The 57,671-nt window shown below is 57.2% G+C and carries 49 protein-coding genes (1 of these 49 running past the window's edge); 11 read left to right on the top strand and 38 right to left on the bottom strand.

Annotation, left to right across the window (positions count from 1 at the left end):
* Positions 1 to 78: 78 nt before the first annotated feature.
* A complete protein-coding gene (locus tag AM218_RS01220) occupies positions 79 to 2,142 on the top strand; it encodes a S9 family peptidase (protein ID WP_054415180.1) in 2,064 nt (687 codons plus the stop codon).
* Between the two features lie 126 nt (positions 2,143 to 2,268).
* Here the strand turns inward: AM218_RS01220 and AM218_RS01215 are convergent, their stop codons facing one another.
* The 5 genes from AM218_RS01215 to AM218_RS01195 form a co-directional block, all read right to left on the bottom strand.
* Complete coding sequence (locus AM218_RS01215) at positions 2,269 to 2,637, bottom strand: STAS domain-containing protein (protein WP_157547461.1); 369 nt, start codon at positions 2,635 to 2,637, stop codon at positions 2,269 to 2,271.
* Between the two features lie 474 nt (positions 2,638 to 3,111).
* Positions 3,112 to 4,080: a bestrophin family protein gene (locus tag AM218_RS01210; RefSeq protein ID WP_071843657.1), complete on the bottom strand. Its 969-nt coding sequence runs from the start codon at positions 4,078 to 4,080 to the stop codon at positions 3,112 to 3,114.
* A 173-nt stretch (positions 4,081 to 4,253) separates the two neighbouring features.
* Positions 4,254 to 6,107, bottom strand: coding sequence for a MutS-related protein (locus tag AM218_RS01205; protein WP_231717518.1), 1,854 nt, complete (start codon positions 6,105 to 6,107; stop codon positions 4,254 to 4,256).
* A gap of 59 nt (positions 6,108 to 6,166) precedes the next feature.
* Positions 6,167 to 6,667 (bottom strand): (4Fe-4S)-binding protein, encoded by a 501-nt coding sequence (locus tag AM218_RS01200; RefSeq protein ID WP_054411096.1) that lies wholly within the window; start codon positions 6,665 to 6,667, stop codon positions 6,167 to 6,169.
* 26 nt (positions 6,668 to 6,693) lie between these two features.
* Positions 6,694 to 7,125, bottom strand: a complete 432-nt coding sequence (locus AM218_RS01195; protein WP_054411094.1) for a RidA family protein — start codon at positions 7,123 to 7,125, stop codon at positions 6,694 to 6,696.
* 117 nt (positions 7,126 to 7,242) lie between these two features.
* Between AM218_RS01195 and AM218_RS01190 the strand changes: the two genes are divergently transcribed.
* The 3 genes from AM218_RS01190 (at position 7,243) to AM218_RS01180 (ending at position 10,432) form a co-directional block, all read left to right on the top strand.
* Complete coding sequence (locus AM218_RS01190; RefSeq protein ID WP_054411092.1) at positions 7,243 to 8,073, top strand: energy transducer TonB; 831 nt, start codon at positions 7,243 to 7,245, stop codon at positions 8,071 to 8,073.
* A gap of 28 nt (positions 8,074 to 8,101) precedes the next feature.
* Positions 8,102 to 9,658, top strand: coding sequence for a DNA integrity scanning protein DisA nucleotide-binding domain protein (locus AM218_RS01185; RefSeq protein ID WP_054411090.1), 1,557 nt, complete (start codon positions 8,102 to 8,104; stop codon positions 9,656 to 9,658).
* 450 nt (positions 9,659 to 10,108) lie between these two features.
* Positions 10,109 to 10,432: a rhodanese-like domain-containing protein gene (locus tag AM218_RS01180; RefSeq protein ID WP_197273997.1), complete on the top strand. Its 324-nt coding sequence runs from the start codon at positions 10,109 to 10,111 to the stop codon at positions 10,430 to 10,432.
* Positions 10,433 to 10,554: 122 nt separating this feature from the next.
* Here AM218_RS01180 and AM218_RS01175 read toward each other — a convergent pair whose 3' ends face one another.
* The 8 genes from AM218_RS01175 to AM218_RS01140 all read right to left on the bottom strand — a co-directional run bounded on the left by AM218_RS01175 (position 10,555) and on the right by AM218_RS01140 (position 19,963).
* Entirely contained in the window at positions 10,555 to 11,646 is a 1,092-nt protein-coding gene (locus AM218_RS01175) for a 3-oxoacyl-ACP synthase III family protein (protein WP_054411086.1), read from the bottom strand.
* A 153-nt stretch (positions 11,647 to 11,799) separates the two neighbouring features.
* A complete protein-coding gene (locus AM218_RS01170; RefSeq protein ID WP_054411084.1) occupies positions 11,800 to 12,303 on the bottom strand; it encodes a PaaI family thioesterase in 504 nt (167 codons plus the stop codon).
* Between the two features lie 210 nt (positions 12,304 to 12,513).
* Positions 12,514 to 14,508, bottom strand: coding sequence for a DUF3857 domain-containing protein (locus AM218_RS01165; RefSeq protein WP_054411082.1), 1,995 nt, complete (start codon positions 14,506 to 14,508; stop codon positions 12,514 to 12,516).
* Positions 14,509 to 14,564: 56 nt separating this feature from the next.
* Entirely contained in the window at positions 14,565 to 16,511 is a 1,947-nt protein-coding gene (locus AM218_RS01160; RefSeq protein WP_054411081.1) for a DUF3857 domain-containing protein, read from the bottom strand.
* Positions 16,512 to 16,629: 118 nt separating this feature from the next.
* Positions 16,630 to 17,091: a PPC domain-containing DNA-binding protein gene (locus AM218_RS01155; RefSeq protein WP_231717517.1), complete on the bottom strand. Its 462-nt coding sequence runs from the start codon at positions 17,089 to 17,091 to the stop codon at positions 16,630 to 16,632.
* Between the two features lie 195 nt (positions 17,092 to 17,286).
* Positions 17,287 to 18,552, bottom strand: a complete 1,266-nt coding sequence (locus AM218_RS01150; RefSeq protein WP_054411077.1) for a DUF4097 family beta strand repeat-containing protein — start codon at positions 18,550 to 18,552, stop codon at positions 17,287 to 17,289.
* Positions 18,549 to 19,304 carry a hypothetical protein gene (locus tag AM218_RS01145; RefSeq protein ID WP_054411075.1) on the bottom strand — a complete coding sequence of 252 codons (756 nt, stop codon included), beginning with the start codon at positions 19,302 to 19,304 and terminating at the stop codon, positions 18,549 to 18,551. The genes AM218_RS01150 and AM218_RS01145 overlap by 4 nt, the downstream gene beginning before the upstream one ends.
* Before the next feature lie 95 nt (positions 19,305 to 19,399).
* On the bottom strand, positions 19,400 to 19,963 hold the full coding sequence (locus AM218_RS01140; protein ID WP_054411072.1) for an RNA polymerase sigma factor: 564 nt from the start codon (positions 19,961 to 19,963) through the stop codon (positions 19,400 to 19,402).
* Between the two features lie 214 nt (positions 19,964 to 20,177).
* Here AM218_RS01140 and AM218_RS01135 point away from each other — a divergent pair, with 214 nt between their 5' ends.
* Complete coding sequence (locus tag AM218_RS01135; protein ID WP_054411070.1) at positions 20,178 to 20,690, top strand: hypothetical protein; 513 nt, start codon at positions 20,178 to 20,180, stop codon at positions 20,688 to 20,690.
* Between the two features lie 58 nt (positions 20,691 to 20,748).
* Here AM218_RS01135 and amaB read toward each other — a convergent pair whose 3' ends face one another.
* From amaB to dapF, 13 genes are all read right to left on the bottom strand, one after another.
* Positions 20,749 to 22,347, bottom strand: coding sequence for an L-piperidine-6-carboxylate dehydrogenase (amaB, locus tag AM218_RS01130; RefSeq protein WP_082318001.1), 1,599 nt, complete (start codon positions 22,345 to 22,347; stop codon positions 20,749 to 20,751).
* Between the two features lie 169 nt (positions 22,348 to 22,516).
* On the bottom strand, positions 22,517 to 24,019 hold the full coding sequence (locus AM218_RS01125) for a Do family serine endopeptidase (RefSeq protein WP_054411068.1): 1,503 nt from the start codon (positions 24,017 to 24,019) through the stop codon (positions 22,517 to 22,519).
* A gap of 180 nt (positions 24,020 to 24,199) precedes the next feature.
* On the bottom strand, positions 24,200 to 24,643 hold the full coding sequence (locus AM218_RS01120) for an Hsp20/alpha crystallin family protein (protein ID WP_054411066.1): 444 nt from the start codon (positions 24,641 to 24,643) through the stop codon (positions 24,200 to 24,202).
* Between the two features lie 242 nt (positions 24,644 to 24,885).
* A complete protein-coding gene (locus AM218_RS01115; RefSeq protein WP_054411064.1) occupies positions 24,886 to 25,674 on the bottom strand; it encodes a hypothetical protein in 789 nt (262 codons plus the stop codon).
* Positions 25,667 to 26,905 (bottom strand): M20 metallopeptidase family protein, encoded by a 1,239-nt coding sequence (locus AM218_RS01110; RefSeq protein WP_054411062.1) that lies wholly within the window; start codon positions 26,903 to 26,905, stop codon positions 25,667 to 25,669. The genes AM218_RS01115 and AM218_RS01110 overlap by 8 nt, the downstream gene beginning before the upstream one ends.
* 46 nt (positions 26,906 to 26,951) lie before the next feature.
* Entirely contained in the window at positions 26,952 to 27,347 is a 396-nt protein-coding gene (locus AM218_RS01105; protein ID WP_054411060.1) for a hypothetical protein, read from the bottom strand.
* 9 nt (positions 27,348 to 27,356) lie between these two features.
* On the bottom strand, positions 27,357 to 27,902 hold the full coding sequence (locus AM218_RS01100; RefSeq protein WP_071843656.1) for a hypothetical protein: 546 nt from the start codon (positions 27,900 to 27,902) through the stop codon (positions 27,357 to 27,359).
* The gene (deoC, locus tag AM218_RS01095; protein WP_054411056.1) at positions 27,880 to 28,566 is read right to left on the bottom strand and encodes a deoxyribose-phosphate aldolase; all 687 of its coding nucleotides are present in this window, start codon (positions 28,564 to 28,566) and stop codon (positions 27,880 to 27,882) included. Before deoC ends, AM218_RS01100 begins: the two co-directional genes overlap by 23 nt.
* Positions 28,567 to 28,656: 90 nt before the next feature.
* Positions 28,657 to 32,058, bottom strand: a complete 3,402-nt coding sequence (gene secA, locus AM218_RS01090; protein ID WP_054411054.1) for a preprotein translocase subunit SecA — start codon at positions 32,056 to 32,058, stop codon at positions 28,657 to 28,659.
* Positions 32,059 to 32,492: 434 nt separating this feature from the next.
* Positions 32,493 to 33,674 carry a UDP-galactopyranose mutase gene (glf, locus tag AM218_RS01085; RefSeq protein WP_054411052.1) on the bottom strand — a complete coding sequence of 394 codons (1,182 nt, stop codon included), beginning with the start codon at positions 33,672 to 33,674 and terminating at the stop codon, positions 32,493 to 32,495.
* 55 nt (positions 33,675 to 33,729) lie between these two features.
* On the bottom strand, positions 33,730 to 34,953 hold the full coding sequence (locus AM218_RS01080) for a glycosyltransferase family 1 protein (RefSeq protein WP_071843655.1): 1,224 nt from the start codon (positions 34,951 to 34,953) through the stop codon (positions 33,730 to 33,732).
* A gap of 106 nt (positions 34,954 to 35,059) precedes the next feature.
* On the bottom strand, positions 35,060 to 35,581 hold the full coding sequence (locus AM218_RS01075; RefSeq protein ID WP_054411050.1) for a GNAT family N-acetyltransferase: 522 nt from the start codon (positions 35,579 to 35,581) through the stop codon (positions 35,060 to 35,062).
* A gap of 195 nt (positions 35,582 to 35,776) precedes the next feature.
* On the bottom strand, positions 35,777 to 36,571 hold the full coding sequence (dapF, locus tag AM218_RS01070; RefSeq protein ID WP_054415172.1) for a diaminopimelate epimerase: 795 nt from the start codon (positions 36,569 to 36,571) through the stop codon (positions 35,777 to 35,779).
* Between the two features lie 286 nt (positions 36,572 to 36,857).
* Here dapF and AM218_RS01065 point away from each other — a divergent pair, with 286 nt between their 5' ends.
* From AM218_RS01065 to AM218_RS01055, 3 genes are all read left to right on the top strand, one after another.
* Entirely contained in the window at positions 36,858 to 37,745 is an 888-nt protein-coding gene (locus AM218_RS01065; RefSeq protein ID WP_054411047.1) for a class I SAM-dependent methyltransferase, read from the top strand.
* 87 nt (positions 37,746 to 37,832) lie between these two features.
* A complete protein-coding gene (locus AM218_RS01060) occupies positions 37,833 to 38,789 on the top strand; it encodes a Ppx/GppA phosphatase family protein (RefSeq protein ID WP_054411045.1) in 957 nt (318 codons plus the stop codon).
* 249 nt (positions 38,790 to 39,038) lie between these two features.
* Entirely contained in the window at positions 39,039 to 40,106 is a 1,068-nt protein-coding gene (locus tag AM218_RS01055; RefSeq protein ID WP_054411043.1) for an Ldh family oxidoreductase, read from the top strand.
* A 69-nt stretch (positions 40,107 to 40,175) separates the two neighbouring features.
* Here the strand turns inward: AM218_RS01055 and AM218_RS01050 are convergent, their stop codons facing one another.
* Positions 40,176 to 40,916, bottom strand: a complete 741-nt coding sequence (locus AM218_RS01050) for a murein L,D-transpeptidase catalytic domain family protein (protein ID WP_071843654.1) — start codon at positions 40,914 to 40,916, stop codon at positions 40,176 to 40,178.
* A gap of 443 nt (positions 40,917 to 41,359) precedes the next feature.
* Here AM218_RS01050 and AM218_RS01045 point away from each other — a divergent pair, with 443 nt between their 5' ends.
* The 3 genes from AM218_RS01045 to AM218_RS01035 all read left to right on the top strand — a co-directional run bounded on the left by AM218_RS01045 (position 41,360) and on the right by AM218_RS01035 (position 47,240).
* Entirely contained in the window at positions 41,360 to 43,672 is a 2,313-nt protein-coding gene (locus AM218_RS01045) for a T9SS type A sorting domain-containing protein (protein ID WP_054411039.1), read from the top strand.
* A 317-nt stretch (positions 43,673 to 43,989) separates the two neighbouring features.
* On the top strand, positions 43,990 to 45,852 hold the full coding sequence (gene hscA / locus AM218_RS01040; RefSeq protein WP_054411037.1) for a Fe-S protein assembly chaperone HscA: 1,863 nt from the start codon (positions 43,990 to 43,992) through the stop codon (positions 45,850 to 45,852).
* A 185-nt stretch (positions 45,853 to 46,037) separates the two neighbouring features.
* On the top strand, positions 46,038 to 47,240 hold the full coding sequence (locus AM218_RS01035) for an anhydro-N-acetylmuramic acid kinase (protein ID WP_054411035.1): 1,203 nt from the start codon (positions 46,038 to 46,040) through the stop codon (positions 47,238 to 47,240).
* Here the strand turns inward: AM218_RS01035 and AM218_RS01030 are convergent.
* The 11 genes from AM218_RS01030 to infA all read right to left on the bottom strand — a co-directional run.
* Positions 47,237 to 47,692, bottom strand: coding sequence for a hypothetical protein (locus AM218_RS01030; protein WP_157547460.1), 456 nt, complete (start codon positions 47,690 to 47,692; stop codon positions 47,237 to 47,239). The two genes, AM218_RS01035 and AM218_RS01030, sit on opposite strands and share 4 nt — an antisense overlap.
* 136 nt (positions 47,693 to 47,828) lie before the next feature.
* On the bottom strand, positions 47,829 to 51,797 hold the full coding sequence (locus tag AM218_RS01025) for a CARDB domain-containing protein (protein ID WP_197273996.1): 3,969 nt from the start codon (positions 51,795 to 51,797) through the stop codon (positions 47,829 to 47,831).
* A 173-nt stretch (positions 51,798 to 51,970) separates the two neighbouring features.
* Positions 51,971 to 52,285 carry an FtsB family cell division protein gene (locus AM218_RS01020; RefSeq protein ID WP_054411030.1) on the bottom strand — a complete coding sequence of 105 codons (315 nt, stop codon included), beginning with the start codon at positions 52,283 to 52,285 and terminating at the stop codon, positions 51,971 to 51,973.
* 78 nt (positions 52,286 to 52,363) lie between these two features.
* A complete protein-coding gene (gene eno, locus AM218_RS01015) occupies positions 52,364 to 53,635 on the bottom strand; it encodes a phosphopyruvate hydratase (RefSeq protein WP_054411028.1) in 1,272 nt (423 codons plus the stop codon).
* Positions 53,636 to 53,955: 320 nt separating this feature from the next.
* Positions 53,956 to 54,534, bottom strand: a complete 579-nt coding sequence (gene rplQ / locus AM218_RS01010) for a 50S ribosomal protein L17 (protein WP_054411026.1) — start codon at positions 54,532 to 54,534, stop codon at positions 53,956 to 53,958.
* Between the two features lie 205 nt (positions 54,535 to 54,739).
* Complete coding sequence (locus AM218_RS01005) at positions 54,740 to 55,729, bottom strand: DNA-directed RNA polymerase subunit alpha (protein ID WP_054411023.1); 990 nt, start codon at positions 55,727 to 55,729, stop codon at positions 54,740 to 54,742.
* Positions 55,730 to 55,797: 68 nt separating this feature from the next.
* Positions 55,798 to 56,403 carry a 30S ribosomal protein S4 gene (gene rpsD / locus AM218_RS01000; protein WP_054411021.1) on the bottom strand — a complete coding sequence of 202 codons (606 nt, stop codon included), beginning with the start codon at positions 56,401 to 56,403 and terminating at the stop codon, positions 55,798 to 55,800.
* A 131-nt stretch (positions 56,404 to 56,534) separates the two neighbouring features.
* Positions 56,535 to 56,927: a 30S ribosomal protein S11 gene (rpsK, locus tag AM218_RS00995; RefSeq protein WP_054411020.1), complete on the bottom strand. Its 393-nt coding sequence runs from the start codon at positions 56,925 to 56,927 to the stop codon at positions 56,535 to 56,537.
* Between the two features lie 75 nt (positions 56,928 to 57,002).
* Positions 57,003 to 57,380: a 30S ribosomal protein S13 gene (rpsM, locus tag AM218_RS00990; RefSeq protein WP_044515408.1), complete on the bottom strand. Its 378-nt coding sequence runs from the start codon at positions 57,378 to 57,380 to the stop codon at positions 57,003 to 57,005.
* A 28-nt stretch (positions 57,381 to 57,408) separates the two neighbouring features.
* Entirely contained in the window at positions 57,409 to 57,525 is a 117-nt protein-coding gene (gene rpmJ / locus AM218_RS16235) for a 50S ribosomal protein L36 (RefSeq protein WP_045688470.1), read from the bottom strand.
* A 9-nt stretch (positions 57,526 to 57,534) separates the two neighbouring features.
* Positions 57,535 to 57,671, bottom strand: the 3' portion of a protein-coding gene (gene infA / locus AM218_RS00985) for a translation initiation factor IF-1 (protein WP_022822146.1). Its footprint extends 82 nt past the window's final position; the window shows 137 of its 219 coding nt (coding positions 83-219); its start codon lies off the right edge, out of view; it ends in the stop codon at positions 57,535 to 57,537.

Genomic DNA, 57,671 nt, shown 5'->3' with positions numbered 1-57,671 from the left:
GGGCCGGCAAGCTACGGCATTGGGCACAGTTTGCGGCATGGTGGCTACCTTGCGCGCAAAATCCCATTCTTTTTTCTGATGAAAAAATCCTTTCTCGCGGCGCTGCTCTGCCTTCCCTTGGCAGCCGCAGCCCAATCAGGCGTACTCACGCCGGAGCTTCTCTGGAAGATGGGCCGGCTGGGCGAAATGCAGGTGTCGCCGGACGGACGACAGGTGGCTTTCACCGTTACGCGCTACAACCTGGCCGATAACAAAGGCAACGCCGACATTTTTGTGATGCCGGCCACCGGCGGGGCCATGAAGCAGCTCACCAACACGCCCGGCAGTGAAGGCAACCTGAACTGGCGCCCCGATGGCAAAAAACTTACCTACATCAGCGCCGAAGGCGGCTCCGACCAGCTCTATGAAATGAACCCCGATGGGTCCGGCCTGCAGAAGCTGAGCGCCTTTCCGGAAGAAGGCATTGCCAACCTGAAGTACGCCCCTACCGGCAAGTTTATCTTCTACACCCAGGAAGTAAAAACCGGCAAAGAGGTGAAAGACTGGTACCCCGACCTGCTAAAGGCCGATGCCCGCATCATCGACGACCTCAACTACCGCCACTGGAACGCCTGGGACGACTATAAAGTCAACCACGTGTTCTTCCAGCCTATGGGAGATGATGGCAAGCCCACCGGCTACGGGAAAGATGTGATGCCCGGGGAAAAATTTGACGCGCCCCTGCAGCCCTTTGGCGGCGCAGAGCAGATTGCCTTTTCCCCCGATGGCTACCAGCTGGCCTACACCTCGCGCAAGCTCACGGGCAAGGCCGAGGCCGAAAGCACCAACTCCGATATTTACCTCTACGACGTGCGCTCGGGCAAGACGCGCAACCTGAGCGAGGGCCTGGGCGGCTACGATACCGAACCCAGCTTCTCGCCCGATGGCAGCAAAGTAGCCTGGCTGAGCATGGCCACGCCCGGCTTTGAGTCAGACCGCAACGGCATTGTGGTGCTGGACCTTAAATCCGGCAAGCGGGAGGATATCACCAAAGGCTCGGAGCAGGCCGCGGGCAACGTGCGCTGGAGCCAGGATGGCAAAACCATTTACTTCGTAAGCGTGCTGGCCGGCACGGAGCAGATTTTCTCGATTCCCGGCAAAGGCGGCAAAATTAAGCAGCTCACCAAGGGCCCGCAGAACTACAATAGCTTTGAGCTGGCGAGTAAGGACGCAGCCATCGTCAACAAAACCACCATCAGCAGCCCCGCCGAGCTGGTGCGCATCGACCTGAAAAATGGCCGCGAAACTGCCCTCACCCACCTGAACCAGCCAGAGCTGGCCGGCGTGAAAATGGGCAAGGTGGAAGACCGCCGCGTAACCACCACCGACGGCAAGCAGATGCAGGTGTACGTTATCTACCCGCCTGACTTCGACCCCAACAAAAAATACCCTACCCTGCTGTACTGCCAGGGCGGCCCGCAAAGCCCCATTACGCAAAGCTGGAGCTACCGCTGGAACTTCCAGCTGATGGCTGCCCACGGCTACATTGTGGTGGCCCCCAACCGCCGCGGCCTGCCAGGCTTTGGCACGGAGTGGAACAACAGCATTTCCACCGATTGGGGTGGGCAGCCCATCAAAGATTACCTCTCGGCTATTGATGCCGTAAGCCAGGAGCCGTTTGTAGATAAGGACCGGCGCGGCTGTGTGGGCGCTTCTTACGGCGGCTACTCCGTGTATTTCCTGGCGGGCCACCATCAGGGGCGCTTCAAGACGTTTATTGCCCACGCCGGCCTCTATAACCTGGAAAGCTGGTACCCCACCACGGAGGAAATGTTCTTCGCCAATCACGATTTGGGCGGGCCCCCATGGCAGGAACCGCAGCCCCGTACCTACCAGGAGTTCAACCCCCAGATGTTTGCCCGCAACTGGGATACGCCCATCCTGGTCATTCATGGCGGCAAGGACTTCCGGGTGCCCGAGAGCCAGGGCATGGAAGCCTTTGGGACGGCGCAGCTGCGGGGGATTCCCAGCCGCTTCCTGTATTTCCCCAACGAAGGCCACTGGATTCAGAAGCCCCAGAACGCAGTGCTCTGGAACCGGGTGTTCTTTGACTGGCTGGGCCGCACGCTGCAGCCCGGCGCAGCGCCGGTTACCGGCCATTAAGCGGGCTAAGCCAGCATAAAATACAAACGCCCGACTACCTCACCGTAGCCGGGCGTTTTACTGTTCAGAAAAGCAGCCTGTAACTAGCTGCTTGCAGGCAGCGCTACTTTCTGGCTCAGGTTAATATCAGGCAATGCGCCGTGTAGAATGCTCTTGCTGACAGAACAGCTCGGCATCCAGTAAGTTATTGACAATGGGGGGACGTAGCGCGGGCACCAAGCTATCCAGCTCCTGCTGCACGGGAGAACTTACGTGGCAGAGCACCAGGTTCATGCCGTGCTTATGCAACTTATGATAGTAAAAAGTCAGCAGTTCGGCGGCGTTGGGGGGGAGGTGGTCCAGGTGACTGCAATCAACCCACACGCTCGATTTTCCACTACGGGCTGCCCGGCGCAGGGCCCAATCCAGAGCATTGGCATCCTGTTGGGTTTCCGGCACATCATTGGCCAGAATCAGCAAGTAGCTTTCGGGTAATATCTCTCGGTAAACTTCCATAAGAATAAAGTAGCTAAGCGTTTCGGTGGGTAGGTGGGGGCAGAGCGGTGCGAAAAACAACTAATTGACTTCATTTTACTCCAGTAGCAGCCCCGCCCGCCGTGCACAAATGATGAGCTGAGCTTTATTCCTACTGTATCCTTAACACGTAGCAGCTACTTGCTTTTACGCATTCTATAAAAATCTGGTATACGGCAACTTAACCGGATATCAGTGACGGTTAGTTTCTCCCGTTCAGGTACTAATAGAAAATTTAAATATTTAATGCTTCTAATGTTTTCTATTAGGCTCTGCAGGCAGAAACAATCCTATTTCGGATTTTTAAAGACTCGTTAAAATTTCAATAAACGTTACCCCCTATTGATCAGAGGGTCTGTAAGATAGCGCTATTTTTGATTTACCAGAACAGAGGCCATATTTTTTTTCTGAGCCGGGTAAACCCGGACAGTACAGCCATTTTTCATAGCTGATTTCCTAATACAAAACGTCGTTGTGGGGCTCTATGCGAGGCGGCAGGTGAGTTTCGCCCAGCATCTCGCGCAGGTCTATTTCAATGGAGCGGCACAGTGCCGTCATGGGCACGTCGTTTACCTGGTTATCGAAGGGGTTTTCGCTGGTGTGCCCCACAATTTCAATGGTGTTGAACACCCATGATACCAGCACGGAGAAAGGCACCGTCAGCCAGATATGGTCGGGGCCCATCTGGGCAAACTCGCCAATGAGGCCCAGCGGCAGCAAGGCCGCAAACAACCACACAAACACATAGCTAAAGAAGGCATACTGGCGCGGGAAAGGCGTGTTCTTGATTCGCTCGCACCCGCCCTGCAGATTGTAGAGCTCTTCCAGGCTGCGCATCATGCCTACGTGCTGAAAATCGTTGAGCAGGCCGCGCTCTTCGCGCAGCAGGCGCAGGTCGGCGGCCTGCTGGCGCACCAGGTGGGCGGCGGGGTTCATGTAATGCCGCATGCGCTCCGCTTCCGTCACTTCCAGAAAGGGCGCCACCTCAATATCCCATTGCTCGGGCTGGCGGCGCAGCTGAATGCGCAGGGCGTTGCACCAGGCTATCTGGCGGTACACCAACCGGCGGTGGCGCTCCGATAGCTCCTCCGCCGAGGCCGCGGGCGCCTCCACATCCGGGGCATCTACGCGGGAGGTAATGTATTCCAGCACCTGCACGGCCCAGGTACGGCTGGTATTCACCACGCCGCCCCAGAGCTTACGGCCCTCCCAGAAACGCTCGTAGGAGCCGTTGTTTTTAAAGCCCAGGTAGAACGATACGGCAATACCCAGCGTGGCTACCGGCTGCCAGGGAATGGAGAGGGAGTGAAAATTAAATGGCCCGTATACCACGCATACCAGCAGGGCATATACGGTGAAAATGAACACATTTTGTCGGGCTACCCGCCAGATAAGAGACCAGCGAATATTATTACGAACGTACATAGAGAAGACGGGCTTTTGCCGTCATCTACGTAGCCTGCACACCGCAGGGCCACACCGGGGCCGGCAAATATTACCCCGTTTACATATTTGGTTCAGGATTACCACTTTCCCGGAAGAACAGAGCCCTGCATGCACACCCAACAAGTCAGCCGGCAACTTGGTTAGCCAACAGCTTAATTCCCTGCCTCGTCGTCTTCCACGGCAATGCCCATCAAGCGCATCAGCTGGCTGGCGTTGAAGGAGCGGCATACACCGGGTGTGAGGCGGTAGTCAAAATGAATCTGCTGGCCGCTGAAGGTGCTGTTGAAGCTATAGTTGGTAACGAAGCCGGGCAACTCCTCGGCCAGCTCGCCCAGCTCCAGGTCGTGAGTGCTGACCAGGCCGCTGGCGGGGCGGCGGTGCAGCTGATGGATGAGGGCGCGGGCCCCGCGGTGCCGGTCACGGGAGTTGGTGCCTTTCAGAATTTCATCCAGCAGATAGAAAACCGGCTGCCCGGTGGCCGTGAGCTCCAGCAGCAGACGCAGGCGCTTCAGCTCGGCATAGAAAGAAGATGTGCTTTCGGCCAGATTATCCTGGGTTCGCATAGCCGTGTACACCTGCGCCGGGCTTACGCGCAGCCGGCGGGCACACACTGCGGCGCCAGCCAAGGCCAGCACCATGTTCAGGCCCACCGTGCGCAGAAAAGTGGTTTTACCCGACATATTGGAGCCCGTAACCACGCCCGTGCTGCCCGGCCCCACGGTGCTGAAATCATTGGTGATACGCTCCGTGGTAAAGATGAGCGGATGCCCCAGGCCCTCGGCGGTGAACTCCAAAGGCGAAGAGCTCAGCTCCGGCACGGTATAGGTGGGGTTGGCAAACTGAAAAGCCGCCAAGCTCACCAGGGCTTCGGTTTCGGCTACTACTTCCAGTATAGCATCCAGGCGGTGGCCGCCGAGGCGGTGCTTCCAGCCTTCCAACCGCCACATCCAGAAGAAGTCCCAGAAGAGCAGGTTATTGGCAAAAAACGCCGCCAGCGTGCTTTGGCGCATCGAGAAATAATCCACCATCACAGCCAGCCGGCCAATTAGGCGGGAAGCCGGGGCGCCATCGGAGGCGGCAAACAAGGTGCGGTGCAGCTCCAGGAGGCGCGGGGCCTGCACCGGCCGGGCTTCCAGCAGGGCCAGCTGGTCGCGGTAGGCGCGCAGCACATCGTACATGCTCTCACTGTGGTCGAAGTAGGCGTCGCGGGCGGCCTGGTAGTGGTGGTTAATGGCGCCCATCAGCAGCAGAAACGGCGCCACTACCCATAAAGAGTAACCGCTGAGCCAGAGCCCTACGCTGCCCAGGGCCAGGGGCGGCAACACAAAAAGCAGGGCCTTCAGCCAGGCTTTATCAGCGAAGAAATCGGGGGCTCGCAGCCACTCCGTGAAGCGGCGCGGGTCTTCGGCCTGCTTGGGGAAGTGCCGGGCACGGGCCTGCCACTCGTGCTGCCAGGCTGCATCGGGCGCCAACTCGGCTACGGCTTCCTGGCGGGCCAGCAGCTTAGCCGGGGTACCGGCGGTTTGCAGCCAGGCTGCCAGGTGGTCCTGCCCCAGGCGGGAGGTAGCACGGCTCAGCAGCTGAAACACCGAGTGCGACCCGAAGACGTCCAGGTCGGCGGTGTAAGGATGTTGGGCGTCCATGTATGGCAAGCCCGAATCAAAGCCGCTGAGGCGGCCGGCCAGGCGGTCCAGCTCTTCCTGGTTTATCTGCCGGAGCAGGCGGAAATGGTCGCGCTGGTAGCCTAGGCGGCTATGCCAGCGCATCACCAATACAAATACCAGATAAGCGGCTGCCAGCACGCCAAAACCGAGGGCGTACTGCTGGCGGCTTAAAAGCAGATACACTGCCAGCGCACCGCCCAAAAATACGGCTACCCGCAGCCAGGCCACCGCCTGGTGCCGGGCCGCAAAATGCTGCTCCTGCGCGGTGTGGGCCGGCAGGTTGTCGGTGAAGATATCGGTAGGTGAGATGGTAATCGGGCGAAAGGAAGAAGCGGCAGCCACAGCGGAACAGGTTTCAGGAACCGCGAAGGTACGCTCTCCGGCGCTGCCGTCCGGCCCAGTTAGGCCGGATTGGCGCCCTTCTGGTCCCAGCCGGGCGGCAGGTCCCGGTGCGCCCCGTCGCAGTATGGCTTGTTTTTCGATTGGCCGCAGCGGCACAGGGCGGTGCGCGGGTGACTGTGCTCCTGGCCATCGGGGGTGTGCACCACCACCGGGCCGCTGATGAGCAAGGGGCCGCCCGCGCTTACCTCTACCCGAATACCGGTGGTGGGCATGGCTTCGGCGCCGGTGGCTTTCTGGTCGTCGGGGGCAGCGGCCGGGGCTTCCTGGTTCAGGAAGTAGCTGAGCGCCCCGGAAGGGCATTGCTCTATCTGCCGCATAATTTCCGGGCTGGCGGCGGCGGTGGGGTCTATCCAGGGGCGGCGCTCAAAATCAAACACCTCCGGCAGGCCCAGCACGCAGTGCCGCGAATGAATGCACAGCGCGGGCTGCCATACTACCGTTACGGTACCGTTGGAGTAGTGCTTAACAATGGGTTTGTGGTGGGAGCCGGGCGTATCCATGGCATTTTCAGCTGACAAAACTCTCTCTACTTAACCACCGCAATGCATTTGAGTTCAATGGCAATGGGCGTGGGCAGGCAGTTGATTTCGACGGTGGTGCGGCAGGGCTGGCTGGAGGCGAAATACTCGGCGTAGAGGCGGTTGTAGGTTGCAAAGTCGTCCTTCATATTGGTCAGGAACACCGTCACGTCAATTAAATCCTCCCAGCGGGCCCCGGCCTCTTCCAGAATATAGCGAACATTCTGAAAAACGGCGTGGCACTGACCTTCAAAATCATAGCTGCGGATGCTGCCATCGGGATTCAGCTCTACCCCGGGCACGTTTTTATGGCCGCGCTGGCGGGGGCCTACGCCGGAAAGAAACAATAAATTGCCGGCCCGGCGGGCGTGCGGATACAGGCCCACGGGCTCGGGGGCGCGGCTGGAGTTGTGCGCGCTGGAAGTTTCATCGGCTTTCATAAGGTCAAATCTATCGAAATTCGACTCTTTGCATATATCCTGAACCCACAGGCCGGCTTGCACCGTTGAGGGTGCGGTGCCGGTACTACCGGGTTTGCCTTAACCTTACTTGTTCTTATGATGCGCTTTTTTTCCCGTTTGGTGCTGTTGCTCAGCTTGGTGGCCATTGGCCTTTCTCCCGCTCACGCTCAGAAAAAACTTAAATACCCCAAGCCGGAGAAAGACAAGGTGTATGATGCCGTGGAAAAGCCCGCCCTGCCGGAAGGCGGCCTGGAGGCTTTCGGGCAATATCTGGCCGACCACCAGAACTATCCTACCGCCGCGCTGCAGCGCGGCGTGCAAGGCACCGTTACGGTTTCCTTCGTCATTGAAAAATCCGGCGACCTGACCGAAGTGGCCCCTATCCAGCCCGGCGACCCTGACCTGGACGCCGAGGCTGTGCGCACCGTGAAAGCCGGCCCTAAGTGGACGCCCGCCATGCACAAAGGCGCCAAAGTGCGGCAGCGCATGAGCATTCCCATTACCTTCCAGATTCCGGCCGATGCTGGCAGCGCCGCCGCCACTACTGCCCCGGCACCGGCCGCTACCGCCGCACCGGCAGCCGCCCAGGCTACCGTACCTGCTGAAAAGAGCACGCCCACCGTTATTGCCCCCGACCAGCCTGCCCGCCCCGTTGGTGGCACGGAAGCCTTTTTTGCTTGGATTCAGCAAAATCAGAAATACCCCGCGCTGGCCAAGCAACGCAAGATTGAAGGCCGGGTCATTATGGAGTTTATCGTGCAGAAAGACGGTTCCCTAACCGATATCAAGCCCGTAAAGCGCCTTGGCGCCGGCCTCGACGAAGAAGCCATTCGCCTGCTGAAAGCGGCACCCAAATGGGCGCCCGCCAGCTATAAAGGCCAACCCATAAAGCAAAAGATGGTGTTGCCGGTTGTATTCCAGCTATAGCCCTCGTTGAATTTTTATGCCTGATTTGATGCTTGCCCCGCTTCCTTTACTGAGCGCCCCTCCTGTACAGCCCATTGCGCCCGAGCCCGTAGTAGGCCCGCTGGCCATGTGGCCGCATCAGGCCCGTTTCCGGCAGGGCGCCCAGCAAAGTGCCCAGAGCGTGTTTGATGCATTGGATGAGGAACTGAACCCCACGGTGCTCCTGCTGGGCATTCCGGCCACCACCACGGCCGGCGCTGATCCTAACGTTAGCCTGGAACCCTTGGATGCCTTCCCCGACCGGGAGCGGTTTCTGGGGGTGCGGCAGCGGGGCCTGACGTTGCAGCAGGAAGAACCCTGGCCGTTCCGGGGCTACGAGGTGGTATCGGAGTGGTATGAGCAGTGGCGGCAGGAAGGCGTATCGCTGCGCCGTGCCGTGCAGGAAGTGTTTGATGCCGACCCCGCCAGCCACAAGCGCATCAGCTACGTGGGCATGCCCGTGCTGGTGCACAACCACTTTGTGCTGACGGTGCTGCAGCTGAATGCCAAAGTGGTGAAGCGCTATGCCGCGCTGCAGCCTGAGCGGTACTACACCGATGGTCGTCCGCTGGCTACCTCCCTGATCCAGGCCGTTATTATCCGCTTTCATGAAGAGTGCTGGAAGGCGCTGAACGAGCCCGAAGCCGGCCTGAGCCTGTTCATGCGCCCGCGCGATACCGACGAGCTGATCCGGGCCGCCGGCCGCCTGTTTATGGATACCCCGGCCCAGGATCTGGGCCTGGACCCCACCCTGGCCAAGCTGTTTGCTACCTGCACTACTATTTCCTCTCTGCGCTATGAAGGGGCCGAGGGCGTGGGCAAGCTCCTGCTGGCCCGCCGCCGCCACCCCAACCTGGAGGAGGTATTTGCCCTCACCTGCCCCACCCCGCTCACCGACTACCGGGCCGTGCGCAAGCTTCTGGAAATGGCCACGGCCGATGTCAGTCTGCTGGCCGACGGGGAAAACGTGTATGCCCTGGGCCGGTTAGTGGGTCACTACGACCCTGCCCGCGAAGACCTGTTCGTTATCAACTTCGTGAAACACTACATCTGGGAGTTTCAGCACGATGGGCAGGTGCTGATGCGCGCCAACTACGGCACGCCCAGCCTGCCGCGCACGCGCCTCAACCGCACCCATTTCCGCCGGGAGCTGCGCCACACCTTTGGCCTCACCGACTCCGGTAAAATAGAGCGCCTCTGGGAGGTGATGATGGAAGCCAGCCGGCAAAAGCACGGCACTCTGCTGGTTATCACCACGGAGGCCCTGGCCGAAGCCGACCGCCTGAAGCTGCAGTGCACGCTCATTGAGCCCGTTCCGCTCACTCCGCTCATCACCCGCCTCATCACCGCCATCGACGGGGCCGTGCTCCTCGACCCCGATGGCTACTGCTACTCCATTGGCGTTATTCTGGATGGCAAAGCTACCGGCCGCGGCACCAGCACCCGGGGCGCCCGCTACAACTCCGCCATTCGCTACGTAGAAAGCAGCCCGTATGCTTGCCTGGCAGTGGTGGTGAGCGAAGATGGTTTGGTAGATGTGATTACCAAAGAGAACCTGGGAGAATAGCCCGGCTTACTTCCTCGCTGGCTCCTCCCAAACCTGCATTTCAATTGCCTGTCAATTTTTGATGGGCTATTGCACAGACTATAAATGAATTAAAGCGGAGTGTTACCCGTTGCTAAGAACAGTTACCTTTGTAGCAGCTGTTTCTTAAGCTGCTTCCCGTTGGCCGCCCGCATTTTTTGGGGCTGTACAATCCGGGAAGGAAAGCCTACAGAGCATACAACGCCGGTGACTCTGCCCGCTACGAAAAGTATTATATGCTCTTTTTGCAAGCACCGTCGTATACCTTATTCTTAACCCGCAGCATTATTCTATTACCTGGTTGCTAGCCATCATCTGATTTTTAATCCTATCCGGTCTTTATCCGGCTGCCTTGCGGTAGTCCCAGAATTCGTCTTTTTCATTCTTTTTCTTTTATCCATGTTCGGCATCCTCAAAACTGCAGCCCCCTCTGTGTATCAAAATCTTTCCGCTGCGCAGTTTGGTGCCGGCATGCGCCAGACAGGTGCCTTACTAATCGATGTGCGGCGCCCCGATGAGTTTGCCCAGGGTCACCTGCCGGCTGCACTGAACATGGACGTTTCTGACCCTGATTTCGCCCAGCGTATTGCCACCCTGGATACCAAGCGTCCGGCCTACGTGTATTGCCGCAGCGGCGCCCGCTCCGCCAAAGCAGCCAAGGAACTAGGTCTTGCCGGCTTTACTCATGTATTTAATCTGGCCGGCGGCATGCTGGAGTGGCCAAGCAAGCTTGGGCGCTCCACGTTGCGCAAATAGTCCCGTATTCTTACCCCGGTATCTTAGTTGCTTCCGGGCATAGAACCCGAAACGCCAAGGCCCCACCTGAGTACTCAGGTGGGGCCTTGGCGTTTCGGATAAAAACTGTTTGATCAGGATTCTTAAGCCTCTTCCGGCACCCGGTATACCACGGCATTAATGTTCATACCAGCCCCTACGGAGGCAAATACCAGCGTATCGCCGGGCTGTATAGTCTGGTTTTCCAGCTCGCCTTTCAGCATGAGGTCCAGCAGGGTGGGCAGGGTAGCCACGGAGGAGTTGCCCAGCCAGGAAACCGTCATGGGCATTACCCCGGCCGGCGGCTCCTGAATGTTGTACAAGGCGTAGAGGCGCTTCAGAATGGCATCATCCATCTTACCATTGGCCTGATGAATTAGCACTTTACTGACAGCCTCAATCGGTACACCGGCCTTTTCCAGGCAGGCTTTAATGGCTTGGGGCACGGTTTTCAGGGCGTATTCGTAGAGCTTGCGCCCGTCCATTTTCAGGAATAAATCCTGGGCGGTATACTCCGGGTTGTAGGATGTGCCCATGCGCAGCAGGTGCGCAAACTGGTCGGTATCGGAGCGGGTGCCGTGTTTGAGGATGCCCACCGGCGTCTCGCTTTCCCGGGCTTCCAGCAGCACGGCGCCGGCGCCATCGGCGTAGAGCATGCTGTCCCGGTCGTGGGGGTCCGATACCCGGGAGAGAACCTCCGCCCCTATCACCAGCACCTTTTTAGCATCGCCGGAGCGCAGAAAGTAATCGGCCTGAATTACGCCCTGCAGCCAGCCCGGGCAGCCAAACGGCAGGTCGTAAGCTACGGTATAGGGGTTTTTGATGCCGAGTTTTGCCTTAATGCGGGCGGCCAGGCTGGGCACCATATCCGTGCGCTTATTGGTGGCTGATACGTTGCCGAAGTTGTGCGCTACAATGATGTAGTCCAGCTCTTCCTGATCGATAGTAGAAGAGGCCAGCGCGGCCTGCGCAGCAAAGAAGCCAATATCGGAGGTGCACAGGTCATCGGTAACGTAGCGCCGCTCCCGGATTTCGGTAATCTGCTCAAACTTCTCGGCTATTTCCTGGCCGGGTTTATCCAGCCGGTTGCCGCCGGCATCAAAAAACGCCGTAGACACAAAATGCTCGTTGGTAATAACGCGGGTGGGCAGGTAACTGCCCGTGGCCGTAACGACCGAATACAATCTATTACTCATGGCGCGTGCTGTGCGGGATGATTCAGGTAAGGAGCAGTCTGCTGCCAGTGTAAATGCGCGGAAGTGCCGAGAGGAAACTACTTGATGATAATGCCGAAGAAGGCGTGCGGCCACTCTTCTGACGGAACCGCAAGGTCGGGAAAAGCCGCTGCACTACTGCTGAGCTTCGTCCCGATTTTTTTTCGCCCGGAACGACCACGTGATGCGGAACGTGGCTACCACGTCGCCCTGCAAATCAAGGCCGGTGCTGGTGCAGACCACCGTGCGGCCTTCGCCGGTAGCGCGGCTTTCGGCAATGGCCTCCTCTATTTCATGGCCATTGGTGCTGGTGAAGGCAATCAGTCCCACCGCTTTCTTGGTGAAATCAGCCTCCATGCCCACTACCAGCATCGACACCGGTACGCCCGCGCCCTGAATGTGCATCATGGCCAGCACGCCGCCGGCCATTTCGGCGGCCATGCTCAGGCAGGCAAAGTAGATGCTGCGGAAGGGATTTTTGGTGAGGTACTTGAACGGCACCGTGACGGTAGCGTGCTCCGGCGTGATGCTGGCCACGCGCAGCCCGGCCAGATAGGCCATGGGCAGGCTGCGCAGCATAAACAGGCGCAGCTTCACGGGGTTGGAAATGGTTTGGCGAAATGCCGCGGCCTTGTCCATCGAAGACGGGTTGGAGAGTGGAGGCTATGGGTCGCGGGTGGGAGCGAAAAAAGCAGAACTAGGGGCAGAAAAGGCTCCGTAGAATGGAGGTGGCAGAGCCTATCCGTCGGCAAGATAACAACATCAGCCTGAACAATACGCTGCAAGCCGAGCAACTCCCCCGAAAAAGGGATTTAACTGGCAGTAAGCACCTTTAGTCGCCGCACCTGTTTATTTTTTCTCCAGCACCAGCACTACTTTATTGAAGTTGGCGGCCGCGTTGATGATGTTGCGGTAAGCCTCAAAGTCCTTTTTGGGCCAGCGAATCTGGTTGTAGACTTCATCAATGGTGATGGTGACCAGCTGGCCTTTCTGCTCGGAGCCGGAGCGGAAATAATACACGGGCGTCTTGGCATCGGGGCCGGCCTGCACGTTCAGGTTCAGGTCCTGGGCGTTGCGCACCTGGTAGCCGGCGGGCAGCTCAAACTTAATAACGCGGTGGTAGCTGCGGTTGAAGTCGTTTTCCACGTCAAACTGCCGCTCCGTGGTCTGGTACAGCTCCGACTGCGGCCCAATCAGCTCCCCGATATGGAACAGGTAGCGTGGCCCGGCCCGGTCCAGTAGCGCCACGGATTCTACCGTGGCATCCACAATAAAGGGCTTGGTCAGCGGGCTCAGGCCCGGTTCGCCATTGATAACCTTCAGGCTCTTGATGGTGGCATCCTTCACATTGGACTTCACCAGCTCCTGCATGGCCTCGGTGCGCTTGTCTTCCGGAATAAAGGAGTAGAAGGGCTGAATGGCCTGGGCATTGTAGCCGCCAAAGGTCTGGCGCATGTCCACGGTGGCTTTGTCCATTTCCGGGGAGAAGCGCACGGTAATATCAAGGTCGTTGGGGCTTTGTGCGGCCGTAAGGGTGGGAATATCGCGCACTTTGCCGGTACCCCGCTCGGTTTTGCCTTCCTTCACGGTGCGCACGAACAGGCCTTTGTTGGCCGTCCACTCGGCGGGCACCATGCCGTAGCGGTAGTCGGGCCGGGTGGGCGCCATAAACTGCTTGGTGCCGGGAAAGTAAATCAGGCTGTGGTCGAGGTAATTCCAGGTATCGAAGGTTTCGTCGAAAGGCGCTTCCTCGCGGCCGGTGGTAAATACGAGCTCATGCTCCAGGCCCAGGCGCCGGAATACCACGGCAAAGAGCTTGGTGAAGGCGCTTTCCGGGGCGTTGCGCGTGGCAATTACCTTCGTCAGGTCGCCCTCGGCAGCCGGGTCCAGGTTGAAATTGCTTTTGATGTACTGCTCCACAGCCTGGATTTTGGCTTCGGGCCTGGCGCTGGCCGCTACTTTCAGCTGCTTCAGGAGCTTATCCACCGCTTTCCCTTCGTCCTTGGTAAGGGAGTAGATATTGCTGTGCAGATACTGGCTGGCATCGTCCCAGGTAAACAGGCGCTCCTCGCCGCGGGCCTGGTTGTAAGCCAGCTTGTACTCGATGCGCATCTGCTCGGCCTGCACGTTGGCAAAAGCCTCTTCGCGTACCGGAGCCACTTTGTCCAGCTGCAGCCGGATCAGGTGCTTGCCCTCCACCAGGGTATCGGGGGCGGGCTTGGGGCCGTGGTACACGCGGGTATCAAACACCAGCGTTTCCGGCGAAATCAGCTCAAACGTGACGTTGCGGGCCGGGATATCGGATTGCAGATAATCGCGCCCGTAGAAGTTGAAAGGGCGGGTGCGGGTGTAGAGGTACTCAATCTCGCTGCCTTTCTGCACGCCTTCCAGGGCAAAAATCTTGAAGCGCCGCTCATCGTCCTGCAGCTCCTTGATGCTGCTCTGGTCTACCTCCACTATCTCGCCCCGGGGGCTGATGGTGCGTGCCTTCAGGGAAAGCAGCTGGCCCCCGTCCTGAATCGGAATGTAGATTTTGTTGAACTGCTCAATGGCATCGGCGGAGTTTACCCGGATAATACGGTGGTCGGTGGTATACAGCTCCAGCTTCTCGTGGCTGGCATCGGAGGCATACTCGTGGGCGATGAGCTGGCGCAGAATAACGGCAGGCAGCTGGGCATCGGCGGCGGAAATGGGCAGCCGGCCGCGGCGCGCCTCCCAGTTATAGTTGGCATAGCGCAGAGTAGAAGGCACGGCCGTAGCCACCGACTGCGCGAGCACCGCCGCGGTGCTGGTTAGCAATAACAGCAGCACAGCAAGCAGCCGCATCCGGAAAATAGAAGGCATATAACGGAGGTAAGGAGGCGCTACAGGCAGCACACCCGCAGCATAAGGGCGGAATATCAGGCTTTTTTTCGCTTTAGGATGACCACGTCCCGGTAGGCGGCCGTCAGCTTATCCACCACAGCATTCCACTGGGCAAACTGCGTGGGCTGCAGCAGCAGGTAGTTAATGTAGACTTCCTTATCCTGCACAATTTTATTGCCGGCGCGCTCGTAGCGGATGGTGAAGCCCAGCACGGGGTCCTGCACGGCGGCATTGGCGGGCAGGTATTCCACCTCGTAGCCGGCCGGAATTTCCAGCTCGGTGCGGGAGTGCGTGGTGTGGTTGAACTCGTTGTAGCGGGGCAGACGGCGCTTGGCCGGGTCTATCCGGTCGTTGGCGTAGGGCTGCTCCAGGTTCAGGTTCACGTAGATTTCACCGTCCAGCTTCTGCACGTAGTCCTGCACGTGGTATTCATAATCGATGGCCAGGGGTTTGTCGCGCTCTTCGCGGTTACGAATGGTGTAGCGGTCTACGAAAAACTTGTTGTTGCCGCGCTCCAGCAGCTTTTTCAGGTACCTGGGCTCGTTGGTTTCATCCAGCCCATCCAAAGCATAGGACTGCATAATCTTGGGGTAGCCGCTCATGGTCAGCTGCCCTTTGCCGCGCAGCCCTGTTCCGTCCAGCGTCAGCGTCGAAACATCGGCAATGCTGTTCTGCTCCTTCGGAATAACCGGCACGCTGACCACTTTGGAGGTTTTCCCATCAATAGACAGCAGTGCTTCCTTGCCCTGAATCATGGAAGAAGGCATTCCAAACGGCGTGTGCTGGCTGGTAGCATCCAGGAAAACGTACTGCCCGGGCCTGGCCTCGTAGGTGGTAATCATATGGTTATCCACGCCGGGCGTGGCCACGTCGGAGTAGCGGTAGGGCAGGTCGCGGGTGCCAATCCAGGTGAGGTAGGATTTGATGCCCGCCAGCTGCAGCATGTCGTGCGTGAGGTTGGCCATGTCCTTGCAGTCGCCGTAGCGACGGCCATACACCAGGCCGGCATCGTGGGGAATAAACCCGCGCAGGCCGTTTTCGAAGGCTATGTAGCGCACGTTATCCTGCACCCAGTAGAAAATGCGGCGTACCCGCTCCTCCTCGGTTTTGGCGCCCACTACCAGGGAATCCACGGTGTGCTTGAGGGCGGGGTTGTTCTTCCGGTCGATGCGGGTGATGAAGCTGGAGTAGAGCGAGAACAGCTCGGGCACGCCGGAGAGCAGTTTGCGCTGCTGCCCGGCCACCGGTGCCTCCTCAATGTAATACATCAGGTGGGGGCGGTAATAGCTGCTTTCCGGGCCGTTGTCGTCGCGCGGGGGCGTGGGCAGGTTGTCGGCGGCCCAGCGGTAAACTACCGTGTTTCCTTTCTGCTGCTTACTGAACTGCACCTTTACCTGGTCGGTATTGAAGAGCTTGCCTTCCACTTTCACCCCGGCGGGGGCCGTAATGGTCAGCTCAGCGTGGCGCACGGGCACGTAGGAGCTAAAGAAGAAAGGCTGCAGAAAGCGCGAATCGGGGTGGCGCACGGTGTAGTCCGTTACGGTACGCGCCCCGGGCGTCAACACCGGGAAGCTGAAGGTAGTCACGCGGGTATCGTCGTAGAAAATACCGGGCTGGGTTTCAAACTTCGATTTAAAGTCCGTCACCTTCACGGCCCGGTAGTCGCGGCCGTTGGGCACCAGGGTGCGGGCCTCCACTTTCTGCAGGCGGTTGAACAGGGAGCTGTACACCCGGTCATCAGCATACATGGAAGTCTGGGCGTCCAGGTGCAGCATATCATAATGGTGGCGGGCCAGCACCTGCACCGAGTCGCCCACAATTTCCACGGTCAGGTCCTGGCGATAGTCCAGGTACACGGCTTTTTCGCCGGGGTACTGCTGCAGGGCCTGCGCCAGAAGCTGCGAGGGTTGCTGGGCCCGGGCCGTGAAGCTGAAAGCACTTAGCAGCCCAACCAGCAGATATCGATAATGAAAAGTATGCATGATGCTTTCTACACTAGAGTATTGGCTGGGCTAAATGCGAAACAGCAGCCTGCTCGCCCCTACCCCGTTCCCACGATAATAACGCCGGCCACCGCGAAGTTCATCCGCCCGGCCGCTTTTATTTTTTAGGTGAAGCGCGCTTTTTCCCGTCCGGCTTTACCGGGTATACCACTAGTTCCTGGTAAGTAGATACCGGGTCGGTTTCACGCCGGAAATCAACATCATCCAGCACGCCCAGCACCAGCTCGGCGGTGGTGTAAATGCGGTTACCATCCAGCAGGTGCCCGCCCACGGTGCGGCCCGTAGAATCGGCAAACGCCAAGTGCAGGTGGCTGCCGTTTACCGACAGCGTGCCCACCAACGACACTATCTCAAAATGCCCCTGGTACACTGTAGGCCCCGATTGGTTGGCCAGGCGCAGCGTAGCCGTAGTGAGGCTGCCCACGCAGGTAAGCACCGTGGCGGCCTTCAGGTGGTGCTGCGCTACAAACGCCAGCAACTGCTGGCGCAAATCATCGCCCGGGCGCAGGCGCAGGGCATAGGTACGCATAGCAGAAGGCTGGGCCACAGGAACCGACATAGAAGCAGAAGAAGGAGTTGTTTGAGCCCGGGCAGCCTGCCCACTCATCAGCAGTAGTATCAAGATAAAAACAACCCGCATAGAAACTGAAAAACGCATACCGTTCAAAGGTAATCAGGTGGCCTGCACGGCGGGTTTAGGAGCAACAAAAAAGCCGGCTATACCGGCTTTTTTATTTCAACAAAGTAGGCTGATCTATTTGTTGAAGCTCACGTTGGTGTACTTGGTCTTGATGTTCACGTTGCCCGTAGGCCGCAGCGACGACCGGCCGAACTGGCCCTGCATGTCACTGGAAGCGGAGCTGCTTTCTTCTGAGCGCACCGTTACCAAGCGCTTGTCTACCAGCAGCTTGCCATTCTGGGTGTTTACATCAAAGTTGAAGCCGGTACCATCGGGGAAGTTGAGCAGGATGGTGCTGTAGCCGCCGTCCAGGTTAATCTGGCGGAAGTTGGGGCTGGTGTTGCGCACCTCAAAGGTGGGGCAGTGCTGCACCGTCATGTCCAGCCGCTCGCTCACCTTATCAATGCTGAACTTGCTGAAGCCGGAGGTGCCTTCCAGGTTTTTCACGGTGCCCAGCGCTACGTCGCCGTACTTGCTGTGAATGGTCAGGTTCTGCACCGTGCCAATGTCAATATCCGAGTAATTGTTGCGCAGCTCCACATCCATGCCGCCTACCAGCCGTAGCTTGGCATAGCTGGCATCAACCACCGCTTTGCGGGCATATTCTACAGACGCCGAGCCGTTCTTTACCCGTACCACATTGTCCTCGCCTTCCAGCCGGCCGGTGCGCAGTGTACCGTATTCCACGGCCAGCACGCTGGGGCCGCTCAGGTCGCCGGTAATGCTCACGTCGCCGAAGGTATTCATCACCTTCAGGGCTTGGTTTTTGGGCAGCCACACGGTGTAGTTTACCTCATACAGCCGATGCTTGCTCCAGCACTCCCGGGGCATAGTGCCGAAGGAAGTAGTGGCGCTGATACCGCCGTTGGCTTCGGGGTCGTTGTTTTTCAACGAAACCTGAATCATTTCCAGCAGCTGCTGGGCTTTCTCCTCCGATTCGGCCCGCGTGGTAATGTCAACATCGGTGCGCACTTCCTTGCGCGACCATACATTGATCTGCACCCGGCCATAGCGGGTGTTCAGCACGTAAGGCCGCGTAATGGGCGCCACAAAGGTGCGGCTCAGCTTGCGGTTTTTCTCTACTACCGGGCCAACGGACTCCGTCTGCTGCGGCCCCTGCCCCGAGGTTTGCTCAGTCTGATCCGGGCAGCCTATTTCCGGGGGCGTAGGCTGGAGGCCCGCCGAGCCAGGCTCAGAAGGTTGTGTGAAATAAACGGTGGAGGACTTCGTCACAAGCTTACCAACTACCATCTGCCCCTTTCCGGGGGCAGCCAGCATCAGCAGGCCGGCCAGCGCGAGGGCACTGGGCCAGTGGCGAGTCCAGGTGGAAGCGGCGTTCATCGGTTGTCAGCGTAAAGAGTAGGTGCGTCGTGGTAATCGTTCATCTGCTCACGCATGCGCAGCTGCTGGTTGAGAATATCCAGCCGAATCTGCAGGTTCCGGTTCATGGCATCCAGCACCATGTTGGGGTCCGGGTTACGGGTCAGCTCTACTTTCAGCTCGTGGTAGGTGGAGTCCAGGCTGGCCAGCTCGCGGTGCCAGTCGGCGGGGGAGCCGGCCTTGGTCTGCTTTTCCAGCTGCACCAGCTCACTTTGCCGCTCTATAATCTGGGCGGCGTAGTAAGACTCCATCCGCTGTACTACCCGCGCAATATCCTGGCGCGGAGAATCTACGGCGGCCGTGGTCATGGCTACGGGGTTGCGACCCGTGTACAGGTGCAGGGCTTCCTGCTCAGATCCTTGCTGGGTGAGCTGATCTTTCATGGCCCATTGCCCCAGCACCGCCTTCTTCCAGGGAATAGAGGCGGCGGAAGTGCCAAAGCGGGAGCTATAGCCCACGCCGGCCAGCAGCAATAGCACCAGCACTGCGGCCATACCATAGCGGCCCGAGCCTTTATACCAGGCCATGGGTACTATAGGCGCCGGCTCTTCGGTAGCCGGGATAAGACGTAAAGTTGGTTGCTCTACCGTGCCCGCAGGTGCATCAAGGTCTGCTTCGATGCTGTCCCACAGGTCCGGGCGGGGCTCAAAGGCGTCGAAGTCCGCGCGGTGGCGGTCGACGAATTCTTCAAGTCCGGTGGGTTTCTTATTCATACAGGTGGTTATACGCACAGTTCGTCCCTTCGCCGAGTAAGTCCGGATTCATGATCCGGAGAGCGGGTGCCTCGGCAAAACGGCAGCGGGCTCTTTTACATTCCGTGGTTGCGGGCCAGCTCCAGCAGTTTTTTGCGGGCGCGGCTGTATTGCGACTTGGAAGTAGATTCAGTGATATTAAGAATGGAGGCAATTTCGGCGTGGTCGTATCCCTCCAGCAGGTACAACGACAACACCACGCGGTAGCCATCCGGCAGCTCCTGCACGCACCGGCGTACAACGTCGGCCCGCCAGGTGGTTTCTTCCAGCTCCGCGCTGGTTTCCGCGTAATCAATGCTTATTCCGTCATGCTGCTCTCCCAGCGGCACCAGTTGCAGGCGGCGGTTGCGCAGGCAATTGATGGATTTGTTGATGACGATGCGCTTCAGCCAGCTGCCAAAGGACGAATCTCCCTTGTAGCTGTGCAGCTCGCGGAAAGCACTCAAAAATGCTTCCTGCAGCACATCCTCCGCCTCCGCGTAGTTGCCCGTAATGCGCAAAGACGCATTAAACATGGCGCGGGAGTACCGTTTATAGATTTCGGCCTGGGCACGACGGTCGCCCAGCCGGCACCGCTCTACGAGCGGGGCATTGATGTCGGTATACGCTACTGCTTCCATGCGCTACGCGGGTTGGCAAAAGGTAAAAAATCGGTAACCGGTAAATATCCGACTTTCTAAGCTAAGCTACTAGCTCTGACGGGTAAGCATGGGAAAGACAATCTGAAAGAGAAGAGGTTGCACCATAGCGCCAACTTGGTTTTTAGCTTTCCGAGGGGTCGGCCATTATCTTCGTTTTCATTACATACAGGCTTATCAGATTTTCTATTCTCTCATGTCGATTAAACCCTCGCTACTGCTACTTATCCCCTTTATTTTACTTTCCAGCTGCAACAAAATAGATTTTGGGCCTGATGAAGGCTATGTAGGTCGTGATAATTATAATTACCCAACTGGCGCAAAGGATAACACCGACTGGACCTCCGATACAGATTGGGACAAGAAGGAAAGAGAGCTTTTCAAGGATTTAAAGCTGGACTTGAATGCAACTCAGCGGGGTGGAATCAGCCAGGTTTACTTCTTTCCCAACCCCGTAAAAGTGAACGGACAAGGGATTTTAACTTTTCGCAATAATGCCCCTGTTCAGCTTTCAGCGGTGGTAGTGGATGATAAGCATAAAGTATTAGATCAATTTTCTGCGACTGTATCATCTTCCAATATCAGCTTCCACAGACTTTATTCATCGGAGAAGTTTAACGCTGGAATGTACCGTATGTATTATGTGATGTACGACATAGACGGCACCCTTTACTACAAAGGCCACGGAGATATTAAAATCGTCGAATAGCAAAACAGCCCATCCGGAAGGTCCGAATGGGCTGTTTTGCTATCTGGATCAGATCAGTTTACACATCAAATGTAATACCCTGCGCCAGCGGCATCTGGGTGGAATAGTTGATGGTGTTGGTCTGGCGGCGCATGTACACGCGCCAGGCATCGGAGCCGGACTCCCGGCCGCCGCCGGTTTCTTTTTCGCCCCCGAAAGCCCCGCCAATTTCAGCCCCGGAGGTACCGATGTTCACGTTGGCTAGGCCGCAGTCGGAGCCGGCGTGTGAGAGGAAGGTTTCGGTTTCGCGCATGTTCAGCGAGAAAATGCTGGAAGACAGGCCCTGCTTCACGCCGTTCTGCAACTCAATGGCGGCTTCCACGCTGCCGCTGTACTTGATGAGGTACAGGATAGGCGCGAAGGTTTCTTCCTGCACCGTGTGGTAGTGGTTTTCGGCTTCCACAATGGCCGGCGTTACGTACGTGCCGCTGGCATAAGCCTCGCCTTTCAGCACTTCGCCACCAAATAGCAGCTTGCCGCCTTCGGCCTGTACTTCCTGTAAAGCTTTGGTGAACATATGTACCGCCTGCTCATCAATGAGCGGACCAACCAGCGTGCCTTCCTTCAGCGGGTTGCCGATGGGCAGCTTGGGGTATATTTTCAGCAGACGGGCTTTCACATCCTCAAACACCGACTCGTGGATGATGAGGCGGCGCGTGGTAGTGCAGCGCTGGCCGGCCGTGCCTACCGCGCCAAATACCACGGCGCGCATGGCCATGTCCAGGTCGGCGTGCTGGGTGAGGATAATGGCGTTGTTGCCGCCCAGCTCCAGCAGCGCGCGGCCCAGGCGGCCACCCACAACTTCTCCTACTTTCTTACCCATGCGGGTAGAGCCCGTAGCCGACACCAGCGGAATGCGCGTATCGGTGGCCATTTTAGCGCCAATTTCCGCATCACCAATGATGAGGTTGAAGATGCCTTCGGGCAGGTTGTTTTCGCGCAGCACGTCCTGAATAATGTGCTGCACGGCTACGGCGGCCAGCGGAGTTTTCTCTGAGGGCTTCCAGATGTTTACATCACCACATACGGCGGCCAGCATGGCGTTCCAGCTCCACACAGCCACCGGGAAGTTGAAGGCCGAAATAGTAGCCACAATGCCCAAGGGGTGATACTGCTCGTACATGCGGTGCGCCGGGCGCTCCGAGTGCATGGTAAAGCCATAAAGCTGGCGCGAGAGGCCCACGGCAAAGTCGCAGATGTCAATCATCTCCTGCACTTCACCCAGGCCTTCCTGCATGATTTTGCCCATTTCGTAGCTTACCAGCTTGCCCAGGGGCTCCTTGAACTCGCGCAGCTTGTTGCCAATCTGGCGCACAATCTCGCCGCGCTTAGGGGCGGGCATGGTGCGCCAGGTGAGGAAAGCTGCCTGGGCCGTGCGCACTACCTGCTCATAGTCCTCGGCCGTGGCCATGGCTACGGTGGCAATTACTTTGCCGTCGGCGGGGGAGGTAATGGTGCGGGTGTTGCTGTTATCAGCGCCGCCCCAGATCAGGCCGGTGCTGTAAGCGGGGTTTTTGGCCTGCACGCCTAGCTCGCGCAGCACAGTACGGATGCCGTGCGGGTCGGCGTGGGCGGGTGCGTCGCCGGTAGCAACGGCCTCTTCAAAAGCTTGTTTCATGGGTATAGGTGGGTGAGTTGGGTTTTGCGGTTGGGGAGTTGCTATTCCTGCTGGCCGGTAGCAGCCAGGGGCAGCAGCGGTATTTTAGTCAGTTCCTCTGTCACAAAGCTAACAAAAAAGCCTCCGCCAGAGTGGCGGAGGCTTTGGAATTCAGCCGGTCAGAAGCAGGTTATTCTGCCTGTCCGATAGGATAGTAAGCTTTGCGGCCGTCGGGGTAGATACCTTCTACCAGCGCGCCCTGGTTGTTTTTGGCTTCTTCCAGATAGCGCTTCACGTCCTGAGGCTTGGCTACTTTGTTTTTATCGATGCGGGTGATGATGAAGCCGTCACCAATGCCTGTCTCTTTAAAGTTGCTGCCGCGCACGCCGGAGATTTTAGCGCCGCCTTCCAGGTCCAGCTTATTCATTTCCTGGCGGGTGAGTGGCGCAAATTTGGCGCCCTCATACTCAATAGAAGACGCTATTTCTTCGCGAATGACATCGGTAGTGCCCGTGGCATTGCGCAACGTGGCGCCGGCATTGCGCTCCTTGCCTTCCCGCAGGTAGGCAATCTTAATCTTGTCGCCGGGGCGGAAGCGGGCTACCTGCTCCTGCAGCTGCGAGGACGTATTGACCTTCACGCCGTTGATTTCAGTGATGATGTCGCCCTCTTTCAGGCCGGCATCAGCAGCAGCGCTGTTCTTGCTCAGGCCCACCACATATACGCCGTTCAGCGAAGCCAGCTTCTTTTCGGAGGCCAGCGTGGCATCTACTTCGCGGATGTTGACGCCGAGCAGGGCGCGCTGTACTACTTTGTATTTCAGAAGGTCATCTACCACCTTGCTCACAATGGAGCTGGGTACGGCAAACGAGTAGCCCTCAAAGGAGCCGGTGCGCGAGGCAATGGCGGAGTTAATACCAATCAGGTCGCCTTTCAGGTTGACCAGGGCACCACCCGAGTTTCCGGGGTTTACCACGGCATCGGTCTGCAGGAAGGCTTCTACCCCCATGCGGTCTTCGCGCTGCAGAATGTTGATGTTGCGGCCCTTGGCCGAGATAATACCCGCCGTAACGGTAGAGTTCAGGTTGAAGGGGTTGCCCACAGCCAGTACCCACTCCCCTACCTTCACGTCGTCGGAGGAGCCATAGCGAACGAAGGGCAGGTTATCGGCCTGCACTTTCAGCACGGCCAAGTCAGTGGTGGGGTCAGCGCCTACCAGTTCGGCCTTGTACTTGCGCTTATCGTCCAGTACTACCTCAATCTTATCAGCCTTATCAATCACGTGGTTGTTGGTCACGATGTAGCCGTTGGCGGCAATGATAACGCCGGAGCCAGAGCCAATCTGCGGGCCCGACTGGGGCCGCTGACCCTGATTGAAATCGTCGCCGAAGAACTGGCGCAGGAACGGGTCCATCCGCACGGCGTCGTTCTGCGTCATTTTGGGCGCATACTCTGTCATTACGTGCACTACCGCAGGCGTTACGGCGGAGGCAGCGGCTACGAAGTTGAGGCCCTCGGGCACTTCGTAGGTGCTGCTGCGCAGCTCACTGGTGTAGCGTACGTTAGGGTCGGCAGCTATGGCCTGGGGCGATACCTGGCGCTCCGGCTCCAATAGCTTATACCCACCCACGGCCACTGATCCGCCAAGAACGGCGGAAGCCATGAGGCCGAGCATCATTTGTTTGGCTTGCATGGATTATTATAAAGATGTGGTTGAAAAAGAAGTCTGACTAAGTTAACCGTTTCGGCGGAAAGCTAAAGAACCATACCGCTCAAACGCAAGAGGTGAATCGGGTAGTATACGGTTGCACGTGTATAACCACGGCCGGAAGAAAAAAGGCACCAATCCGGTGCCTTTTTTTAAAACCGGTGCTTACCGTACTTCAATCTGGTGTTTGGTTACCTTCTTACTATCAAAGGGAAGCATAACCCGCAGCAGACCATCTGCCAGCTGGGCATCAATACCGGTTACATCTACCGTTTCGGGCAGGCGGAACATGCGGGAGAAGGTGCCGAAGCCGGTTTCAACGCGGCGGAATTTCGGCCCATTTTCTTCCGATACCGGTATTTTCCGCTCGCCACTGATGACGAGGCGGCCTTCCTGAAAATCAATTTTAACGTCTTCTTTCGCTACGCCGGGCAAGGCCAGGTGCAGCTCAAAACCCTGCTCTGATTCCAGGATATCGGCCTGGGGCACGAAGCTGGTAGCGGGTTTATCCTGTGGTTGCAGCCCTTCGCGCAGCAACTCATTCAATACCGTGTTGAAAGCGCGGGGCGAACGGCGGGTAGGAAGCGTGTTATACAAAAGCGTGGCCATGGTATGGTACAAGAATGTTGAGGTTGAACAGTAATCAATAATTGATTCTGACCTCTATTCCATAAATTCTGTACCAGCACCACTTTGACCAGTTTTCCAAGTCATTTTGTCTTGTTTATAATTCCTATTTCTTCCTATGCAGAATATCACTTTAAAAAATCGCCCAAAAACGACTTAAAACGCATGTAGGCCAATTTTACACCACTGACTAAATGTCATTAAAAAATTAAGTATCTGTCTACTTAGTGCTGCGTCGGCAGCTGTTTGCGCGGTGTCAGCAGCGTTTTGGATAAGAATGTAAAACGCGCTTCCAACCCCAGCATCGGCGTTACGAAGTTGCGGCGGCCACCAGGAATGGGGTTGCCCTCAGAATCGGTTTGGGAGAGCACAAATTGATAGGAAGTTAGGTAGCCAAACCACGGGGTGAAATCGAAGTGGTCCGAGAGTCGCACGCCCATTTCAGCCCGCAGCAGGCCGAAATCAATGACTCGCTCTCTAGGTTGGGTTTGCTCGTCGCGCTGCAGGCGCAGGTACGTGGCCAGCTCGTACGACAAGCGCGGGCGCAGCATAATAGTGCTGCCCAGCGGCAGTTGCCGCTCCACATCCAGCCGCAGACGCGTCAGCCCGCGGGTCTGGTCCGGCGTGTTGGCAAAGCGGTATTCCGCCCCCACGCGTTGCCCGAAGGTGAAGGCGCCAATAGTGCTCTGGTGCCGCAGCAGAATTTCCGGCGCAAACTCATTGCTGCCTTCCAAATGGCTGTACCGGGCTGTGCCGCCCAGGCTCCATTGCTCATTCAGCCAGGTTTCGTAGCCGGCCTTCAGCTGCTTGCGGTAAAAGCCGCCGGGGTTATTAATGTCCGTGTTCGTGGTGCGCAAGCCGCCCGCACTCAGAAATGCGTAGCCCAAGTTTGTAAATGCGTATTCGGCCTGCAGCTCGGGCCACAGCTCCAGATCATACCCCACGCGGCGGCTTTGCGCCTGGGCGGTACCGGCGCACAGGCCAACCAGCAATACCAAGAAAAGCTTACGCATGGGCCGTTTCGGCCGTGGCCGCGTCAGTATCAGTAGTAGTAAAAGCCGCCAGTTCACGCAACGTCAGCCAGGCCATCAAGCCGGGGCCCACTTCCAGGGCTTTGGGGTCGACGTCGAAAGTGGGGGTATGCACGGAGGAGGCAAAGCGGCCATCGGCGGCGCGGGTACCTAGGCGGTAGAAACAGGCATCAGCGGCCTGCGAGAAATAGGCGAAGTCCTCGGCGGCCATCCACTGGTCCAGCTCAATTACGTTTTCTGCGCCCAGATATTCTTCCGCTGCGGCGCGCACGCGGGCCGTGAGCTGAGGCTCGTTTTCCAGGTAGGGGTAGCCGTGCCGGATTTCCAGCTCGCAGGTGGCACCCATAGACTCGGCCAGACCTTCGCAGAGCTTGCGCAGGTGCTGGTGGGCTTCCTGGCGCCACTCCTCATTCAGGGTGCGGAAAGTACCTTCCATGTACACCTCGTTGGGAATAACATTGGTTGCCCCGTTGGCAATAACCTTCCCAAAGGACAGCACCGAAGGCAGCTTGGGATTGGCCCGACGACTCACAATCTGCTGGGCCGCCACAATGATATGGGCGGCCACCAGCACGGGGTCCAGGTTTTGCTCGGGCATGGCGCCGTGGCCGCCTTTGCCACGCACGGTCAGGTACAGCTCATCGGTACTAGCCATATAGCGGCCCGCCCGGATACCAATTTGGCCGGCCGGCAGCATGGGAAATACGTGCTGACCCAGTACGCTGGCGGGTTTGGGGTTTTCCAGCACGCCTTCCTTGATCATAAGGGAGGCACCACCGGGCAGCTTTTCCTCGCCGGGCTGAAAAATCAGCTTTACGGTGCCTTCAAACTCGTCGCGCAGCTGCGTGAGGATATAGGCAACTCCTAACAAAGAGGAAGTGTGCACATCGTGGCCGCAGGCGTGCATCACGCCGGGGTTGGTGGATTTGTACGCTACTTCATTCTGCTCCTGAATGGGCAGCGCGTCCATGTCGCCGCGCAGGGCCACTACCCGGCTGCCGGGGTTGCGGCCTTCAATAAGCGCTACCACGCCGGTTTTGGCCAGGGGCTGGGGGTTGAGGCCCATCTGGCGCAGCTGCTCGGTAACGAAAGCGGCGGTAGAAAACTCCTCAAAGGAAAGCTCCGGGTGGGCGTGTAAGTGCTGGCGCCAGCCAACGGTGGTGGCGGCCGACTCAGCGGCCAGGGCTTTAAGACGGGAAATCAGATGCTGCATAGGGGGCAAGATACGGTAGAGATATCCAGGAATAATAGGCCAGCGCTTACTCAAACAACACGCTCAGGTGCGGGCGCACGGTAAGCAGGAGCGGCCGGCCCGGGGTATTGGGACTGAAAGCAGCTTCCAGCTGCTCATCAGTGGAAAGCATGCGGTTTATCAACAGGCAATCGGCCAGCTCCAGGTATTCGCCGCGCTTATCGTTGTTGTAGCGTATGCGACCCCGCACGGCCACCGTCATATCCAGTAAAACGGTCTGCGTAGTGGCTTGCAGCAGGAGTACATCTACGAAGCCATGCTGCGGCCACAAAGACACGCGCAGCTGCAGGTCGTGCTGCTGCACGCGGTAATGAAGGCTACCGCCTGCGCCTTCCGTTGGCACGTCTTCCAGAGCCTGCAAAACCTCCAGCTCATCCCACTGCAATTCCCGCAGAAAGGCCATACCGTGGGGCTAAAGGGTGCTTTTGTTCAGGACTACCTGCGTAGACTGCAGCTCAGCCTTGGGCGCGTAGGGCTTAATGCGCAGCAGGGCCTGCTCGGCATCCAGCCGGTTCAGGTAGTCGCCTACCCAGAGGCGGAACACCGGCTGCTTGAAGGTGAGGTAGTCGGTTTCTTCGGGGTAGCGGCTGATAACGGCGCGACGGATGGCCATGGCCTGGTCACGCTCCAGCCCTACGTAGGCCAGAATGCGGTAGCCTTGGGCATATTTCACGTTCTGATTGGTGTAGGCCTGGTCGCGCAGGCGCTGTTCTACTTGGGCATTTACCTGGTTTACCGGCGTTACGTTGGGGCGCACAGCTGCGGGGGCCGGCGTGGCCGGGGTTTTGGGCAGAGTGAACACCGGCCGGAAGCGGCTCAGGTCCTCAGCAGCTTCTAGGGGGGCGTTGCGCCGGGCCGTGGAGTCAGACGAGGAAGCGCCGGGGGCGGTGGCGGCGCAGGCACCCAGGTTAAGTAGAGCGGCGAGCAGCAGCACGTTACGAAGTAGCAGGTGTTTCATCGGGTTGCAGCAAAGCCACACTATTGGAAGAACCGAGCCGGTCGGCGCCGGCAGCCACGAGGGCCAGGGCCGCCGTGCGCGTGCGAATTCCGCCCGCGGCTTTAATACGAATCCGGGCCGGCAAATGGCGGCGCATCAATACAATATCAGCTACGGAAGCCCCGCGGCTGGCAAAACCGGTGGACGTTTTCACAAAGTCAACGCCCGCTTCCGCGCACAATTGGCAGGCAGTAATGATTTCCTCCTCGCTTAGCAGCGCGGTTTCAATAATCACTTTCAGCAGGGCATTTTTAAACCGGCACAGCTCCGTGAGCTGGCCCAGCTCCTCCTCCACTTCTTCCAGCTGCCCCGATTTAAAGGCGGCAATGTTCATCACCACGTCAATTTCGCGGGCACCGTCGGTCAGGGCCTGGTGGGCTTCAAAGAACTTCACCTTGGCAATCTGATACCCCAGCGGAAAGCCCACTACGGTGCAAACGGGCACGCCGGTACCGTACAGCTCCTCCACCGCATACCGCACAAAGGCGGGTGGCACGCATACGGAGGCAAAACGGTGTTGCGCGGCTTCGGCGCACAATTGCGCAATCTGGGCCTGCGTGGCATCGGGGCGCAGAAGCGTATGGTCGATGCGGGCAGCTAACTCAGCGGGGGAAGGTGTACGCATAGGGCAGAGAAACGAAATGGCGGGCAAACAGCAGTGGCAGGTAAAAATTTACCTGCCACTGTTTTATTACGCAGTTAGGGCGCCAAAAGCTTAGTCGATGAGGACGGCGCGGTTGTTCACCACGTCATCTTCCACGCTCTTGTATTTCACGTCGCGCACAATGCGGCCGTCCATATACTGCACGCTTACTTTATCGTTGCGGTTGGCAATTTTCTGGCTGCGGGCGGGCTGCTGCTTTTCCAGTACCTGAGTCATGGCACCATCCTGCTCCAGATCTTCCGGGCCGGCACCCAGTGAGGTAGTGGATACCTCTTTCTGGGCTTTCAGCTTGGGCTTGGGGGCAGGCTGAGGCAGTTCGTCCTCCACGTAGAACTCCGGCTCGGCGGCTTCGCCCTGCTGGGAAGGAATGTCGGCCCGGAACAGGAACTGTACCGTGTCCTCGTTCACTTTGCCAATCATGCGCTTAAACAGCTCAAACGACTCGAACTTGTAGATCAGCAGCGGGTCTTTCTGCTCGTACACGGCGTTCTGTACCACCTGCTTCAGGTCGTCCATGGAGCGCAGGTGCTGCGTCCAGGCCGTGTCAATCACCGACAGCGTTACCACCTTCTCCATGCCGCGAATCAGCTCCTGGCCTTTGTTGGCCTGGGCCCGGCGCAGGTTTACCACCGACTGAATCTGCTTGCGGCCATCGGTGAAGGGAACGGCAATGTTCTCGTAGGGGGCGTTCTGCGAAATCAGGTCGTTGATGAGCGGCAGGGCATGCTCGCCAATCACGCGGCTCTTGTCATCGTAGTAACCCAAGGCCTCATCATACAGCTTCTGGGTGAGCTGGGCCGCGGGCAGGCTGGTCAGGTCCTGGGCGGTGAGGTGCGTGTCATAGCTGAACAGGCGAATAACCGCCAACTTGAAGTCCTCGAAGTCGTTGGTGACTTTGTGGGCGGCCACGATGTTTTCGCACACATCGTAAATCATGTTCCACACGTCCAGCTCCAAACGCTCGCCAAACAGGGCGTTGCGGCGGCGCTTGTATACCACCTCGCGCTGGGCGTTCATCACGTCATCATACTCCAGCAGGCGCTTCCGGATGCCGAAGTTGTTTTCTTCGACTTTCTTCTGGGCGCGCTCAATAGAGCTGGTAATCATGGAGTGCTGAATCACTTCGCCTTCTTCCAGACCCATGCGGTCCATGAGTTTGGCAATGCGTTCCGAGCCGAACAGACGCATCAGGTTGTCTTCCAGCGAAACGAAGAACTGGGAAGAACCCGGGTCGCCCTGACGGCCGGCCCGACCCCGCAGCTGGCGGTCTACGCGGCGTGACTCGTGGCGCTCGGTACCAATAATGGCCAAACCACCCGATTCTTTCGCGGTGCCGCGCAGCTTAATATCGGTACCCCGACCAGCCATGTTGGTGGCGATGGTCACGGTGCCGGGATGACCGGCGCCGGCTACAATCTCAGCTTCGCGCTGGTTCTGCTTGGCGTTCAGTACCTGGTGCGGGATGTTGCGCAGCTTCAGCATGCGGCTCACCAGCTCGGAAATTTCTACCGAGGTGGTACCTACCAGCACGGGGCGGCCGGCTTTCACCAGGGTCTGAATTTCCTCGGCTACGGCGTTGTACTTCTCGCGCACAGTCTTGTATACCTTGTCGTGCTCATCCTTGCGGGAAATGCCGCGGTTGGTGGGCACTACCACCACATCCAGCTTATAGATTTCCCAGAACTCGCCGGCTTCGGTTTCGGCCGTACCCGTCATGCCGCCCAGCTTGTGGTACATGCGGAAGTAGTTCTGCAGCGTTACGGTGGCGTAGGTTTGCGTGGCGTCTTCGATGCGCACGTTTTCCTTGGCTTCAATGGCCTGGTGCAGACCATCGGAGTAGCGTCGGCCTTCCATCACGCGGCCTGTCTGCTCATCCACAATCTTCACCTTGCCGTCGTCGGACAGGATATACTGGTCGTCGCGCTCAAACAGGGTGTAGGCTTTCAGCAGCTGGCTTACGGTGTGTACCCGCTCGCTCTTCTCCTGATAGTCGTTGATCAGCTGCTCCTTCTGGTGCAGCTTATCGTCGTCGCTGATGATTTTGCTGTTTTCAATGGCCGCAATTTCCATCCCGATGTCGGGCATGATGAACAGGTGCGGATCTTCGCCCTGGGCCGTAATCAGGTCGATGCCGCGCTCTGTCAGCTCAATCTGGTTGTTCTTCTCATCAATAGTGAAGAACAGGGGCTTGTCGGCCTCGGGCATCTGCCGCGAGTTGTCCTGCATGTAGTGGTTTTCCACTTTCTGCAGCACCACGCGCATACCAGACTCCGAGAGGAATTTGATAAGCGGCTTGCTCTTGGGCAGGCCGCGGTAAGCGCGGAACAGCATCAGGCCACCTTCGCCTTCCTTCACGCCGTCGTTGCCTTCTTTAATGAGCTTGCGAGCCTCTACCAGGTACTGCTGCACCAGCTTTTTCTGCTCGTTTACCAGCTGCTCAATGCGGGGCTTCAGGATCAGGAACTCGTGCACATCACCACGGGGCACGGGGCCGGAGATGATAAGCGGGGTCCGGGCATCGTCAATCAAAACGGAGTCCACTTCGTCCACCATGGCGTAGTGGTGCTTGCGCTGCACCAGCTCGCCGGTTTCGCGGGCCATGTTGTCGCGCAGGTAGTCGAAGCCGAATTCGTTGTTGGTGCCGTAGGTGATGTCGGCGGCGTAGGCCGCACGACGGGCATCAGTGTTAGGCTGGTGCTTATCGATGCAGTCCACGGTGATGCCGTGGAACTCGAACAGCGGCGCATTCCATTCGGAGTCACGCTTGGCCAGGTAGTCGTTCACCGTAACCAGGTGCACGCCACGGCGGGCCAGCGCGTTGAGGAACGCGGGCAAGGTAGATACCAGCGTTTTACCTTCACCGGTGGCCATTTCGGCAATTTTACCCTGGTGCAGTACCACGCCGCCAATCAGCTGCACGTCGTAATGCACCATGTCCCAGGTGATTTCGGCACCGCCGGCAATCCACTTGTTGCTCCAGATAGCCTGGTCACCCTGAATGGTTACGTTGGCTTTGCGACGGGAAATTTCCCGGTCGAAATCCGTAGCAGTAACCACCAGCTGGCCATTTTCCTTGTAGCGGCGGGCGGTTTCCTTTACGGTGGCAAAGGCCGCCGGCAATACTTCCAGCAGTACTACTTCCAGATCCTTGTTCCGCTGCTTTTCCAGCGCATCAATCTGGTCGAAGATTTTTTCTTTCTCGATGATGTCCAAGTTGGGCTCATCGGCAATGCGCTGATGCAGGCCGCCAATCTGGTCGTCGATGCCTTTGAGACGCTCGTCAATCCGGGCGCGTACCTCAGCAGAGTGCTGGCGCAGCTGGTCGTCGGTGAGCGGTGCCAGTTTGGCATATTCGGCATTGATGAGTGCCACATACGGCAGAATCTCTTTCAAATCCCGCTCGGACTTGGTCCCGAACACTTTGGCAACTGCCTTCCCTAAAAAATCAAACATGCTGGTAGATATTGACTGAAAACGCCGGGGCGTACCTCAAATTTACGGCGTTTTTCGGGAAAAACCCGTCATACGCATTGCTGCCCTTAAAACAAGAAACCTCTCTACCACAAAGAGTGTGCGAGGTCTTCTATTAAGGTCGGAGTGGCAGTAGCCTGCTATTTCACGACTCATTCTACGCTGTGGAAGCGTACCGACACTAAAACCAGGCAGCATAACGGGTATAGAAACGGAATATTCTTTAGTAAATACTTACCTGGAGCACGGTAGGCAGATATTGGCCTTACTGGACAGCAGAAGACCAAAATAGGCTCTTATCATTCTAATGCTACGCGTTTTAACTGCGTAGAACCTGATATTACTCCGTGCTGATAACGCAAAAAAGACGGCTGGTATAGCCGTCTTTTTCGTTGCTGTTGGCAGAGTCGCTGCCGCTATTCCTTGGCCGGATCCCGGGAAAGAATTTTCTCCATAATGGAAGCCGAGCCCGTGATAGGCGGCGTGGTAGCTGCTTTTTCGGTAGGCTTATCGGTAGTAAGCTTCTTGTAGAGCGTGAGAGCCTGGGCTACTACCTGGTCCATGTTGTAGTACTTGTAAGTGGCCAGGCGGCCTACGAAGTGCACGTTGGGCGTTTCGTCGGCCAGCTTTTTGTACTTGTTGTACAGTTCGGCGTTTTCGAGGCGCGGAATGGGGTAGTAAGGGTCCCCTTCCGCTTTGGGGTACTCATACACCACGCTGGTCTTGGGGTGCTGCTGGCCGGTCAGGGCCTTAAACTCCGTAATGCGGGTGTAGAGGTGCTCGTTGGGGTAGTTCACCACCGGCGCGGCCAGGAACTTCTCGGTGTTCAGCGTTTCGTGCTTGAACTCCAGGGAGCGGTAGGGCAGCTTGCCGAACTTGAAATCGAAATACTCATCTACCGGGCCGGTGAAGATGATTTCCCTGAAGGGAATAAAGTCGATTACATCGTGGTAATCGGTATTCAGCATGATGCTGATATTGGGGTGGTCCAGCATGCGCTCAAACATGCGGGTGTAGCCGTGCAGCGGCATAGCCTGGTACGTGTCGGTGAAGTACCGGTCGTCGCGGTTGGTGCGGGTGGGCACACGGCTCGTCACGGACTTATCCAGCTCCGAGGGGTCCATGCCCCACTGCTTGCGGGTATAGTTGCGGAAGAACTTCTCGTATAGCTCGCGGCCTACTTTGCTTACCACCACATCTTCCGACGTTTTGATAACCGGAATGCTTTCCGCCAGCGACTCCAGAAACTGCTCTACCTCAAAGCTGTTCAGCGAGAGGCCGTAAAGCTTGTTGATGGTGTCCAGGTTGATGGGCATTGGCACCATCTGTCCGTCGACGGAAGCCAATACGCGGTGCTCGTAAGGGCGCCAGTCGGTGAAGTTGGAAAGGTATTCGAATACGTCCTTCGAGTTGGTGTGAAAAATGTGCGGGCCGTATTTATGGACCAGAATGCCATCTTCGTTGTAGTGGTCGTAAGCGTTGCCGCCAATATGGTTACGCTTATCTATTATCAGTACTTTCTTGTTAGACCTGGTGGCCAGCCGCTCGGCTAGCACGCTACCGGCAAACCCGGCTCCGACGATGAGGTAATCGAACATATATAGGGGTCTTGGGATGAAGGGTAGAACAGGTAGGTAAAGGGTTATACGGTAATCAGGCTGTCCGGGTAGTCAGGCGCTGCTTCATTACGTCTACCATTTGCTGCCAGGTAAGGTCCCAGCTAATGGTTTCCAGGTACTCATCGGTACGCTGGCGCCAGTCTTCATCGGAAGTTTGTTCCAGAGCCCGCTCAATAGCTTTTCCAAAATCCTCCGCATTAGAGGCAATGTGCACGAGGCCTAAGTCGCCGTAAGGGCGCACCACGTCGCGGATAGGAGTGCTAACTACTGGCTTACCGGCCGCCAGGTACTCGGGAGTTTTAGTGGGCGATATGAATTTAGTGCTTTCATTATCAGCGAATAAAAGCGTAGCTACATCCCAACCCCGTAAATAGCTGGGCAGTTCCTTATAGTCTTTGCCACCCAGGTAATGAATGTTCTGGTGGCGGGGCAGCAAAGCCGGATCAATCTTTACTACAGGCCCAATAATCACGAATTGCCACTGCGGATACGCTGCTGCCAATTGGCCCAGCAACTCTATATCCAGGCGCTCATCTACTACGCCAAAAAACCCAACGCGCGGCGACGGAATACCTGCCTGGTCGGCGGGTTCTGCCATGTGCTGGCGGGCCTGCCCAAAGTGGTCTTTGTCGATGCTGCTGGGGAACGGGTGCACATCGTGGTGCTGCAGGCTCTTGGATTCGTAGAGCGTGTGGCCGCCCGTAAACACCAGGTCTGCTTTTTTGAAAAGCTCCTGCTCCCGCTCGCGCAGCACGGGCGGCGCAAACTTGAAGGCCGCCAGTTCATCCATGCAGTCATACACGGTAAGGGCGGCTTCCAAATGCCGGGATTTGGCCAGCGCCATGGGCGTGTAGTACCATGCAACGTTGCCGGTAATATTGTTCTCCTGAAAAAACTGCGTGAGCAGCGCGGCCTGTACTTCATCGGCGGCAGCTTCATCGGCCCGCAAGCGCTGCGGCAGGTGTGCCACTACTACTTTCACGCCGTGCTGCCGCTCTTTAATTTCCAGGTGCGGCTCAATCAGGTCGTCGGCGTGATAGAAGGGTTCCTCTACATAAAACACCCGGCCCTGCTGGGCAAAGCGGGAAAGCAAATGCTGCGGGCGCTGCCACACAAAATCCCAGTGCAGGTGCGCAAAGCAAACTAAATCGGGAAGGGTAGTGGTAGCGGTAGTGGAAGACTGCTCAGTAGTTTGGGGGTCGGTTGAGGTTGGCTGAGAAGCACGCGCGGCTGCGCCTGCCGCAGTAGTGGAGGGCATAGAGGAAGAACTAGAGATGAATAGCGATACACAACGATGCCCCGGCTACACCTGGCAGCATCTAGTGCGTAATACGGCGAGCCGCTTCAAAAAGATATTTTCCTATTTACCCGGCCAGAATACACTGCCACTCTACGGCATCCTGCCACCCCTGTGCCGTGCGCAGCCACTGCTGCCGCACGCCTACCTGGCGAAAACCAGCGGCCTGAAAAAGCGCCTGACTGGCCGTATTAGATATTTCCACGGTGCAATACAGCTGATGCAGGCGCAGCGTTTGCTCTGCATAACTCAGACTCAGCTGTAGTGCGGCGGCGGCATAGCCCCGCCGGCGTTCCGTAGCCAGCACCGTAATGCCCAGACCCGCGCGCTGGTGCAGCGGATTAAAATCAAACAGATCCAGCGTACCCACCGGCCGGCCATCGGGCTGGGCACAAATCACCAGCCGCAGCTGCTTCACCTCATGAAAATCGGCGGCGGCGTGCTCCAGGTACTGGCGCAGCACGTGCCGCGACACCGGTGCCAGCGTATCCGATACTCCCCACAAGGCCGCATCATTTTCCAGGTTGTAGAGAAAGTCGAGGTCGTCGGCTTCCAGCGCACGCAGGAAAATCAGTTCGTTCCGGAGCATGGGTTTATATCAGGCGGAAATTCAGTGAACAAGTAATAAAACCAGCAATAAAATACGCTGTCATCCTGAGCTTGCGAAGGACCTTATCCCGCTAGAACGAGTCGTTATTATGATGTTCGTTCACATGTGATAAGGTCCTTCGCAAGCTCAGGATGACAGAAGTTTTGTGCTTCCTATGGTGTGTATTGATACACGCTACACCTCAATGGAACCCTCAAATACGCGGGTGGCGGGTCCGCTGAGGAACACGTGGGTGAAGGAGCCATCCGGGTGCGCATCAAAGGTTACGCGCAGGTCGCCGCCAATGGTGCGCAGGTGCACGGGGCTGGCTGCCCCGCGCCGGGAGGCGGCCAGAGCTACGGCCGTTACCCCGGTGCCGCAGGAGAAGGTTTCGTCTTCTACGCCGCGCTCATAGGTACGCACCTGCCAGGGCTGGGCCGGGTCAGAAGGAGCTTCCACAAAATTGACGTTGGTGCCCCGCTCCCGGAACCGCTCGTTGTAGCGAATGGCGCGGCCTTCAGCAAATACATTCAGTTCCGCCAGCGTACTGGGCGGCAGAAAGCGCACGAGGTGCGGCGAGCCGGTATCCAGAAAAATGCCGTCTTCTTCTACTTCCTGCTGCCCTAGCACATCCTGCATGCGCAGGTGTACGGTGCCGTCGGCCTCTATGCGGCCTTCGTGCTGGCCATCGGCGGCCAGAAAAATGGTGGTATTCTCTATCACCCCCAGAAACTGCGCAAAAGCTACCGTGCACCGGCCGCCGTTGCCGCACATAGAGCCCACGTAGCCATCGGCATTGAAATACACCATCTCGAAATCATAGTCGAAATGCTTGCGCAGCAGAATCAGGCCGTCGGCACCAATACCGAGGCGCCGGTCGCAGAGGCGGCGTACCAGGGTATGGTTAGCCGCGTCAAACTTTCGGGCCCGGTCGTCAATCATTACAAAATCATTGCCGGTGCCTTGGTATTTATGGAATTGCAGCTTCATAATAGAGGTGAGGTAGGGATAAGCAGAGTAGATAACCAAGGTGTGGGCCTGATAGCAACGTCTCCGCTTTTCGGCTGCAAAGCTACCGCGAATAAGCCGTTTCCGGCCGTGGTAAATACCGGGCCGCGCCAGCCGCCGGAGACACAGTAAGATACAGGTTAGCCACTGATAATTACGTAGTGCGAAACCCCTTTTCTCCGCTGCCATGGGTCGCGCTTCTGCCGCCATTTAACCAGCAATGCCCTACCTTTGGCCGCCCGCCCAAGGGCGGTTTCGCTTGTACCCTATGTATTCTTTCCTGACCACCGGCAACTGGCCTGATTACGAGCTGATCGACTCGGGCAACTTTGAAAAGCTCGAACGATTTGGGCAACATATCCTGGCCCGGCCCGAGCCCCAGGCCATCTGGGACCCGAAGCTGTCGGCGGCAGAGTGGAACCGGGCCAACGCCACCTTCACCCGCGAAAAAGGCAGCCAGGAGCGCGGCCAATGGAAAATAAAGCCCGGCACGCCCGAGCAGTGGGTTATCAACTACGATCAGGAAGGCCTGAAACTGCGGTTCCGGTTGGGGCTGTCGTCGTTTAAGCACGTGGGGCTGTTTCCAGAGCAGGACCCTAACTGGCAGTTTATCTACCAGCAAACCAAGCTGCGGAAAGCGGCCGTGCCGCGCGTGCTGAATTTGTTTGCCTACACCGGCGCCGCCACGCTGGCCGCCCGCGCCGCCGGCGCCGATGTAACCCACTTAGACTCCGTGAAGCAGGTAAACTTCTGGGCCCGCGACAACATGGAAGCCTCCAACCTGGATGGGGTGCGCTGGCTGGTAGAGGATGCCATGAAATACGTGCGGCGCGAAGTAAAGCGCGGCAGCAAATACCAGGGCCTGATTCTGGACCCACCCGCCTACGGCCGGGGGCCTAACGGCGAAAAGTGGCAGCTGGAAGATGAGTTGAACGAAATGCTCAAGCTCTGCAAAGAGCTGCTGGACCCCACCGACCATTTCTTCCTCATCAACCTCTACTCGCTCGGGTTTTCAGCCCTGATTCTGGATAACCTCGTAACCGACATCTTCCCTCCTACTACCGGCCCGCGCGAAATCGGCGAAATCTATCTACACGACCAGGCGGCGCGCAAGCTGCCCCTGGGCACGTTCTGCCGCTTTGCCAGCCCTGCCTAGCAGCGGTTCTTTTTGTGTGATTTTGGCGTAGCAGTAACGTATTGCGTCCTGGTGTTTTCTTGTTAGCGGCCCGTATTCAACTTTCTGATGACCACTCTTACCAAACACCGCCGCCTGGCCCTGATTGATATGGGCACCAACACGTTCCACCTGCTGATTGTGGAGCTGCCGGAACCGCGCCACCTGGAGCCGGTGGTGCTGATGCGCACCAAAGTGGGCGTAAAGTTGGGCGAAGGCGGTATCAGCAACGGTGAAATTGCCCCCGCGGCGTATACCCGCGCTCTGCACACGCTGGCCGCTTTTCAGGAAGAGATTGAGCTGCATCAGGTAACGGAAGTGCGCGCCACCGCCACCAGCGCCGTGCGCGTAGCCCGCAACGGCGCCGACCTAGTTGAAGACATCTTCGACCAAACCGGAATTAAGGTGGATATCATTGCCGGCGACCGGGAGGCGGAGCTGATTGCCAAAGGTATTCGGCAGGCCGTGCCGCTGGGAGATGCGCCGCACCTGCTCATGGATATTGGCGGCGGCTCGGTAGAGTTCATCATTGCCGATGCGCACCGCACCTTCTGGAAGCAAAGCTTTGAAATTGGCGCTCAGCGCCTGCTTGATAAGTTTTTCACCCACGACCCGCTTTCCGAGGCCGACATCAAGGCCGAGCAAAATTACCTGGCCGAAGTACTGGCACCACTTACATCTGCCATCCATCAGTACCAGCCCGTAGGCTTGGTAGGCGCCAGCGGCACCTTTGATACGCTCTGCGACCTGCAGGCTGCCCGCACCGGCCATCCCGAGCTGGTGGGCAAAGCCGAGCCAGCCACCTTCATTTCCTACGAAAGCTTCAAAACCAGCTACCACCAGCTGCTCACCCTCAATCACGCCGGCCGCTTGGCCCTGCCCGGCATGACGCCCCTGCGCGCCGACATGATTGTGGTAGCCTGCGTGCTGATTGATTCGGTGCTGAACGCCTACAACTTCCGCTCCATCACGGCCTCCGCTTACGCCCTGAAAGAAGGTTTGCTGAGCGAGATGCTGGCTCAGTAACGATTTATCACCACCTCTTTCTCGCAGAGGCTTCTATCTCTTACCTGCGAACTATAGACCGTCATGTCGAGCGCAGTCGAGACATCTCGCGTGCTGATGTTGTGGTAGTAACTAAACGAAGCGGTATAGATGCTTCGACAAGCTCAGCATGACAGTTACTGTGGTAACGACCCTACGCGAGATGTTTCGACTTCGCTCGACATGACGGACGACTTTTGAACAGCATGAAATTCTGAATACCCCTTCCCAATGACTTCCAACTTCTCCTACAACCACCTCTTCGCTTTCACCGAGTCTGTCTTCCAAAGCATGGGCTGTTCGGAGGATGATGCTACGCTGGCCACGGAAACGCTGCTTTCCGCTGATTTGCGCGGCATCGATTCCCACGGCGTGGCCCGCCTGATTGGGTATGTGCGCCTGTGGGAAGCCGGCCGTATCAATGCCACGCCGCGGGTGGGTGTGACGTACGAAACGCCCAGCACTGCCGTGGTAGATGGGGATGGTGGTTTGGGGTTGGTAGTAGGCCCCAAGGCTATGCAGGTAGCCATTGAGAAAGCACAGCTGGCCGGCACGGGCTGGGTATCGGTGCGCAATTCCAACCACTTTGGTATTGCGGGCTACCATGCCATGAAAGCGCTACCGCACGACATGATTGGCATAGCCATGACCAACGCCTCGCCGCTGGTGGCCCCCACCAACTCCCTGGACCGGCTGCTGGGCACCAACCCCATAGCCGTAGCCATTCCCGCCGGCGACCAGCCCGATTTTGTAGCTGATTTCGCTACCACCACTGCGGCCAATGGCAAGCTGGAAATCCTGCAGCGCAAGAATCAGCCTGCCCCGGCCGGTTGGATTCAGGATAAAGACGGCAACACTTCCCTCAACCCCAATGAGCTGAAAGACGGCGGTGCCCTGCAGCCCCTGGGCGGTGAAACCGGCTCCCACAAAGGCTACTGCCTGGGCAGCGTGGTGGATATCTTCTCCGCCGTGCTTTCCGGCGCTAACTATGGCCCCTGGGTGCCGCCCTTCGTGGCTTTCCTGCAGCCCCCTGCCGACCCGGTAGGCCAAGGCATCGGGCATTTCTTTGGGGCGATGCGCGTAGATGCTTTCCGCCCCGCCGCCGAATTCAAGACGCACATGGATAACTGGATTTCCACCTTCCGCAACGCCCGCGCCGTACCCGGCCAGCAGGTGCTCATCCCCGGCGACCCGGAGCGCGAAACCGCAGCGCACCGCCTGCTGGAAGGTATTCCGTTGCTGATGCCGGTGGTACAGGACCTGGAAACGGTCGGCAAGAAATTTGGCCTTTCGCTGTAAAGTTTAAAAACACAAAAAGCCCGCTTGCAGCAATGCAAGCGGGCTTTTTTTATTGGAGGTGAGGGCGGCTTAGATCAGCGCGCCATCCTTGAAGAAAGTATCCATTGCTACGTCCTTGTTGAGGTAGCGGGAGTTGAAGGAGGTATCGGAGCCGTTCAGGTACAGGCAGGTGCCGCCATTCACAGTATCAATAATCTGAGAGTACTGATCCATGGGCAGCGCCGGGCAACCCAGGCTGCGGCCCAAGCGGCCGAACTGCTTAATGAAGTCTTCGCTTACATAGTCGGCGCCGTGCATGACAACAGAGCGCATCATGGCGTTATCGTTGTAGCCTTCGTCTACGCCCTGCAGCTTAAGGGAGCGGCCGTGCTTGCCGTAATACTCGCTCTGAGTTACATAAAAGCCCAGGCTACTCATGTTAGACTCATTCTCGTTGGAGAAGGAAGTCGCCACGTTTTCGCCGGAGTTGTGGCCGTGGGCCACCAGCGTGTTAAACAGAATCTGCTTCTGGGCCAGGTCCAGCACCCAGAGGCGCTTTTCCGTGGAAGGCTTCTCAAAGTCGATGACCGTAAGCAGTTGCTTGTCTTCGCTCAGCTTCCCTTCGCCTTTCAGGTTGAGGTAGCCCGTCAGGGCCTTCTCAAACACCTCGTAGCGCAGGCCGGTGGCCTCCACGCCCAGTTGTTGGTACAACTGGCGGGTGGTATGGGCAAAAGCGCTGGTCCGCAACTCGGCGGCAGTGGGCAAGCGGTGTTCAGCAGCAGTGGCACGGGCCTGGGTAGAGCCCATGGGGGTAGCCAGCGGAGTGGCCATAAATAGCGAAGCTACGAATGGCAGGATACGACGTGCGGCCCGACGCGCCCGGCGCTTCAGACGGTTCCGGCGAATAACACTTGGCTTTTCCATATCAGGTATTCAGGTTGGATCGGAGTTCTGGGCTTCCGCTGTAAACAGAAGCTCTGCCGACTATACGTAAAAAACGACTGATGGGTCAGTTATAATAACAGTATGTAGTGGGCTGAACATATATAGCGGGCTTATAATTCATATCAGAACTACTCAAATTGTGAATATCCAAATTTTATATAGTCCCTCCCAGCTGTATGATAATAGTATTTCACTAATTTAAGACCCCTTTTCGGCCACCCCCGATCTGGGAATAATCTCTCTTTTCCACTCCCCAATTCCCACTGCTTATGCACACGCGTACTCCTTTCGGGAGGGCTGTTGCCCTCCTGTGTCTTCTCGGCTGCCTAATGCTCGGTGCCAACCGACCGGCGCAGGCCCAGAAAATCGTCCTTCAGGGCTTCTGGTGGGACTATTGGAACAGCAATTACCCCAACGGCTGGGCTAACTACATTGCCCAGCTGGCTCCCCGCCTGAAAGCCATGGGCATTGATGCCGTGTGGCTGCCGCCATCCGTTAAAAATGGTAATCAGGGCAATGGCTACTCCCCTTTCGATAACTACGATTTGGGCGATAAGTACCAAAAAGGCTTTGTAGGTACGCGCCTGGGCACCAAAGATGAGCTGCTACGTGCCGTAGCTATTCTGCACGCCAACGGTATTGAAGTGGTGCAGGACATTGTCCTGAACCACGTAGATGGTGCCGGCTCGCAATCCGGCGCCGGTGGCCAGGACCCCGCCGCCTGGGAAGACTATACCACCAGCAAGTACAAGAACTTCCGGTACGTGAGCTATACCAAGCCGGCCTCGGCCGAAGATGCAGCCAACTACCTGGCCCGTAACGGACGCTTCTCCAAAAACTGGCAGAACTTCAACCCCAACCCCGGCAACAACTCTACCTCCGGCGACTGGAATGCCGTGTATTTTGGCCCCGATGTGAGCTACTACAATGGCTCGTATGGTCAGAGCTCCAACGCTACCTACAACCCCGCCCAGGGCGCCGACTACATGCGCAACAACACCCGTGACTGGTTGGTGTGGTATAAAAAGCAGGTAGGATTTGATGGCGTGCGGCTGGATGCCGTGAAGCACTTCCCCGACTTTGCCATGGAGGACTTCCTTTATAACATGCAAAGCAACGCGGGCTGGGCCAATGGCGGCGCTACCATGTTTGCCGTAGGCGAATGGGTGGGCTCCTCCGCCCAGATGGACGGCTGGGTAGCCAACGTGCAGAACCGCGCCGGCACCTTCGATTTCTCCCTGCGCAATGGCATTTACAACATTGTAAGCCAGGGCGGCAATTTTGATCTGGGCAGCCTGCCCGGCTACCAGCAGGGCACGCGCGTGGTAAACATCGGGGGCACGTACGTGCACCGCACGGTGCCTTTCGTGAACAACCACGACACCTTCCGCCCTACCACCGACACCAACGGCAACTACACCGGCTGGAACACCGGCTCGGAGCTAGCGCCGCACATTGATCCTTCCGATGGACGGCTTTCCGCGGCCTATGCCGCCGCGCTGGCTTTGGATGGCTCGCCCCAGGTTTTCTTTGAGGACCTGTTCAACGTGGGCACTACCAGCAAGCGCTTCGTACACCAGCCCACCAGCACCACCGACCTGCCTACCCGCTCCGACCTGGAAAACCTGATCTGGTGCCACCAGAACCTGCATTTCAAAGACGGCGCTTACAAAGTGCGCGGCCAGGCTGCCGACCACCTCGTAATCGAGCGCAGCACCAAGGCCATTATCGGCATCAACGATAACTGGAGCACCTGGCAGAACACTACCGTGAGCTGTGACTTTGCCCCGGGCACTGTTTTGAAAGACTACTCCGGCGCGAATGGTACGGCCACGGTTACCGTGAGCGGCTCGCAGACGGTAGCTATCAATACGCCGCCCTGCAACGGCACGGCCAGCGGTGGCCGCCGTGGTTACTCGGTGTGGGCGCCTACCGGCATCACCACCAACTACACCAAAGCGGCGCTGACTACCACGCAGGAATGGGAGTTGGCCGATGATCTGGGTGATTCGCATGCTTCCTCGCTGAAGCAGGGTGGTCAGCTGCCCGCTGCCTCTACGGCGCTGCGCACTGCCGGCCGTATTTACTCGGCAGCCAGCAAAGCCATTACTTATACCCTGTACCCCACCGATGCTACCCGCAGCCTGACCATTGCGCTGTACAACAGCGCCGGCACGCTGGTAAGCAGCAAAACCGGTACGGGCACCCTCACCGGTACCTACACCCCCGGCACCGCAGGCTGGATTACGCTGAAGGCACAGAATGCCAGCACCGCTAATCCCGCCCAACGCGCCTTCGTGAAAGCCACGTACACGGCCCCCACGGCCGTGGTAGGCTCCATGACGGCCCGCGGCACTAACCCCACCGACGAGCAGGGAACCAAGCCGGATCTGACCACCGGCCTCTCAGTGTACCCTAACCCCACTTCGGCCGGGCATATTGAGTTTACGGTGCAAACCCCGGCAGAGCGTACAGTTACCGTGCGGCTCTATGACCTGACCGGACGCCTGGTGCATACGCAGTCTGAGCAACTTTACGCCGGCTCTAATGAGCTGCGCCTGAAAGTGACGACCCTGCCAGCCGGCGTATATCAGCTTTCCGTTCCGGAGCTGAACCGCAGCAGCAAAGTGCTGGTGCGGTAATCTTATCGGATTTCAGAGTACATAAAAGCCTCTTCCTGATATGGGAAGAGGCTTTTTTTGTATCGACAAGGCCATCTTGTCTTTATTCACGGCGACAAATTTTCAACCGTTGTGCTTTGTGGCTCTTAGGGCGCTGGGCAACTACGCCTACCAGTATGCTGCGCCGGGCAGGCAGATTGCAAATCCGGCTGCGCTCTTTCCAATGGCACCGAAGTCCGCCGCTATTTCTTCGTTACTTTTGTGCCCCCGAAGCGGTTTATCAGTTATCTGTTTTTCACCCCCGTTTCGCTTGTGCCCTGTGGGGCGCGCCGCACCTTATGGCTAAAGTCGCAATCAACCTCTCAACCGGGAGTCTGCAGCAGGAAGAAATTATCGTTGGCATTGATCTGGGCACTACCAACTCGCTGGTAGCCTACATTCATCCGGAAACCCGCCAGCCGGTGGCCATTAATGATATGGGCCGGGGCACCATTGTACCCTCGGTGGTACACTTTCCCCAAGGCGGCGAAACGCCCATTGTAGGCACCGAAGCCAAGGAATATCTGCTCACCGATCCGCAGAATAGCATTTACTCGGTGAAGCGCCTGCTGGGCAAGTCCTACCGTGACCTGGGCGAGCACGCCGAGGACTTGGGCTATAAGGTGATTGATGACAACTCCGAAGGCCTGGTGAAAATCCGGGTCGGCGACCAGTTTTACTCGCCTATTGAGCTTTCGGCCGAGATTCTGAAGGAGCTGCGGGCCCGTGCCGAGCATGCGTTGAAAACGCCCGTGAATAAGGCCGTTATCACCGTGCCGGCTTATTTCAATGATTCTCAGCGCCAGGCCACCCGCGACGCCGGCCGTCTGGCCGGGCTGGAAGTACTGCGCATTGTGAATGAGCCCACGGCCGCGGCCCTGGCCTACGGCATCGGCCTCTCGCCCGACGAAGAGAAAACCGTCGCTGTGTATGACCTGGGCGGCGGCACTTTCGACGTCAGCATTCTGCGCATTCAGCAGGGCATTTTTGAAGTTCTCAGCACCAACGGCGACACCTACCTGGGCGGCGACGACCTGGACCGCGTCATCATCAATCACTGGACGGCCCAACACAACCTGAGCGCTACCCTGGCCAACAACGTTCCGCTGCAGCAGGAGCTACGCCTGCTGGCAGAATCTGCCAAGCGCTACCTGAGCAAGGACGATGATTTCGGCGGCAACTTCACTGAAAATCTGGTATTGCGCCTTACCCGCCAGGAATTTGAGGGTTTGATTCGCCCCTTGGTAGAGCGCACCATCGTTTCCTGCCGCCAGGCCCTCGCCGATGCGAAACTAACCCCCAAAGACCTCGATGCTGTACTGCTGGTAGGTGGCTCCACGCGGGTGCCGCTAGTCTACAATTCGGTTTCCGAGTTCTTCCAGCAGCCCGCCAACAACTCCCTGAATCCCGATGAAGTGGTGGCCCTGGGCGCTGCCATTCAGGCGGATATCCTGGCCGGCAACCGCCGCGACGTGCTTCTGCTGGACGTAACGCCGCTGACCCTGGGCATTGAAACCCTGGGCGGCCTGATGGACCCCATCATTCCCCGCAACTCCAAGATTCCGACCAAAGCCGGCCGACAGTATACCACCAGCGTGGACGGGCAGATAAACCTGAAAATCTCGGTGTATCAGGGCGAGCGGGACCTGGTAAAGGAAAACCGCAAGCTGGCCGAGTTTGACCTGCGCGGTATTCCGGCCATGCCCGCTGGCCTGCCTAAAGTAGATGTAAACTTTATTCTGAACGCCGATGGCATTCTGAAAGTAGAAGCCATTGAGCTGCGCTCCAATACCCGCCAGGCCGTAGAAATCAAGCCCCAGTATGGCCTCACCGATGAGCAGGTGGAGCAGATGCTGATGGACTCCCTCACCCACGCCCGTGAGGATGTAGCGGCCCGCATGGTAATCGAAGCCCGCACCGTGGCCGAGCAGATGCTGTATCAGGTGGAGCGCTTCGTGGAAAAGAACTCGCTGCATCTCACCGAAGATGAAATTACCGAGACGGCCGCCGCCACCGAGCGCCTTCGCGAAGCCCTGGCCACCAATACCAAGGACACTATTCTGAAAGCCGTAGACGAGTTGGAAGAACTGACGCGCCCCTTCGCGGAGCGGGTGATGAACATCTCCATCAAGCAGGCCATGGCCGGGAAGAAGATTGAGTAGTTAAGGATGCACAAATAGCTTAACCAACTCTAACCTACCTGTCCTCCTGAGCAAAGCGAAGGGCCTTCTCCCACATTAGCGAGTCGTTTGTACGATCATCGTTGATGCGGGAGAAGGTCCTTCGCTTTGCTCAGGAGGACAAACTTTTCTACCATTACTTTCAGGTCCCCTATTAACTGTTAATTATGAATGCCCAGCTCACTCGTCTTTGCCGCCTGGCGCAGCAACCATCCCGGCGCATAGTAGGGTTGATGTCGGGCACTTCTTTGGATGGGCTGGATGTGGCGCTGTGCCGATTTACGGGCCATGGGCCAGCTACCCAGGTAGTGGTAGAGCAGTTTGCCACGGTGCCTTACTCCACGGATACCCGACAGCGCATTCAGCAGGTTTTTGCCCGGCAGCAGGTAGATCTTCAGCACCTCACCCTGCTGCACGCCTGGCTGGGCACCCTGCACGGCGAGTTGGTGCTGGAATGCCTGCAGCGCTGGCAGGTACTACCCAACGAGGTTGACCTGATTGCCAGCCATGGCCAGACGGTTTTTCACGCGCCGCGCCACCAGCATAAGCTACCCGACTGGCCCAACGCCACCCTGCAGCTCGGCGACGCCGACCACCTGGCCGTGCGCACCGGTATCCTGACCATAAGTGATTTTCGGCAAAAGCACGTGGCCGCCGGCGGCGAAGGCGCCCCGCTGGCCGTTTATGGCGACTATCTGCTATTCACCCAGCCCGGCGAAGACCGGCTCCTGCTCAACCTGGGCGGCATTGCCAACTTCACCTATTTACCCGGCTCTTTAGATGCCACCGCCGTATTCAGCACTGATACCGGCCCGGCCAACACCCTGCTAGATGCGGTGGTGCGCCAACATTACCCCGGCCGCAGCTATGATGCGCATGGTGCCCTGGCCGCTAAGGGAACCGTCCAGGAACAGCTGCTGACCGAGCTGCTGCTGCATCCCTTTTTCCAGGCAGATCTGCCCAAAACCACCGGCCCCGAGCTGTTTGGTCTTTCATACCTGCAGACCGCACAGGAGCGCAGCCATACGCTGCACCTTGCTCCTACCGATATACTGGCTACGCTTGTTGCGCTGAGCGCAGAAGGCATTTCCCGCGCCGTGCGGCAGCAACTAGGACCGCAGCCCGCCTTACCCATTTATATAAGCGGCGGCGGACTGCATAACCCGGTGCTTTTAGCCGCGCTGCAGGCCCGGCTGCGGCTCTGCCGGTTGGGCTCCACCGCTGAGCTGGGCATTCAGCCCGATGCTAAGGAAGCGGTGTTGTTTGCTACCCTGGCCAACGAAACGCTGGCCGGCGAGCCGCGCACCATTGGTGCCGGGCCCCAGGCAGTGCCGGCGGTTTCGCTCGGCAAAATCTCGCTGCCCGGTTAGTGCCCCGTAGCAGCCGGGCTGCGCGGCTGATTTATCGGAATCAAACCAAAAAACAGCACCCGGGTAGCGGCAGAATCCCGGAACGATACATCCAACTGCACATGCGGGGTGGCCGCAAGCGTATCGGCTTTAAAGGTGAAGGCATAAAAGCGGCGCACATCCTCGCCCTCACCTACCCGTAGGCCAAACTTGTACAGCTCAAATGCCGGTTGGTAGCGTTGCCCGGCATGGTGCAGGGATTGAGCCGCAGCCTGAAACTGCTGGCGCGACACCGCCTGCGTTACCTCCGGGGCCAGCAAGCCATAGGCGCTGGCGTAATCAGCCCGCAGCACAGCCAGCAGAAACTGACGCGCCACCTGCATCTGAGAAGGCGGGCCGGCCACTGCCACAGTGGGCCCCAGCACCAGACCAGTTAGCAGCATCATCAAAAACAAAAACCGGGGAAGTTGCATAACGAGTGGGAAGACTTGCGTAGCGGTAACGCCAAAGCGGGCGCAAAGGCTCACACAGCACTGAAATAAATCGGCGGCACACCGGTGGGCGTGTGCCTACCAGAGTGCCGCCGACGCGGATTGGATAACCGAAACGTTAGTCTACCACTACGCGGCGTACCACGTGCAGCTGTTCGCCAGTAATGTGGAGCATGTAAACTCCCTGCGCCAGCTGACGGGCATCGAACTCCGCCTTGACCCCGCCGCCGGGGCGACGAACCACCTGCTGCGCTACCCGCTGACCCAGACTGTTATACAGCGTAAGCGTAGCCGCACTTTTGGTCGTACTTACGCCATCCATATGCACTGAGATGGGCGCTGCATGGGTGGGGTTAGGGTACACGTTAATGGTGAGGCCGGCTGTCTGCTCGTGATACGCAGTGGCTACCGTAACGGTGAGGGGCAGGCTGTACAGGTTGTTGGCCCGGCTGGTTTCCGACAGAACTGTCTCGGCATCCAGCATCAGCAACACATAATAGCTACCGGCTTTGGTAGTGGCTGGAACGGCGGCGGTAATTTGCTGCAAGCGCGTCAGGCCATTGGTCAGCGAGGCCCCGGTGGCAGTACCCAGCTTTACGTCAGCGGCATCCAGCTTATTATCGGCGGACAGATACAGCGTAACCGGAACGCTGGTAGCCACGGCTGTTCCCAAGTTGGTAACGGTAGCACCGGCAGTAATGCTCTTGCCGGCTACGATGCTGGCGGGGGAAACACTACCCGAGGCTGCTACAAAGGCCAGGTCCGGCTTGGTAACCGTAGCGGAGTTGACGGTCAGTGCTACCGAAGCCACGTTGTCGGTTTCACTGCTTTCATTCACAGCCGACGAAGGATCGGCCACGAACAGCACGTAGTAACTGCCGGCTGTGGTGCTGGCCGGAATGGTGAGGGTGGCCGTGCGCGTAGCGGTGCCGGAAGCAGCCAGCGAAGCACCGGTTACGGTTTGCAGCAACACATCACTGCTCTCCCAAGTAGCATTAGCCGACAAATAATACCCTAGCGTGCTGGAAGCGGCCGAGGAAGAACCATCATTTTTCACCACCACGCTGCTGGTGAGAGTTCCGCCACTCAGCACGGAACCTGCCTGCAGGGTAGCAGAGGCCAGCGTGAGGTTGGGCTCGGCATCCCCTACTTTCAGGGTAATTACCGCTACGTTGTTGTTTTCGTTGGATTCTGACTCCTGCTTATCCGGGTCGGCCACGCACAAAACGTAATAGGTGCCGTAGCTGGTACCGGCCGGGATAGACAAGGTACCGCCGCGGGTAGCGCTGCTGCCGGCGTTCAATGTACCCCCGCTTACGGTGGCCAGGGGTACGTCGCTCACGCTGAAGGTCTGGTCTGTGGACAGGTAGTAGCCTACATTACTATAGGTAGCGTTGCCCTGTCCCGAGTTGGTGATAGAGGCAGATGCCGTGAGGGTAGAGCCCGGTGTGGTGCTGCTGGTTTGCAGCGAAACACCGGAAACCGTCAGGTCAGCGGGCAGAATGCAGGTAGCTTTGGCCTGGAAGCCGCTGCTGCTGTAATAGTCACTGCGGAATACCAGGGTAAGGGCACCTTCGCTGTTGGTGGCCTGTACCGTGTTAGGCGAAGTATTGTAGTAGTAATAGGTAGCCAGCAGTGGAGAATTGGTGCTTGTCCCGTCATAGACGTAGAGGTAGGCGTAGGAGTTCAGCGAGAGTTGCGAGAACGTCAGCTGAAGCTTGGCCCCGGTAGTGCCTGGCTTAATAACGAGGGTGCCGTTTGAGTTAGCAGCATAATCGTCTGTTCCACCGTTATCGTAGATGTCTGCATTGCAGGTAGTCAGCGTGTTGGTACCGGAAGCGGGCACAATTACTCCCTTGAACGGTGCTGTAACCGTAATCTGGGTTATAGCGAAGGTATTGTTCTGCTCATTGGTTTCACTTACCTGGTTGGAAGCATCGGCTACAATCAGCACATAATAAGCACCCGGCGTAGTGGCCGTTGGCACCGTAGCACTGGTATTGCGGTAAGAGGATGCATATCCGGCCAGGGCACCTCCGGTGGAGGTGACCAGCAGAACATCATTACTATCGAACGTGCTGTTGCTGGACAGGTATACCTGCGCGTTGCTGGTAGATGCACTGGTGTTGCCTTGGTTGGCCACGTAAAATCCGGCAGTAAAGTTGCTGCCGGCTGCCACACTGTAGCGCGACAAACCAGCATCCGATATGTACAGATCCACGGTGGGCTGTACCACGGTGATTCTGGTATAGGTTACGTTGTTCTGCTCATTGGACTCTGTAATGCTATTCTTATTATCGGCTACCATCAGGATGAAATAGCTTCCCACCGTAGTGCTCGTGGGCACTGTAACGGTAGAAGATACCGAGCCATAATTATAGTAGCTGCTGGTGCCGGTAATGCTGGGTAACGTGGTATTGCTGAGCAGGACGTCCGTGCCATCATACGTGGCGTTCTTCGACAGGTAAAAGCCCACGCTGGTGGCTGCCGAGGTAATATTGCCGTAGTTATATACATAACCGTACAGGTCCACTTTCCCGCCGGTAACTACCGAATAAGAAGAAACACTAACCGAGTAGGGCTGCAGATCCACATAAGGGTCCTCTACCGCTACTGCCACGGCTGATACGTTGTTCTGCTCGTTGGACTCGGCTACCGTGTTCTGGTAATCCGCCACAAACAACACGTAATAGGAACCTGCTTTGGTGCCGGAGGGAATGGTAAGGGTGGTATTCCGGTTGTCATACTGCTGAGCGGCCAGTTGGCCACCCGTCGAAGAAGCCAGTAATACGTCCTGCCCATCCAGCTTGCTGTCGGAAGACAAGTAGAATGCTGCGTTGGAGCTGCTGGCGGTGCTATTTCCCTGATTGTAGATATAGCTGGAGGCCGATATCTGGTTACCCGGGCTGGTTTTGTTTGTTCCCAGGCCGGCCTGCAGCATGGTCAAATCAATGGTGGGTGCTTCCACCGTCAGGGTCAGCGCCGAGAGGTTGTTCTGCTCGTTGGTCTCTGTTATCTGGTTTTGATAATCGGCTACTACCAGCACGTAATAGCTGCCGGGCGTGGTGCCGGCTGGGATAGTAGGGTAAGGGGAGAAATAGGCGTAGTCGCCGTAGTTAATGGTGCCCAGGTTAGAATTGGTCAGGAGCTTATCACTGCCATCCAACGCCGCATCTTTCGACAGGTAAAAGCCTACCGTTACCGATTTGACCGTGGCATTGCCCTGGTTGGCTACGTAGCCATTCACATAAAAAGAATTGCCTGCCATAACGGAGGAAGGCGACAGCGAAGCGGAGTTTACAGTAAGATCTACCGTAGGCGGCACCACACTGAAGGACAGGCTCACCACGTTGTTTTGCTCATCACTCTCTACTACCCCATTCTGGTTATCGGCCACAAACAGCAGGTAATACGTGCCGCTGCCGGTATTCTGTGGGATGGTCAGGTACTGGTTGCGGTAGCTGGAGCCTTTGGACGCCAGGTAGCCACCCGTAGAGGTAGCCAGCAACACATCAGAGCCATCGAGCGTGTTGTTCGTAGACAGGTAGTAGCCCACATTGCTGGAGCTGGCCGTAGTGCCGCCCAGGTTATAGATGGAGGAGGTCACGTACATGGTGTTGCCCGCCACAATGGAAAGCGGCTGGGCAGAGGCACCCTGAATGGCCAAGTCAGAAAGCGGAACCGAGGTAACGCAGCTAATAGTAGCCGCGAAGCCCTGGTAGTAGCCATAATTGTAGTAGCTCGAGGTGAATTTTACGGTAAGTGCCCCCGTACTATTGGTAGCATACACGGTACCTGTGCTGGAACCGTTGGTGAATTCCGCAATAAGCGGGGCCGCCGTGGAGGTACCGTCGTAAATAGAGATTTGCTCGTAATACAGCTGAACAGTAGTGAAATCCAGCTTGATCTTATTACCACTCACCCCTGGGTTAATCGTCAAAACCCCGTTCGAATTGTTGCTGGGGCTATTAGAAGGCCCGCCGTCATCATAGAGCGTACCCTCACAGGCCGTAATAGAACTGGTACCAGAAACCGGCATGGAGTAGGTCTGGGCCTGAGCGCCCTGGCTCATAAGCACACCTGCCATCAACAACCAGCAAAACATAATCCACCAGCCATACTGCCGACGGGCACTAGAGTACTTGTGCTTCATAGAGAAAATTTGGGAGGGTAACCGGGTAGTAGTGACGTAGGAATATATCTGTCCGGACCGAGGGCTGGCCGTCAGCTCGCCGGAGACACATGCAAAGTGAAATGGGGTTATTCCTCTTCCTGAGGTACCAGAATAAAAACGTCTTCGCCGGGGCGCTTCATAATGTATTTCTCACGGGCGAATTTCTCCAGCAGCTCAGGGCTGCTTAATAGCTCGGCGCGGTCTTTTTTAACTTTATTAATCTCCTTGAGATAGTACTCTTTATCCGTCTGCAGCTCGTGCCACTTCTGATACATTTCATACTGCTTCAGCAGGTCGTTGGCATCAAATACCACCATCCATACCAGAAAGGCCAGGCCCGTCAGGAAATAGAAACTACGAAGGAAATGCGGGACCCGGTTCAGGATATCTAGCAGACGCATAGCCCCAAAGATACAGAAAGCCGCCCCACAGTTGCAGGGCGGCTTACTATTTTTTCAAGAATTTGGTACAATACCCGACTACATCTTTTTGCCGGGGAAGTTGGCCGTTTCGCCCAGTTCCTCTTCAATACGGAGCAGTTGATTGTACTTGGCCATCCGGTCGGAGCGCGAAGCCGAGCCGGTTTTAATCTGGCCGGTGTTCAGCGCCACGGCCAGGTCGGCAATGGTGTTGTCCTCCGTCTCGCCCGAGCGGTGGCTCATGATGCTCTTATAGCCGTTGCGACGGCCCAGGTTAATAGCATCAATGGTTTCGGTGAGCGTACCAATCTGGTTTACTTTGATGAGGATGGCGTTGGCAATCTGCTCATCAATACCGCGCTGCAGGCGGTTTACGTTGGTCACGAACAGGTCGTCGCCCACCAGCTGCGTGGTAGCGCCAATGCTGTTGGTAAGGGCCTTCCAGCCGCTCCAGTCGTCCTCGTCCATACCATCTTCAATGCTGATGATGGGGTACTTCTTGGTCCAGTCTGTCCAGTAGCTCACCATTTCCGAAGAGGTCAGCTTGTCGCCGGTGCTCTTCTTGAAGTGATAGTGGCCATCAGAATAGAACTCCGAGGCAGCCGCATCCATAGCAATCATCACATCGTCGCCGGGCTTGTAGCCAGCCGTTTCAATGGCCTGCAATACAATCTTAATAGCATCTTCGTTTGATTTGATGTTGGGAGCAAACCCGCCTTCATCACCCACATTGGTGCTGAAGCCCTGCTTTTTGAGCACGTTCTTCAGGTGGTGGAAGATTTCGGTACCCCAACGCAATGCTTCCGAGAAGGAAGAAGCACCTACGGGCATAATCATGAACTCCTGAAAGTCGATGCTGTTATCGGCGTGCGAGCCGCCGTTCAGGATGTTCATCATAGGCACGGGCAGCGTGTTGGCATTTACGCCCCCCACGTAGCGGTACAGCGGCATGCCGGCATCCTGGGCAGCGGCGCGGGCCACGGCCAGAGACACCCCCAGAATGGCATTGGCGCCCAGGTTGCCCTTGTTGGGCGTGCCATCCAGCTCCAGCATAATCTTGTCCAGCAGGCCTTGCTCATAGATGGAGAAGCCAATCAGCTCTTCCGCAATTTTGCTGTTCACGTTATCCACCGCCTGCAGCACGCCTTTGCCCATGTACTTCGACTTATCGTCGTCGCGCAACTCCACGGCTTCGTGCTTGCCTGTGCTGGCACCCGAGGGTACTGCGGCGCGGCCTACCGTGCCGGTTTCCGTGGTCACGTCTACTTCTACAGTCGGGTTGCCGCGCGAATCAAAGATCTGGCGGGCATGGATGGCGGTGATAATGCTCATAGGAAAAGTTAAGTTGATGATGGTAACGGCCGACTACCCAAAGCACGTAGCCGGTAGGCAATGCAGCCGCTTTGCACCGGCAAGGTACTCAATTGAAGGTTTTAGCCCAGCAGTTTACGCAGCAGTTGCAAAGTCAGCATCAGAAAAAGCAAACAGAAAATCAGAAGCCAGGGACTGTCACTTTCTCCTAGCGTTATGAATTAGAGATTCGGATTAAGCTATTTTCTACCATAGAGTTTCCTGAAAGAGGCTTGAAAACATTAACAGAAAAGGGCCGCACCTCACGGCACGGCCCTTTTCTATATAAGCTTAAGCTTGGACTAGGAAGCAGCTTCTTCAGTAGCAGGAGCTTCACCTTCAGCCTTGGGAGCTTCTTCAGTAGCAGCTTCCTCAGCAGCAGCCTTCTTGGCAGCTGGCTTCTTCTCAGCTACTACCTCGGCAGATGATTCACCTTCGCCAGTAGTTGCTTTCTTCTTGCTGCGTGAACGACGAGTGGTCGTTTTAGCTTCGCCAGCCGATTTAGCTTCCAGCAGAATTTCGTTGTAGTCAACCAGCTCAATGATGCACATCTCGGCGTTGTCACCCAGACGCGTGTCGCTCAGCTTAATGATACGGGTGTATCCACCGGGACGCTGACCAATTTTGGCCGCTACTTCACCGAACAGCTCTTTCAGCGTCTCTTTGCTTTGCAGTACCGAGAACACCAGACGACGCGAGTGCGTGGTATCGTTCTTGGCCTTTGTCAGCAGGGGCTCCACAAACTTGCGCAGGGCTTTCGCCTTGGCTACCGTAGTGGTAATACGCTTGTGCATGATCAGTGACGAAGCCATGTTCGAAAGCATGGCATTGCGGTGCGAGGCCGTGCGGCCGAGGTGGTTGATGGTTTTACCGTGACGCATAAAAAGAAGGAAATGTAAGCTTGCGAACGACGACCACGGCGGAGAGCATGTCTTGTTTTAGACTACTCCCTCATTAGAACCGCCGCCCCTGGGGCTTACTGGTTAAGAAAAATGAGAGTGGGTACTATAAAAAAATGTGCCGATGCATTTCGTGGGCTGTGCCTCAAGCACAATTCCACAGTGAAACACATCAGCACATTATTTTCTATTCTTCGTCGAGCTTGTACTTGCCCAGATCCATCCCGAAGGTCAGACCCTTTTCCTCTACTAGGTTTTCAAGCTCTGTCAGTGACTTCTTACCGAAGTTGCGGAACTTCATCATGTCAGCCATGTCCAGCTGCACCAGGTCACCGAGGGTTTTGATATCGGCAGCCTTGAGGCAGTTGTAAGCACGCACCGACAGGTCCATGTCAGCCAGCGGGGTCTTTAGAACCTTGCGCATGTGCAGGGTTTCTTCATCCACTGTCTCCTCTTCTTCAGCCTTAGCCGTTTCAAAGGTCATGGTGCTGTCGGAGAACAGCATGAAGTGTTGAATCAGAATGTTGGCAGCACCTTTCAGTGCATCCTCCGGGTGAATGGAGCCATCCGTCTGAATTTCGATGAGCAGCTTCTCGTAGTCGGTCTTCTGCTCAACGCGGGTGTTCTCAATGCTATACTTCACGTTTTTGATAGGCGTGAAGATGGCATCAATGGCAATCTGTCCGAAAACCTGATCAGCAGGCTTGTTTTCCTCTGCAGGAACGTAGCCGCGGCCTTTCTGAATCGTGAACTCAAACTCCAGCTCTTTGCTGGGGTCTACGTTGCAGATCACCAGCTCCGGGTTCAGGACCTGGAAGCCCGTGGTGAAGTTGTTTATTTCGCCGGCCGTGAAAACTTCATTGCCTTTGATACGAACAGTGATTTTGTCTTCGATGGCATCGCTCACCTTCTTGAAGCGGACCTGCTTCAGGTTGAGAATGATTTCGGACATATCCTCAATCACGCCCTCGATGGTCATGAACTCGTGCAGTACGCTGGACGTGCGAACCGACGTGATGGCATAGCCCTCCAGCGACGACAGCAGGATGCGGCGCAAAGCGTTGCCGATCGTGACGCCGTAGCCTTTCTCCAGCGGTTTGAATTCAAACGTTCCGTAGAAGTCGTCGGACTTTTCCATCACGACTTTCTCCGGCATTTGAAAAGCTAAGATTGACATAAATGGGGCTTTAAAATTACAACAAGGAATAAATCGAAGAAAGGGCCCGGCCGGAGCCGGGTCCCTGATTACTTCGAGTAAAGCTCGACGATGAGCTGCTCCGTGATTTTCTCCGGAATCAGTTCGCGCGAGGGGGCATTCAGGAATTTGCCCACCATTTCCTTGCCGTCCCACTCCAGCCAGGAGTACTGACGAGCGTTACGCACGCTCAGGCTGGTAGTGATGGCTTCCAACGACTTCGATTTCTCACGCACACCCACCACGTCGCCCGCACGGAGCTTATAGGAAGCGATGTTAACAACTTCACCATTTACGGTGATATGCTTGTGCAGAACCAGCTGACGGGCAGCACGGCGCGTAGGAGCTACACCCAGACGGTATACCGTGTTGTCGAGGCGCGACTCCAGCAAAGCCAACAGGTTGTTACCTGTGATGCCGGGCAGAGCAGCTGCCTTGTGGAAAAGGTTTTCAAATTGCTTTTCCAGTACACCGTACATGTACTTTACTTTCTGCTTCTCCATCAGCTGAACTGCATATTCGGACTGCTTCTTACGGCGGCCACGACCATGCTGGCCGGGAGGATAATTCTTTTTGTTGAGTGCCTTGCTTGGGCCGAAGATCGGCTCTGCGAAGCGACGAGCAATCTTGGTTTTAGGACCGGTATAACGTGCCATTTCGGGGATGTTGAGTTTTGAAGGGGTTGAACCACGCGTGTCGGGCTCCTCAGACGCGCCTTGCAGGGGTGAAAGGCAGCATCGGAAACCCGACACAGGGGGCAAGCCGCAAGGCTTACCAGTTCAATATATCAGACGCGACGACGCTTAGGCGGACGGCAGCCGTTGTGGGGCAGCGGCGTTACGTCGCGGATGGTAGTTACCTCAATGCCCACGTTCTGGATGGTACGGATAGCCGACTCACGGCCGGAACCGGGACCTTTCACGAACACTTCAGCCTTGCGCATGCCCAGATCATGGGCTACTTTGCCGGCATCCGTAGCTGCCATCTGAGCAGCGTAGGGAGTGTTCTTCTTCGAACCGCGGAAACCCATCTTACCAGCCGAAGCCCAGGAAATCACCTGGCCGTTCATGTTGGTGATGGAAATGATGATGTTGTTGAAGGAGGCCTTGATGTGAACCTGACCTACCTGTTCAACCTGGACAATGCGCTTTTTGGCTTTGTCTTTTCTTTTTTGTGCCATTTGGTTATCGCAAAAAACGCGGAAGGTGTTGACTCCGGTACCGTCCGCCGGCCCGGAGTCGATTTCCGCTATACCTTATTTAGTTGCCTTTTTCTTACCAGCAACAGTCTTGCGCTTGCCCTTACGGGTACGCGAGTTGTTCTTGGTGCGCTGTCCGCGAACGGGCAAGCCTTTGCGGTGACGCAGACCACGGTAGCAACCGATGTCCATCAGACGCTTGATGTTCAGCTGCACTTCTGAGCGCAGAACACCTTCCGTCTTGAACTCGGCAGCAATGATGCTACGAATTTCACCAGCTTCAGCTTCCGTCCAGTCTTTCACCTTCTTGCTCAGGTCGATACCGGCCTTCGTAAGAATTTGCTGAGCGGAGGCACGACCAATGCCGAAAATGTAGGTCAGCGCGATTTCGCCGCGCTTGTTGTCTGGGATGTCTACCCCTGCAATACGAGCCATGTGCTTTTCTTAAAAAAGTCTGGTGCTGTTAACCCTGACGCTGTTTGTAGCGGGGGTTCTTTTTGTTGATAACGTAGAGTTTGCCTTTCCGGCGGATGATTTTGCAATCAACGCTACGCTTCTTGACGGACGCTTTAACTTTCATGTCGTCGGGTTATTTGTAACGGTACACAATTCGGCCCTTCGACAGATCGTAGGGCGACATTTCCAGCTTCACCTTATCTCCTGGCAGGATTTTGATGTAGTGCATTCGCATCTTACCCGAAATATGGGCAATCAGTTGGTGACCAT

This window comes from Hymenobacter sp. DG25A (assembly GCF_001280305.1).
GTDB lineage: Bacteria > Bacteroidota > Bacteroidia > Cytophagales > Hymenobacteraceae > Hymenobacter.
This window is presented reverse-complemented; position numbering and strand designations above follow the sequence as displayed.

Excerpts from the sequence above, each read along its gene's own strand:
- AM218_RS01100 (WP_071843656.1), bottom strand. The coding sequence starts at position 27,902 with ATGAAACACCTGCTACTTCGTAACGTGCTGCTGCTCGCCGCTCTACTT.
- AM218_RS01115 (WP_054411064.1), bottom strand. The coding sequence starts at position 25,674 with ATGCGTAAGCTTTTCTTGGTATTGCTGGTTGGCCTGTGCGCCGGTACC.
- rpmJ (WP_045688470.1), bottom strand. The coding sequence starts at position 57,525 with ATGAAAGTTAAAGCGTCCGTCAAGAAGCGTAGCGTTGATTGCAAAATC.
- rpsM (WP_044515408.1), bottom strand. The coding sequence starts at position 57,380 with ATGGCTCGTATTGCAGGGGTAGACATCCCAGACAACAAGCGCGGCGAA.
- AM218_RS01060 (WP_054411045.1), top strand. The coding sequence starts at position 37,833 with ATGACCACTCTTACCAAACACCGCCGCCTGGCCCTGATTGATATGGGC.
- deoC (WP_054411056.1), bottom strand. The coding sequence starts at position 28,566 with ATGCGTACACCTTCCCCCGCTGAGTTAGCTGCCCGCATCGACCATACG.
- AM218_RS01215 (WP_157547461.1), bottom strand. The coding sequence starts at position 2,637 with ATGGAAGTTTACCGAGAGATATTACCCGAAAGCTACTTGCTGATTCTG.
- AM218_RS01030 (WP_157547460.1), bottom strand. The coding sequence starts at position 47,692 with ATGCAACTTCCCCGGTTTTTGTTTTTGATGATGCTGCTAACTGGTCTG.
- AM218_RS01050 (WP_071843654.1), bottom strand. The coding sequence starts at position 40,916 with ATGGCCACTCCGCTGGCTACCCCCATGGGCTCTACCCAGGCCCGTGCC.
- AM218_RS01170 (WP_054411084.1), bottom strand. The coding sequence starts at position 12,303 with ATGGACAAGGCCGCGGCATTTCGCCAAACCATTTCCAACCCCGTGAAG.
- eno (WP_054411028.1), bottom strand. The coding sequence starts at position 53,635 with ATGAGCATTATCACCGCCATCCATGCCCGCCAGATCTTTGATTCGCGC.
- AM218_RS01175 (WP_054411086.1), bottom strand. The coding sequence starts at position 11,646 with ATGAGTAATAGATTGTATTCGGTCGTTACGGCCACGGGCAGTTACCTG.
- AM218_RS01005 (WP_054411023.1), bottom strand. The coding sequence starts at position 55,729 with ATGTCAATCTTAGCTTTTCAAATGCCGGAGAAAGTCGTGATGGAAAAG.
- AM218_RS01210 (WP_071843657.1), bottom strand. The coding sequence starts at position 4,080 with ATGTACGTTCGTAATAATATTCGCTGGTCTCTTATCTGGCGGGTAGCC.
- dapF (WP_054415172.1), bottom strand. The coding sequence starts at position 36,571 with ATGAAGCTGCAATTCCATAAATACCAAGGCACCGGCAATGATTTTGTA.
- AM218_RS01035 (WP_054411035.1), top strand. The coding sequence starts at position 46,038 with ATGAATGCCCAGCTCACTCGTCTTTGCCGCCTGGCGCAGCAACCATCC.
- AM218_RS01190 (WP_054411092.1), top strand. The coding sequence starts at position 7,243 with ATGATGCGCTTTTTTTCCCGTTTGGTGCTGTTGCTCAGCTTGGTGGCC.
- AM218_RS01200 (WP_054411096.1), bottom strand. The coding sequence starts at position 6,667 with ATGGATACGCCCGGCTCCCACCACAAACCCATTGTTAAGCACTACTCC.
- AM218_RS01105 (WP_054411060.1), bottom strand. The coding sequence starts at position 27,347 with ATGGCCTTTCTGCGGGAATTGCAGTGGGATGAGCTGGAGGTTTTGCAG.
- AM218_RS01110 (WP_054411062.1), bottom strand. The coding sequence starts at position 26,905 with ATGCAGCATCTGATTTCCCGTCTTAAAGCCCTGGCCGCTGAGTCGGCC.
- AM218_RS01065 (WP_054411047.1), top strand. The coding sequence starts at position 36,858 with ATGTATTCTTTCCTGACCACCGGCAACTGGCCTGATTACGAGCTGATC.
- AM218_RS01120 (WP_054411066.1), bottom strand. The coding sequence starts at position 24,643 with ATGGCCACGCTTTTGTATAACACGCTTCCTACCCGCCGTTCGCCCCGC.
- AM218_RS01220 (WP_054415180.1), top strand. The coding sequence starts at position 79 with ATGAAAAAATCCTTTCTCGCGGCGCTGCTCTGCCTTCCCTTGGCAGCC.
- amaB (WP_082318001.1), bottom strand. The coding sequence starts at position 22,347 with ATGAAACAAGCTTTTGAAGAGGCCGTTGCTACCGGCGACGCACCCGCC.
- hscA (WP_054411037.1), top strand. The coding sequence starts at position 43,990 with ATGGCTAAAGTCGCAATCAACCTCTCAACCGGGAGTCTGCAGCAGGAA.
- AM218_RS01160 (WP_054411081.1), bottom strand. The coding sequence starts at position 16,511 with ATGCATACTTTTCATTATCGATATCTGCTGGTTGGGCTGCTAAGTGCT.
- AM218_RS01185 (WP_054411090.1), top strand. The coding sequence starts at position 8,102 with ATGCTTGCCCCGCTTCCTTTACTGAGCGCCCCTCCTGTACAGCCCATT.
- AM218_RS01055 (WP_054411043.1), top strand. The coding sequence starts at position 39,039 with ATGACTTCCAACTTCTCCTACAACCACCTCTTCGCTTTCACCGAGTCT.
- AM218_RS01025 (WP_197273996.1), bottom strand. The coding sequence starts at position 51,797 with ATGGCAGGTGTGCTTATGAGCCAGGGCGCTCAGGCCCAGACCTACTCC.
- AM218_RS01155 (WP_231717517.1), bottom strand. The coding sequence starts at position 17,091 with ATGTCGGTTCCTGTGGCCCAGCCTTCTGCTATGCGTACCTATGCCCTG.
- rpsK (WP_054411020.1), bottom strand. The coding sequence starts at position 56,927 with ATGGCACAAAAAAGAAAAGACAAAGCCAAAAAGCGCATTGTCCAGGTT.
- AM218_RS01135 (WP_054411070.1), top strand. The coding sequence starts at position 20,178 with ATGTCGATTAAACCCTCGCTACTGCTACTTATCCCCTTTATTTTACTT.
- AM218_RS01195 (WP_054411094.1), bottom strand. The coding sequence starts at position 7,125 with ATGAAAGCCGATGAAACTTCCAGCGCGCACAACTCCAGCCGCGCCCCC.
- AM218_RS01020 (WP_054411030.1), bottom strand. The coding sequence starts at position 52,285 with ATGCGTCTGCTAGATATCCTGAACCGGGTCCCGCATTTCCTTCGTAGT.
- AM218_RS01145 (WP_054411075.1), bottom strand. The coding sequence starts at position 19,304 with ATGAATAAGAAACCCACCGGACTTGAAGAATTCGTCGACCGCCACCGC.
- AM218_RS01045 (WP_054411039.1), top strand. The coding sequence starts at position 41,360 with ATGCTCGGTGCCAACCGACCGGCGCAGGCCCAGAAAATCGTCCTTCAG.
- AM218_RS01080 (WP_071843655.1), bottom strand. The coding sequence starts at position 34,953 with ATGCCCTCCACTACTGCGGCAGGCGCAGCCGCGCGTGCTTCTCAGCCA.
- glf (WP_054411052.1), bottom strand. The coding sequence starts at position 33,674 with ATGTTCGATTACCTCATCGTCGGAGCCGGGTTTGCCGGTAGCGTGCTA.
- AM218_RS01165 (WP_054411082.1), bottom strand. The coding sequence starts at position 14,508 with ATGCCTTCTATTTTCCGGATGCGGCTGCTTGCTGTGCTGCTGTTATTG.
- AM218_RS01075 (WP_054411050.1), bottom strand. The coding sequence starts at position 35,581 with ATGCTCCGGAACGAACTGATTTTCCTGCGTGCGCTGGAAGCCGACGAC.
- secA (WP_054411054.1), bottom strand. The coding sequence starts at position 32,058 with ATGTTTGATTTTTTAGGGAAGGCAGTTGCCAAAGTGTTCGGGACCAAG.
- AM218_RS01140 (WP_054411072.1), bottom strand. The coding sequence starts at position 19,963 with ATGGAAGCAGTAGCGTATACCGACATCAATGCCCCGCTCGTAGAGCGG.
- rplQ (WP_054411026.1), bottom strand. The coding sequence starts at position 54,534 with ATGCGTCACGGTAAAACCATCAACCACCTCGGCCGCACGGCCTCGCAC.
- rpsD (WP_054411021.1), bottom strand. The coding sequence starts at position 56,403 with ATGGCACGTTATACCGGTCCTAAAACCAAGATTGCTCGTCGCTTCGCA.
- AM218_RS01125 (WP_054411068.1), bottom strand. The coding sequence starts at position 24,019 with ATGCAAGCCAAACAAATGATGCTCGGCCTCATGGCTTCCGCCGTTCTT.
- AM218_RS01150 (WP_054411077.1), bottom strand. The coding sequence starts at position 18,552 with ATGAACGCCGCTTCCACCTGGACTCGCCACTGGCCCAGTGCCCTCGCG.